This window comes from Empedobacter sp. UBA5036 (genome assembly GCF_002415215.1).
Lineage (GTDB): Bacteria > Bacteroidota > Bacteroidia > Flavobacteriales > Weeksellaceae > Empedobacter > Empedobacter falsenii_B.
In genome coordinates, this window is record NZ_DICC01000053.1 from 16828 (window position 1) to 70245 (window position 53418).

Consider the following 53418-nt stretch of genomic DNA (forward strand, 5'->3'; position numbering starts at 1 on the left):
ACTAATTTTTGAGCAATTGGACTTTCCTATTCGTGAAGAAGAGGTGCTGAATAGAAGCGTGATAAATGTAAGTTTCATAAAAGAAGACGGGATTCAGCTAAAAGATGTGGTGATAAATGCAGGGTACTATGCTGTAAAGGACAAAGAACGTACAGGGTCTATAGCACGTGTTACCGCAAAGGAAATAGAGAATCAACCAGTAGATAATTTTTTAGCAACGTTACAAGGACGGATGGCAGGAGTAGAAATAACTCAAGAAAGTGGTGGTTCTGGAGGTGGATTTCAGATAAAAATACGGGGACAGAATAGTTTAAGACCCGATGCCAATCAACCTTTATTCATTATAGATGGTATCCCCTACTCTTCGGATCCTATTGGAGGCACATCTACCTCTGGAAACAGACCTTCTTTTACAAGTCCGTTATCTACGATTAACCCTGCTGATATAGAAAGTATAGAAGTACTGAAAGATGCCGATGCTACTGCTATTTATGGTTCGCGTGGAGCAAATGGTGTGGTACTCGTTACAACCAAACAAGGGAAAGTAGGTGCTACACAGGTAAGTATTCGGACATCGATGGGGTTAGGAAAAATTACACGTTCATTGAAATTGATGAATACCGAACAGTATCTTGATATGCGTAGACAGGCTTATGCCTATGATGGTATTTCTACTTATCCTACAAATGCTTATGATATAAACGGAACATGGGATACAACCCGATCTACCGATTGGCAAAAAGAATTAATTGGAGGTACTGCAGAATATAACACGATACAAGCTTCTATAAGTGGTGGTAATACTGCTTTTAATTATACCGTGAATGGTACACATCACGAAGAAACTACTGTTTATCCAGGAGCATTTAAATATTTGAAAAATGCTGTTCATTTGGCTTTAAACTACAAGGATAAAAAGTTTAATTTCTTATTTACGGGTAATTATAGCAATCAAAATAACAATCAACCTTCTACTGATTTAACAACCGTTGCAAGAGAATTAGCACCCAATGCTCCTGCTTTATATGATGAGAATGGACAATTGAATTGGGCAAATAATACATGGACCAATCCCTTAGCAAGTTTAGAATCTAAATTTCTATCAAAAATAGATAATCTAACCGCTAATATGATGTTGAGCTATGCTATTTTACCTGAATTAACTTTTAAAACCAATTTAGGGTTTACCCAATTGCATAGCCGTGAGTTGAGAACTTTTCCGTCTACGATGTATAATCCTTCTTCTGGACAAGGTAGTGAATCATCAAGTGTAGAATCTAATCAAACGAATCGTTCTTCATGGATTATAGAACCTCAACTAAGTTGGGATAAGAAATGGAATCAACATCGTTTTTCTTTTCTTATAGGTGCAACTTTTCAGGATCAAACAACTGATAGACTGTATTTAACTGCCGCTGATTTCCCTTCCAATGAAATGTTATTGTCTTTGTCTACTGCTGCTTTACAATTAATAGGCTTAGATGAAAAAACAAATTACCGTTATCAAGCTTTTTATGGACGATTGAATTACATCTTACAAGATAAATATATACTTAACGTAACAGCTAGACGAGATGGCTCGAGTCGTTTTAGTCCTCAGAATAGATATTCTAATTTTGGTGCAATTGGTGCGGCTTGGCTATTCACAAAAGAGGATTTTATAAAAAACAATAGATGGTTGAGTTTTGGGAAATTACGTGGTAGCTATGGAATTACAGGAAGTGATAATATTGGAGATTATCAATATTTAGATAATTATCAAACAACATCCAATCCATATAATGGGACAGTTGGTTTAAGTCCTATTCGTTTGTATAATCCCAATTATCATTGGGAGACAAATCGTAAATTAGAAGTTGCGCTAGAATTAGGTTTTCTACATGATCGTCTTAATTTTTCTATGGCTTATTATCAAAACAGATCAGGAAATCAATTGGTCGGTATTGCTCTACCTACGACAACTGGTTTTTCTTCTTTTTCTGGAAATTTACCTGCAACAGTAGAAAATAAAGGATGGGAATTTACACTAGGTTCCAAAAATATAACGACTAATAATTGGAAGTGGACAACAGAGGTTAATTTATCTTTTAATCAGAACAAGTTACTTTCATATCCAGACCTTGAAAGCTCTGCTTACGCCAATACTTATGTTATCGGTCGATCTATTAACAGCATCAAACTTTATCAATATACAGGTATAAATCCTACAAATAATCAATATGAATTTTATGATTATGATGGAGATGGTAAAATAACTTCTCTGAAAGATCGAGTTGTTCTCACTGATCTTAATCCTTCTTATTATGGTGGTGTCGCCAATCAGATTCGGTACAAACAGTTGAGTTTAGATGTATTATTTCAGTTCGTAAAACAAGAACGACAATTGTATTTGCCTACAGCAATAGCTGGTACAATGAGCAATCAGTTAGTAGACTATGGTATACCTATGCAACCATATAGTACTAAAAATTCGCAAATAGCAGCTAATTATAATTTAATGCGAAGTAGTACGCTTTCTATTGTGGATGCTTCTTACATCCGATTGAAAAACATTTCGATTACCTATGATATTCCTTTAAAAGATCATTTCTTGAAACCTCAAATTTTTCTACAAGGACAAAATCTATTTACTCTAACGCCTTATAAAGGTGGTGATCCCGAATTTAAGTACAACCGATTTCTCCCTCCTCTTCGTACCATAGTAATGGGAATGAAATTAAACTTTTAGTCTGATAAGAATAATAAAATTTAGCACAATGAAAAATATATATACGTTAAGTTTAACTGTCGTTATAAGCGTCTTATTCTTTAGATGCAATGACTTTTTGGATGTTGACACTCCTACTTCTCAATACAATAGTGAACTGGTTTTTGCGGATAAAAAGACGACAAATGCTGCGCTTATTAACCTATATGCAGATATGAGAGAAAAAGGTTTTGTAAGTGGACAAATGAGTGCTTTTCCTGTTTCTATTGGTCTATATACCGATGAATTGGATTCGTATCAAATCAATCAAGTAGAATCTCAAAATTTATATAATAATACTTTACAGGCAAATAGCGCTACGGTCTTACAATATTGGTCGCAAACCTATTATCAGATCTATATGGCAAATGCTATTATAGAAGGTTGCCAAAATAGTAAAGGCTTATCTACACCAGATAAAAATGGTTTTATAGGTGAAGCACTTTTTGTGAGAGCATTACTCCATTTTTATTTAGTGAATACCTATGGTGATATTCCTTATATAAAAACAACGAATTATGAGTTGAACAAAAGTGTTTCTCGTTTAGAGAAAGCAAAAGTGTATGAACAAATTACACAAGATTTAGAAGTAGCTATACCGCTATTATCTTCGCAAATAACACTACAACGTAATCGTCCTAATCAAGTAACTGCACAAGCTTTACTAGCACGTGTAGAATTGTATAAAGGAAATTGGGTAAATGCTGAAAAATGGGCTTCAACAGTAATTAATACTCCTTCTATAGAATGGCAACAAGATGTTAATCAAGAGTTTTTGAAAGAGAATAAATCGATTATTTGGCAAATTTCTCCTAAGCAAGCTAGTAACTATGCGTATGAAGGTGGTACGTACTATGTTGCAACTGGTCCTCCTACTTCTATTGCTTTAACTGAAGTAAATACACAGTTTGAGCCAAATGATCTTCGTCAAAAAAACTGGGTAAGAGAAGTTACAAACGGTACAACTACTTGGAAACATGCTTATAAATACAAACAAAGAACAAACTCTTCCTCAACAACAGAAAACTCGGTTATTTTTCGATTAGCAGAACAATTTTTAATTCGAGCTGAGGCACGTCTAAAACAACAAAATAAAGTAGGTGCCTTACAAGATCTTAACAAAATTAGATCAAGAGCTGGTTTACCTCCTTATATCGCATTAACTGATGAGGAATTTATAAAAGCTATTTTACAAGAAAGACAGCATGAGTTCTTCTGTGAATTTGGGCATCGTTTTTTTGATTTAAAACGATTGAATCTAATCGATCAACTATTAACTCCAACAAAATCAAATTGGAAAAGCTATTGCCAACAATGGCCAATTCCTGAACAAGAAATATTAAAGAATTCGAATTTAACACAAAACACTGGATACTAATGAAAACAACTATATTGAAGCATCTTATTGTAATGATACACCTCTTGTTTTTATTTAACATGAAGCCTGTATTTGCACAGCTTACTCAACGAACAGTAAAAGAATCTGAATACGATAAATGGGGAAAAGTTATTGGTTCTCAAATTTCTGAAAAAGGGACTTGGTCTACTATTAGTATATCTTACGCTACTACAGATACTGTATTTTTGATTAACAACTTGTCGAAACAACAAATAAGTATTGCTGGAATAAGAGAAGGTTCTTTTATGAAAGAAAATTCTTTTCTATGGTTAAAAAATAATAATCTTTCTGTGCTTAATTTAAAAACGCTAGAAAATATTGAGATTCCTGCTGTAAAGAAATATGTTGTTTCAATGGACAAGAATATTCTTATTTCCATAGAAAAACACAACAATGCACAACGAATTGTTTTGCGAGATATAAAAGGTAATAGCATAAAAACCATTGAAAATACGCGTAATTATAGTTTTGATAATGAAACAAATCGAATGGTTTATGAAAAAATAGTTGATACTAGTGTCTTTTTAGAATACATAGATCTTTCTCGCCCTTTATCATTTAATGCGGTGGCACATAAAGAAGCTGGTTCTTACACTAATTTTAAGTGGAACGACAATGGTGTCGTTATATTATCGCAAAACGAAAACGCCTTGTCTAGCATTTGTTATTTTGATCTAAAAAGTAAAAACTTAGACTGTATGAATACTGATTTGATAGAAGACGAAATCGATCAAACATCAAATACATTGTATCTTTCTGCTAATGCTGAATTCATTTATTTCAACGCCAAAAAGAAGTTGGTAAACAGAACAACAAATGATTCCGTAGAAATATGGTATGGTTCGGATCAGCTGATCTATCCAATTAGAAAAATGAGAGATGAACGAGGTTATACCCCTTATACTTGGGTTTGGAATAGAGTAGAAAATACTGTAAAGCAGATTACAGACGATGAACTACCTAATATACATTATTTATCGAATAGTAATAAGCTCTTATTATACAACCCATATCAAAACACAACAGATAATAAATTAATAAACGATTATGATGTTTATTTCTATGATTCGAAAACAGCTGTTAAGAAAAGAATTATTCAAGAATTTGATCCAAATACTCATTTATTCGGAAATGTAGGACAAACAGATGACTTTGTTTACTACTATGACAATAATTGGTGGTGGTATAATACAAAACTTGAAACAGCTACAAATTTAACTTCTTCCATATATGCCGAATGGGATAACAAATTACTAGATGAAGGTTATCAACAAATTGCATGGGGAATTGCAGGAATCTCAAATGATAAACAATACCTCTATCTATATGACACCTATGATATATGGAAAATAAATGTAAAAACATTAGCTTCTACTAAGTTGACAAAAGGTAGAGAATCGCAGCAAGTTTTTCGTTTTGAGTTATTGACGAAATCAAAAAATACGTCGGATATCCGTCTTATTGACGAAACTAAGAACAACAGATTGGTTATAAATGATCTAAATACAAGAATTAAATCTTATGCCATATTAAAACCAAATCATACAATTGATTTACTATTGACAAGTCATGATTTTTTATATACAAAGTTGCAACAAGCCAAGTTAACAACAGATTTTATTTACTTAAAAGAAGCCTATAATTTACCACCAGAATTGTGGTATAAAAAAGATATTAAAAGTGAACCAATACAATTATTCACAACGAATAAACAACATTATCTTTATGATTGGGGAACATCAGAATTATTGCATTACACAACTATAGATGGAAAAAAATTAAAAGCTGCTATATTTTATCCACCAAATTACAAGAAAGGAAATGTATATCCTGTTATAGTTCGTGTCTACGAAAATTTGTCACAAACAGTAAAAGAATACCACAATCCATCGATGTATAACAACATAGGATTTAATGTATCGAATCTTACGCAACAAGGTTATATTGTTGTACTTCCTGATATGGTATATGATAAAGGTTTTACTGGTGCATCTGCTACAAATTCAGTTGTAGGGGTTCTGAACAAACTAATTGATGAAGGCGTAGCTGAAAAAGGAAAAATAGGATTGATTGGACAGTCATTTGGAGGATATGAAACCAATTTTATACTTACACAAACCGATTTATTTAGTGCTGCTGTTACGGGAGCAAGTTTATTTGACTTGGTAAAAGACTATTTTTGGAATGAACCTTACGAAAAAACAGAAAGCTGGCGCTATGAAAATTTTCAATTTAGAATAAAAAAGCCATTTTTTGAAGCGCCCGAACTTTATATAAAAAACTCTCCTTTGTATCATGCAAGTAGAATCACAACACCAATATTGAGTTGGACAGGTAAAAATGATGCTACTGTACCTCCAGAACAAACGATGACAATTTATACCGCTTTGAGAAAACTCAAAAAAAAGATTGTTATGTTACGCTATCCTGAAGCAAGACATTTTGTTACAAGTAAAGAAGATCAAACAGATTTGACAAGGAGAATAGAACAATGGTTTGCTTTTTATTTGAAAAACGAACCAAAAAGTAGTTGGATTAAATAACTTACAAAAAAGAAGAGGTTCCTTTCGGAACCTCTATTTTTAATTAGTTAGTTTATATAATTCTAAAACACACTGGCCAACACCATTTTTTTGCCAAACTTGCTGTGGAGTTGCTTCTTCTGTCATACAAAGTTGATCTGTAGATACAGGTGTACAATCAACTTTAATTTCTTCACAATCTGTAGACGAACTATGTCGAATAAATCCATCGATTAAAGCAGCATCTTTGATAGATTCGTTGCTTTTTGTTTGCTGTGTAGCAAACGCTCCTATTCCAGCCAATAAAAATGCTGCAATAGGCAATACTGTTTGAAGTTTTAAATTTTTCATTTTTTGTATTTTTTTTGGTTTTAACCTACTATATTATACAGGTGTTCGGTTATCCTCCTGCTATCGGCCGATAGTTTATTGTATGATTTTCGTATTAAGCGTATATACAACCAGTTGATTCTTTATAATTGCATATAAATTATTGTTGTTAATAATAAATTCATTTGTTTTTTGACGATCAACATCATAGAGATAAAAACTGCCTTTATACAATTGTTTTTGATAATTATATATATCTACTGCTGAAGCTTGTTTCCATACTTGATTATCTTCAAATTGTCCTTTTTTAGTAGAATTTATATACAATAACCCATTATCTACTGCTGCTAAGCGGTTTACTACACTATTGGGATTTAATAATTTTTGCTGATTTTGCTGATTCGTTATAACTTTAAGTGGTGCTAATCGGGTGGTATCTATTGTATGAGATCTGGTGATTACATCTAAATTTTTATTCGCAACTGTATAATTGTTTCGATAATAGTATACATATAGAAATTTATTTTGTTTTAAATCAAACAACGGAATGCCATCTGTATCAAAAATCCCTTGTGTTGCTTCCCCTAATATTGATGTAGTGGTAAATTGTTGAACAGAAGGTGCTAAATTATATCGTGCTAGTATATTTTGCTTTGTTTTAAAATCTTGCTTACGGACAAATAACTCGTCTGTTGAACTTATAACAGCTTTCGAAAAATAAAGGGTTGGATCTGTTGATAATACTTTAGCTTCCCATGTTTTGATATCCCCTTTAAAGATTACAGGAACAGTTCCATCTACTAAAAAGAAATGTGGAGATGAAATAAATATTTTAACTGTACGAAAAGGAAAGTCGTCTTGGTCTATTTTAATTATTAGCTCACGGGATTGATAATTATCTAAATCTATTTCCGTTACATAAAGAGGTGCAAATCGATCTCCTAAGTACAGCTTATTATTTGTAGCACCAATAAAATAGTGTGAATTACTTTTAAGCTTATAAGAATGTTTACCAATCACAATATCTTTCAAATATTTTCGAATAAATGGATTCTGTTTAGATATCTTTGCTTCTGATTGTAAGAATAAAATAACAACACAACCCGCACTCAAAATACCAATTACAATTAATTTCAAGAAAAGCTTTCGTTTTACACTTTCTCTTGTAATCATAATAGCAATGATGGAAAGACCAACAAAGACTACATTAAAAATTAAATGTTCTTTCCATCCCATCTTTTCTAAAATACCGCCACAGGAACATGGAATGAAATCGCTGTAATTTAATATCAGATAAATATAGACTGTAAATGCTATCATTAATCCGAACGAAGCATAAAGCCCAATTAATCGCCATCTTTTATAACAAAGCAATAATGCAATCACTATTTCCGCAATAATAACTGCATAAGAAATAAATCCTGCGTAAACACTCAATAAAGGTGATTGTGCCAATTGAATTTGAAAATTCTCAAAATCCATCAGCTTACTTACCGCCGCATAAATAAACAACACAATAAATAGGTAGCAGATGAGTGATTGGATAAAAGGAAAATATTTTCTCATCTTAATGTGTTTTAAGGTTTAAAGTGAACTACTCACCTCCTTCTTCAGTACGTTTGATGTAAGGATCTTTATCTTTTGGTGGATCAGCTTCTTCTTGAATAGAATCAGCAGTAACGATACTATCCAATTCTATATGTAAATCTGATTCGCGTTTTTGTTCTACAACAGATAAACCATCTGATCTTAATTGTGGAGCTTCCTCCTCCTCTATACATTGATAAAATAGGAAACTAATGATGCTAATGAATAAATAAGTTTTTGTTTTCATAGTCGTGTTTTTTAGGATTATTTATATTCTTAGCTTAAAATTAGAAGGCATAATGATTAAAACAATAAAGAAGCACGTCAAAAACATAAAGACTATGTTGATTTTATAAAAGTGTCACCTGTAATCGTTTATATTATTAATAATTAGCAAATTACCAAATGTTAATTTTTTAATTTACTATGAAAAAGATACGCTACTACGCTGTATAAATATGTAAAATTTATAAATTCATACATTTCATGATGTAATCGATTAGTGATTTGTGGTAATTTACAAACCTAATTCGATTAAAATAAGTAACTTACATGGAAATCTACTACTGTTTTCATCTAAAAAAACAATGCTTATGAAAACATCTATACCTCTTCTAATTGGATTTTTATGGCTTATTTTAAACATCGAAAATGTCTATGCAATTGATCAACTAAGCACACAAACAAATGATTTTCTAGTTCAGAGAATTGATTCATTTCAAACCGATAAGAACAATCCCGAAGTTTGGAAATACATTAATGCTTATATCCTAAAGGCTAAGATTAGTAATGATGGCGAAACTTTATTCTATGGCTATAAAGAAGCTATTTACTATTCACAGGATTATGCAACCAAATTAAAATATGCTGATAGTGCGATAGTTGTTGCTCAACAGACAAGGAATAATGATTTGATTGTTCAAAGTTTTCTTTCGAAAGGATTGGTTCATTATCAGTTCAAGAAATTTCAACCAGCCTTAAAAAATTATTTATTAGCTGAAAAGAAATTGAATAAGAAATCATCCAACTATTTAACGCATAAAGTCCTTTTTAATGTTGCTTTAATTAAATTTCAATTAAAAAAGTTTAGTGAAGCGGAACTATTGTTTCAGAAATGCATTATTTACTTTGAAAATAATAGTTCAGATGTCAATCACCAAGCTTATTATTTAAATAGCCTTTATTATTCCGTTCAAATTTTACAGGCTCAACATAAATACAAAGAAGCTAATCAACTTAATCATATAGGTTTGAAATTAAGTCAAGATTCGCAAAACGACTATTTTATTCATTATTTTACTTATTTAAAAGGAATTCAATTCTACTTAGAAAAAGAGTATCAACAGTCTATAACCACGCTAACAAATGAATTAGATTATTTAAAAAATAACCACGATTCTAATACACTGAGTTTGGCTTATTTTTATATTGGTAAATCTTACGAGGCAATAAATGAAGTACAAAAAGCAATTATATATTTTGAAAAAATAGATCAACTTTTTAATGAATATGATTTTTTAGATAGCGATGTTCGTGCTGCCTACGAAGCCTTAATCGATAATTCTGAAAATAATCGTAATTACCCAAATCAATTGTATTATATCAATCAGTTATTAAAACTAGATCATTTAACTCAGCAAAATATAGTAAAGCTTTCTCCTATTCTCCAAAAAGAATATGATGAAAAAGAATTATTAGAGTTGAAGAAAAATGTTGAATTCAAAATCACCATCTACCCTATTTTGATAGGTTTTGTGATCATTTTATGTTCAATCGGGGTATTGTATAGTTACAATCGTTTTTTCAAACAGCTTACGATAGATAAAAAGAAAGTAAAAGAACCTCCTGTTATTGAGATTCCGACTGAAGTTGTAAATCATATTTTGAATCAGTTGAATGATTTTGAAATGAATCACTTATTTGTACAGAAAACTTTAACCTTGGCTCAATTAGCAAAATCATTTAAAACCAATTCTGCATATTTATCAAAGATTATTAACTCAGAAAAAGGAACTAATTTTTCAAATTACATCAATCAACTTCGAATAAATTATGTTCTTCATCTCCTGACGGATTCAGATCAGTATCATCAACATTCAATTGGTGACTTAGCAGAATTAGTAGGTTTTTCATCTTCTCGTCAATTTTCGAATGTATTCTTTCAAGTAACCTCATTTCGCCCTTATGAATATATAAAACAATTGAAATTCAATTTGAACAAAGACAATTAAAAAGAAAAACGTAAACAACATTTTCATCTCTAAGTAGTAGCAGGATACTCCCAACATCAAGGCAAGATAAAGGCAACATAGTGGCAGTAGAATGTATGTAAACGATTTTTGAATTGAGATGTAAGAATTGTAGTATGTAAAAAGTAGTATGTATTTAAGATTAAGAATGAGGTTCTGATCATAATTTACGATAATAAGAAGATAATTATTTTATTACGTTCATTTTTTGTCTTGACACAAAAACGAACCAAAAAAGTCAAGACCGCGATTTTCGACGTTCAATTACCATCTCACGCACTAAAAAGATTAAATGATTCGCATACGCTCACTAATCTTTTTTACGCTTGTTTCAATGGATTGAAACTCGTCTGCAAATCGTATGTCGACTCTAAAATCCGTTGTTAAATAGTGAATTTGAGTATTGAAAAAGGATGAAAAACCGGCATTAAAACTCTCACGTTAAGAAAATGGTTGAGTGCAACGTTAAAAAGGTTTTAGCCCGTAGGGTTTGTAAAATCTTTAGTGGAATGAGAACATTTTTAGTAGAGAGGTTTACAGCCAAGAGTTTTTTGATTACTTTTTTGCTCATAAAAAAGTGATAGAAAGAATTTTACATTCTTTTTTTCCTTGATGAAAAAACATTTGAAATTAAAAGGAGAAGCTCCTGTGGAGCTTAGGTAAAATTGTTACAAGTTGATTAATAATTATATGTTCATTTTTGTCTTGACACAAAAACGAACCAAAAAAGTCAAGTCTGTGCTTACAAGTCGGTCAATAACGGCTACTCGCTAAATGCTTTAGAACATTCGCATATGAAATGCGAACATAAATCATTTTTAACGCTCTTTACGCCGAATTGACACTCGACTTTTCAGCAATGACGATTTATAAATTCATTGTAAAAAAAGGATTTTGAATATTGAAAAAGGATTTAAAAATCCGACGATTTAGAATCGAAATGTTTTAATCATAGTAAATAAATCGATATTTTTCAGTTTACTGAACTATACAATTTCTAAAATAAAAAAAACTATGTTTCTATTGTGGTTAGAAAATTAGAGGATTCGGTTCTGTACTTCATCACTTCGAGTGATTTTCGAAATGTAATGTAGAAAATTATATCAAGAAGTTAAACGTTTTAAAACAATTTTCATCTTATTCTTCAACATAATAAATGTGACAGCAAGAAAGAAAAAAACGTAAAAAGTTAAGCGTAAAACATAATAAATTAATTCCCTATAAATTTCAAATAAAAAATCTTGATTTTTCACCTATTCAAAACCCATTAAGTGTTAGTTGTACGATTTTTGATTCATTATTGAATAATAACATTCTAAAAATGAATACCATGAAAAATAACACGACACAAAACATCGCACGATATACCTTAGGAGCTTTTTTGATTGGAGCAGGAATTGCTCACTTAACTATAGCTAGAAAAGAATTCAAGGCACAAGTACCAAATTGGGTTCCTTTACCCAAAGATGACACAGTTGTGTATTCGGGAATTGCAGAAATAGCCTTGGGTAGTACGATTGTTTTAGCTCCAGATAGTAAAAAAGAAATAGTTGGAAAAATAGCAGCTTGTTTTTTTGGGGCTGTTTTTCCTGGAAACTGGGCTCAATATAAAAACAAAAGAGATGGTTTTGGATTGGATACAGATCAAAAAAGATTAGCACGATTATTCATGCAACCTTTACTAATTATATGGGCTTTGAAATCGACTAAAAATACTAAATAACTTGTTTGAAGTAACCAACTTACGACAATTGAATTATATTAAACAAATTTGAATGAAAGAGGATGACTTTTAATAAAGATCTAAATAAAAGATTAAAAAAATTACGCAAATAAATAACTGTATGATAATAATTTATAGTATTTTTATCTCAAATAATACTATAAAATTAATATTTGAACAGCGATGAATAAACTATTTATTGTAGCGATTGCAGCTACTTTGATTGTTTCTTGTAACAACAAAACAGAAGAAAAGAAAACGGATAATGTTATAGTAGATACTAATCAAAAACAAGAAAATACGGTTGCTAATAATGGATTTGACATCAGCAAAATTCCATTTTCAACAGCTGATATTGGAGATTTTCCTTTCATAAATCTTCCGCAAGGTTTAAAAGAAATGAACAAACCTTTGGTAAAACAATTTGACATATGTTTTTTTCCTATTAACGGTGTTATGACACCTTTTGAAGGAAAGTTGTATAAAACTTTTGTTTCACCTAAACAAGGAGAAGAATTTTCGCAACATTTCTTTGAAAAAAGTATGGCTGATTATTTACAATCTATCGGGGCTGTTAAAGTGTTTGATGGTGAAATAACCAAAGAAGAATATGAGCGTTACAATAAACAAGATCCGAATAAAGGAGGCGAAGGTGATATGGGATACGCTGGACAAAATATGAAGTTTTGGGTATTACGTACAAAAGATAAAGGAAATGTATATATACAATACCTTTCTAACAATGCTGGTGCTTCGCTTAATGTACTACAAGAAACAGACTTTAAGCAAACTATCACCAAAGTAACAGCAGACGAAATTGCTGAGGATTTGACTAAGAATGGAAAATCTATTTTATATATTAATTTTGATGTTGATCAAGCAAAAATCACGCAAGAAGGTGATGAGATTGTGACTGAAATTGCAAATGCCTTAAAGAAAGATAACACATTAAAAATATCAATTGAAGGGCATACTGATAATTCTGGCGACGCTAAGCATAACAAAAAACTATCTAATGATCGTGCAAATGCTGTAATGCAAAAACTAATTGCTTTAGGTATTGATAAAACACGTTTATCTGCTATAGGATACGGAGCTGAAAAACCATTGGTAGCAAATGATACAGAAGAAAATAAAGCTAAAAATAGACGTGTAGAGTTGGTTAAAGTAAAGTAAAATCTATATATGTTTTAATTTTATTAAACATGAAAAATATTGATACTAATCCGTAGTACATTATTAAAAAAAGTTGCTCCAAACATTATAGAAACTAAAGAACTAGATTCTATACCAAAGAATGTTTAATTCTGATGATTCTTTAAAATCATTTAATCAAAAATGATACAAATTCATATCTACTAAAAAAAAAACCTTGAATAATTCAAGGTTTTTTTATGTTTATACAATCAGTAAAACTGTTTCTTTTAATTTTTCGGCTTGTTTTGAATAAATAAAAATCTCAAAATCGGTTTGTATTTTTTCTTCAAAACTTTGTTTCATTTGTTGATAGGAAACTGCTTTTGGACTTTCTTTCAAGTATTGAATAAAATCAACCAACCATTCGCTAATCTCTTTGTCTACAACAATTTCAAGATAATCTTGTTTGGTATGAAATTGTAAAACTGCATTCTCAAAAGTTTTTCCTTTTTTTGTTTTCGTTACAAATTCTATTTGTGGTCTACCTCCTAACCAAACTACTTTTTGCGTTGGTTTATACATTACAAAAGTTTCATTATTCAAAACTGTTTCGATATAATTTGGTTGAATTGACGTTCTCGGAACTTTAAAATCAAACCACTCATTCAGCGACAACTCAAAACCAACACCGTGCATATAGTTAAACAATGATTTCTTTAATCCATACGAGAACTGATCATGAATTAAACCTGATTTCTCTTCGTGAATCATATCATTATTTGCAAAAGTTCCTAATTCGGTGCTATGATTAATCACTTGATATTTCTCTGGATTCAACCCAACTGGACTATGTGCTGTCATCGCAAATTGATGCCAAAATCCTGATTGAAGAATTCCTAATTCAAACATTTGACGCACCATTTCCAAACTATCAATGGTTTCTTGCTTCGTCTGTGTCGGAAAACCATACATCAAATACGCATGTACCATAATTCCAGCTTCAGTAAAATTACGATTCACAATTGCAACTTGTTCCACGGTCACACCTTTATCAATTAGTTTTAACAATCGATCCGAAGCTACTTCCAAACCACCAGAAACCGCAATACAGCCCGAAGCTTTTAGTAATCGACACAAATCGTAAGTAAAACTTTTCTCGAATCTGATATTTGTCCACCACGTTACGGTCAATTTTCTTCGAAGAATTTCTAACGCAACTTCTCGCATTAATGCTGGTGGAGCAGCTTCATCAACAAAATGGAAACCTGTATTTTGAGTAGTTTCAATCAACTCTTCCATTCTGTCCACAATTTGTTTTGCCGCAATTGGTTCATAAATCTTAATATAATCTAACGAAATATCACAAAACGTACATTTTCCCCAATAACATCCATGTGCCATCGTCAGCTTGTTCCAACGTCCATCACTCCACAAACGATGCATTGGATTAACCACTTCGATGACAGAAATATATTGATCTAATTTGATGTCCGTATAATCTGGCGTTCCAACTTCGCTAAATTTATAATCACGAATAGTTTGATTGTTAATATAAGAAACTTGTTGATTTTGAAGTGCAAAAGTTCTTTTTAAATCAGAAATTTCAACTTCTTGATTGATATATTTTAACAATTGTTCAGTTGGCGCTTCACCGTCATCTAATGTAATAAAATCGAAAAACTCAAATACTCGTGGATCGCTTAAAGAACGTAATTCCGTATTTGGAAAACCTCCGCCCATGTCCACCACAATTTCAGGATAATTTGCTTTAATATATTGCGCACAACGGAAAGCCGAATATAAATTTCCTGGAAAAGGAACCGAAAAACCAATCATTTTTGGATTCGTTTTCTGAATTAATTTCTCTAATTCCGAAAGTGTAATTTTATCAATATAAGTTGGGGCTTTCTGTAATTCTTGATACAATTCATCAAAAGAATTTGCCGATCTTCCTAAACGTTCAGCATAACGAGAAAAACCAAAATTTTCATCAACAGCTTCAATGATTAAATCCGATAAATCTTCTAAATATAGCGTTGCCAAATGCTTCGCTTTATCTTGAAAAGACATCGAACCAAAAGCCCATTCCAAATCTTCAACTTCTGCAAAACGAGAAGCTTCTGGTAAATATCCATCTTGAATAATTGAATCAGCTAAGGTCGAATTTTTTCCTTGTAAAAATCGGATAACAGGATCAATAGTTGCGATATATTCGTCGCTTAACATCACCATTCTTTTACTATTATCACCTAATTCAATCTCTTGATTTTGAATAAATTCAAATAAATCAATTAAACCTTTTCTTGAAAATAATTGTAAGATAACATCTAAACCTAAATCAGCTTGAAAAGTTGAATATGAAAGTGTGTTTAGAAATCCTTTTAAATAAACTGTTCCAGGATATGGTGTATTTAATTGCGTAAAAGGTGGTGTGATTAATAAAAGATCCGTTTTCAATCGTTGAAATTTGTTGCAAAAATACGGATTGAAAAAAAATAATTTTAGATTTTTATCAATTATTTTTCAGTTTTATCAGTGCTTCTAAACGGCATCGTTTCAATTTTAAAACTTTCCTCAATCACAGCTTTTTCGAGATTAAGAATTCCTTTCAACGATTCATAATCTACTTTATCTGCATCGTCAGTTGGTTTGTGATAATCGTCGTGACCGCCTGTATGGAAAAATAAAACTGGAATATCTTTCTCATAAAACGAAGTTTGATCCGAACCGCCTCTACCTTCATAACCTGTATAAAATTTAACAAAATCAGTCGGATTAATTTCATTAAAAATTGTTTCGAAAGTTGGAGAAGTTCCATAACCTATAATTGAAACGCCAGATTCTTTGTTCAAACGACCAATCATATCCATGTTTAACATCCAATGCACTTTCGATAAATCATACGTTGGATGTTTCACAAAATAACGTGACCCTACCAAACCTAATTCCTCTGCACCAAAAGCAATGAATAGAAAATTAACAGGTTCTGTCACTTTATTTTTACTGTAAAATCTTGCCAATTCTAACAAACCAGCAACGCCAGAAGCGTTATCATCAGCACCATTGTGAATCATTCCATAACTATCTTTCGCCAAAGAACTTCCTTGCTTTCCTTCTCCCAAATGGTCGTAATGTGCACCAATCACAATCGTTTTCTCCGCTTTATTATCTAAAAAAGCAATCACATTTTTTGCAGAACGAATACTGTCAACAACTTTTACTTTTTTTACCTTCGCCTCAAATCCTTGAAAATATCCATCTTCTCCTAAAGGTTGAAGTTTATATTTTTTGAATTCTTTTGCAATATATTTTGCAGCTTTCAAATTTTCTTCACTTCCAGTTCCTCTTCCTTTCATTTTGTCATCAGCCAAAAAATAAACGTGTTTTTTAAGATTTTTGACTTCAATTTCTTGCGCAAAAGACTTGGCTCCTACAACCAAAGATAAGATGATAACTATTTTTTTCATATTCAATTTCGACTAACTATGTGTCTAACAAAAATAGAAAAATAATCAAGAATATAGATGAATAGGATAATTTTAGAAATTTAATTTTGCTTATTATCACTGAAAATCAGGGTGAATAATTCAATAATTGTTAAATTTCAAAAACTTTTTTAAAAATTGATGCAACATTCAAAAACTTGCTGCGTCTATACAATAGAAACAACAATGAAACCTTGAAAATTTTGGAGAAAGAAAATTTTTCAATAAATGATAAACAACTATTAGATTGGTGCGAATCTGGTGTAGAGGCTGGCTATACTCAGCTCTATCATCGCTATTCGAAATCAGTTTACAATTCTGTTTATCGTTTGGTCACAGAAGTTTCTGATGCGGAAGATTTGACACAAGAAATTTTTATTTCACTTTTCTCTGATATTCAAAAGTTGAAAAACATCGAAAATTTGGGTGCTTGGTTCAGTAGAGTTGCGATTAATAAATCAATTTCACATTTACGAAAAAACAAAGTTTATTTTTCTGATGTTGCTGGAGCAAATATTATTGATGACAGCGAAGAAAGCATGGAAGAAAAACAAATGTTGGATGGTAAAATTGAAGAATTGCAACAAGCAATTGAAGAATTACCAACGGATACAAGAACAATTGTGAATCTATTTCTGTTCGAAGACATGCCGCAAGAAGACATTGCTCAACTTTTGGGATTGAGCCACAACACGGTGAGAAGTAAATATCATCGTGCAAAAAAGAAAATTTACGAAACCTTACAACAAACCGTTTGCAATGAATGATTCTTTAAAAAAACATATCGAAAAAAACAGAGAAGCCTTTGAAAACAAAGAACCTTCTGCAGAATTATGGAAAAGAATTCAGGCTGAGATTCCTAAACAGGAAGAAAAAACTTTGGTAATTGAACAGCCTAAGAAATGGAGAATTCAAAATTGGAGTATTGCTGCTTCTGCGCTTGTTTTATTGAGTGTTGGTGGATATTTTTTATTAAAAAATGATCAAGTAAATTCACCAAAAACAATTGAAATTGTAAAAGAAAAGCAGGTTAAAAAAGTAGAAGAAATTCAACCAGAAATTGTTCATCCAACTGAAATTAAAACTGAACAAAATAAAAAAGAAATTCAGTTTGTAACAATTCAGAAAGAGAAAAAAGTTGAAAAAATTGTTCAACCAAAAGAAGAACTAATTGGTATAGATGAAGCACTTAAAAATGAAATTTTAAGTTCATTAAATGATCAAGAATCAACAAGTAATCGTATTGATGCAATTGCAAAAATAACTGATTTACCAAGTATTGATCACAATTTGAAAGAGAGTTTATACCACTTAGCTTTAAATGACAACAATACAATTGTGCGACTAAATGCACTCGAAGCGCTTGCTTCAAAATTACCTAAATCGGACGTTTCAAAAGAGTTAACAGACATTTTTATGAAACAAGATGATCCGATGGTACAAATGGAATTAATAGGAATGATTGCGCATATCAATAACGATCAAATCGATTTGAAATTAACAAATAAATTACAAGAAATGGTGTTGGATCCTACAACAAAACCGTTTGTGAAAGACGAAGCGTACGCGGTTCTTTTTAGAAAATAATAATTAACAAAAAAATCAAAAAATGATAAGAAAAATATTTTTGGTAGCTGCATCTTTTATGATGATGTCTACGTACACTTTTGCACAAAATGAATCGAAAAGTGCGAATGAAGATAATTCGAAAACGTACAAATTAGCTGTAAGTAAAGGAAAAATGAACCTTGATCTTGGACGAGTAACAGTAGAAGGTTACAACGGAAACGAAATTGTTTTTTCTACAAAAACAAGATCGCGAGATAATGACGAAAGAGCAAAAGGATTGCGCTCGATCAACTCATTAGGACTTGAGGACAACACTGATTTAGGAATAAATGTTGTAGAAAAAAATGGTATAATCGAGGTAAAACAACTACAACAAATGACACCTCCAAATATCAAAATTTTAGTTCCAAAAGGTGTAACAATTTCATTTAATCATCAATCTCAATTTGGAAGTACCATTACATTCAAAAATATCGAAAACGAAGTTGAAGCAACTGCAAGTTACAACAATGTAGTGTTAGAAAATGTAACAGGACCTGCAACAATCAACACGATTTATGGTTCTATCGATGCTAAATTTAGTCAAAATGTAAAAGGTCCTTTGTCGCTTGTATCTATCTATGGTCACGTGGATGCTTCAATTCCGAAATCATCTAAAGCAAATGTAAAATTAACAACTTCGTTTGGTGATATTTTGATTGCACCTGAATTATCGTTAAAATTAGAAACAGTTGATAAATCATCTGAAATGATAAAAATTAACAATCAAGCAACAGGAACATTAAATGGCGGAGGAACAAGTTTCCTTTTCAGATCAGATTATAGTAAAATATATTTGAGAGCGTTATGAGAACAGTAATTTTATCTTTAGCAGTGGGCTTATTGGCAAATTTATCAATCGCTCAAACAAAAATTCAGAAGAATTTTTCAGTTGAAAAAGGTCAAGAATTAACATTAAAATTTGATTATCCACAAATCGTTAAAATCACAACATGGAAACAAAACGAAGTGAGTATCTCTGGAAATGTTAATATCAATAATGGTAAAAATGACTCGAATTTCAACTTAACTGAAAGCAAAAACAGTCAAGGAAAAACCATCGAAGGTAAAGTTGTAAAACTAGAAGATATTCCACATCAGGTGACAGCGACTTTTGGTAGTGAGAAAAAACAATTTCAAACCAAAGAGGACTATCAAAAATATATTGATGCAAATGACATTAAATCCTCTTCGGTTTCTACAGGTGTACAAATGGATATTACATTGGAAATCAAAGTTCCTGAACATATGAAAACGACTATCGAATCAACGTATGGAACAATTGAAGTTATCAATTTTGATGCACCGATTATTGCACAATCAACATATGGAAGTGTAGATGCAACAATGAATGCAAAACAAATTGGAGAAATAAAAGTGGAAACTTTTTTTGGGAAGATGTACACGAATCTAGATTTTGCAATCAAAACTATAAAATCAGATAATTTTCATTCTGTAATTGCAGCAAACGTAGGTAAACAGCCATTGCAAGAATTTTCTTCGAAATATGGAAATGTCTATTTAAGAAAGTAAATAGTAGATAAATTATAACATTTTTTGAAAACACAATTGAGGATTCTCAGTTGTGTTTTTCTTTTAGAAAAGATTATTTTTGATAAAAATTAAGCCTTGAATCATTTATTTAAAGTTGCCCTAAATTGGATTAAGAAAGAGCCTCAAACAGATTCTTCAACCAGAATTTATACAAAAAGTCATTACATTTCGATTGAAGGAAAACCTGATTTAGAAGTTTCTGCTGCGAAAACTTTCAAAGGTGATCCAAACTTATACAATCCAGAAGATTTGCTTTTGAGTAGTTTGACCTCTTGTCACATGATGTCGTATTTATATTGTTGTACACAACATAAAATCGAAGTAATTTCTTACCAAGATCATTCGGAGGCCACATTGCAAGTGAATCCTGATGGAAGTGGAAAAATTATAAAAGTAGATTTATTTCCTGAAATCATTATTTCTAATTCATCACAAATCGAGTTGGCGCTTTCACTTCATAAAAAAGCAAACGAATTGTGTTTTATTGCGAATTCGTGCAATTTCCCTGTTTATCATCACCCAAAATGTAACGCAAAATAAAACCGAACTAAACTCGGTTTTAATAATTTATTTTATTTCTGTTATAATTTCTCTTTTAAGAATTGAGCTGTGTAGGACTCTTTTACTTTGACAATCTCTTCTGGCGTACCTTCGGCAACCAAATAACCGCCTTTCTTCCCTCCTTCTGGACCAAGATCAATCACCCAATCGGCAACTTTGATAATATCCATATTATGTTCGATTACAAAAACCGAATGTCCCAAATCAATCAAAGCACGTAATGCTTTAATCAACTTCTGAATATCATGGAAATGCAGACCTGTAGAAGGCTCATCAAAAATAAACAAGGTTTTATTTGTCGTTTCTCCTTTCGTCAAGAAAAAAGCCAGCTTCACACGTTGTGCCTCTCCACCAGAAAGCGTATTCGACGATTGCCCAAGTTTTACATAACCCAAACCAACATCTTGTAATGGTTTCAGCTTTTCGACAATTTTATTTTGTTGATGCGTTGCAAAAAAGTCAATTGCTTCATCAATTGTTAGATTTAAAATATCTGAAATCGATTTTCCTTCGAATTTAACTTCTAAGATTTCTTTCTTGAAACGTTCGCCATGGCAATCTTCACAAACCAGCTCTACATCAGCCATAAACTGCATTTCGATGGTAATCGTTCCTTCTCCTTTACATGTATCACAACGTCCTCCATCTACGTTAAACGAAAAATGTTTTGGTTGAAATCCCATCACTTTACTCGCTTTTTGATTAGCAAATAAATTTCGTATATCATCGTAGGCTTTTACGTAAGTCACAGGATTAGAACGCGAAGATTTTCCAATTGGATTTTGATCGATTAACTCAACACCTTCTAATTGTTTCAAATCACCAACTAACTCATCAAAATCACCGATTTTATTTCCAAAAATCTCGAAATGACGCTGAACGGCTGGTGCTAAAATATCTTTCATCAACGTCGATTTTCCTGAACCCGAAACTCCTGTAATCACAGTTAATTCGTTCAAAGGAAATTTAACATCAATATTTTTTAGATTATTTTCTCTTGCTCCAATAATTTTTAGATAATTAGGAGATTTTAGACGTTTTTTAGGAACTTCAATTTCTAATTTTCCGTTCAAATATTTAGATGTTAATGTATCACCTTTTAATAATTCATCATAGGTTCCTTCAAAAACTACTTCACCTCCATTTGTTCCTGCTTCAGGACCAATATCGATGATATAATCGGCAGCTTTCATAATATCTTCATCATGTTCTACCACAATCACTGTATTGCCTAAATCGCGTAAACGATGTAAAATCGTAATAAATTTCGCTGTATCACGCGAATGTAAACCAATCGAAGGCTCGTCTAACACATACATCGAACCAACCAAACTACTTCCCAAAGAAGTTGCTAAATTGATACGTTGTGATTCTCCACCAGACAACGTATTCGAAGCACGATTTAGCGTTAAATATTCTAAACCAACATCTAACAAAAACGTTAAACGCGACTTAATTTCGTATATAATTCGACCCGCTATTTGCTGGTCATATTCATTAAATGTAATACTTGTGAAGAAATCATTCAACTCATTCAAAGGTAAATCAACCAAATCATTAATTGATTTATCTGCAATTTTCACGTAATTTGTTTCTTTACGCAAACGCTTTCCTTTACAAGTCGGACAAGTTGTTTTACCACGATAACGCGACAACATTACACGATATTGAATTTTGTATGTATTCTCCTCAACCATTTTGAAGAAACCATCCAATCCTTCCCAATCATTATCTCCGTGCCACAAATAATCTTTTTGCTCTTCGGATAACTCAAAATAAGGTTTATGAATTGGAAAATCTACTTTTTGAGAAAGTTTGATAAAATGATTTTTCCACTCACCCATTTTCTCACCTTTCCAAGCTACAACTGCATCTTCGTAGATTGACAACGATTTATTTGGAACGACAAGATTTTCCTCAACTCCGATTACTTTCCCATAACCTTCGCAAGTTGGACAAGCCCCATAAGGATTATTGAAACTAAAGAAATGAATCGTTGGTTCATTGAAAATCAGACCATCTGATTCGAATTTATTAGAAAAATATTTTACCGAATTATCTTCTGCATTTACAATCGCTATTTCTCCTTTTCCTTCGAAAAAAGCTGTCTCGATAGAATCTGCCAAACGATGATAAAAAGATTCTTCATCTTCTGTTGGCAAAGCGATACGATCAATGACAAGATGAACATCATTTTCGGGTTGAGGTTCGAAATTAAATGAAATTAAATCTTCAATTTTCACTTGATTTCCATCGACACTCAAACGTGTAAACCCCTGTTGTTGAAGAATATTCAAATGCTCTGCAAACGAACGTTCCTCTGGCACAACCAATTTTATTTGAAGAATAAATTTAGTTTCAGCCCCAAAAGTTTGTAAATAATCAATCGCATCCGTTACCGAATCTTTTTGAACTAATTCTCCTGTAATCGGCGAATATGTTTTTCCAATTCGTGCGTACAACAACTTTAGATAATCATAAACTTCTGTTGTTGTCCCAACTGTAGAACGTGGATTTGTTGAATTTACTTTTTGCTGAATCGCTATTGCTGGTGCTATTCCTTTGATATAATCAACTTGCGGTTTATCTAATTTTCCTAAAAACTGACGTGCATAAGACGACAAACTTTCGACATAACGACGCTGACCTTCCGCATACAGCGTATCAAAAGCCAAAGTAGATTTGCCAGAACCAGACATCCCAGTAATCACGACCAATTTATTTTTTGGAATCGCTAAATCAATGTTTTTTAAGTTGTGCAATTTTGCACCTTTAATCAGAATAAATTCTTTCGGATCAAGTTGATTGATATCTTTTTTCATCGTGGCGCAAAGTTAAGTTATTTTAGAAAGTTAAACTTAATTACCACAGAAATTAGTCATATAAAATATAACGAATAAAAAAGAATAGATTTAGTTAAAATATAAAAGCGCATCAACATGTTGACGCGCTTTTTTCAATAAAAAAATAAAAATTTATTCCTGAAATAATAAATAATTTTCTTCGTTTAACTCTTGGTATCCAACATCGTACACATAAAAAATCGTGCCGTTTTTTGATTCATCTACATTTGTAATGTACTTAAAATCAAAGTTTCTCAAACTCAATTCGGTTTTATTTACCGAACGAATTCCTTCATCTAATAAAGTTTTCAATATACGATTATTCTTTCTTAATCTGTTATTAATATTACGAACAATTTCAACTTTATCTCGATTAAGATTATTATTATAAGAATTACGACAAAAATCATTGCAGAACTTTTTGTCTTTTCGACCAAATAGTGTTTGGTTGCACTGTAGGCATGTATTCATAAGTTAGTTTTAAGGTATGTAAGTACAAATATAAAAAAAAGTTATTGAATTTACAAATAGTTAACGTTATACAGTTACTGTGTTTAAGTAAAGTCATAAATATTTAATAAATGTTTATAATCTTATTTATTATTTTTGTTTAAATTTTATTGATTTTGAAAATTTTAAACAAATTACCCGACCCTTTTATTCTATTTTTATTTCTAGCCATTGTTGTTGCCTATTTTTTCCCTGATATTAGTTTGTGGTCTTACAAAGATTTTAATCTGAACACAGTAATTGATATTGGCGTTATTCTAGTATTCTTTTTTTATGGGTTAAAACTTAATTGGAAAGAAGTTTTCAAGGATTTAGCAAATTGGAAAATGCATGTCTTGATTCAATCCATCACATTTATATTTTTTCCATTATTAGTCTTGTGTTTCTATCCTTTCATAAAAAATTACCCAATTTATTTTACTCTGTATGTCGCAATATTTTATTTAGCCGCGTTACCAAGTACAGTTTCTTCGTCAGTTGTAATGGTTTCTATTGCGAAAGGAAATATACCAAGTGCTATCTTTAACGCAAGTATTTCTGGACTAATAGGTATTGTTGTTACACCGCTTTGGATGAGTTTGTTTTTATCAAAAAGTAATGGTGAATTTGATTTATTAGGAACTTTTTTGGATTTAGTTCTTAAAATTATTTTACCTGTTTTTATCGGAGCTCTTCTTCAACCTTATTTAGGGTTCTTTTACAATAAATATAAAAAGCAATTCGGTAATTTAGATAAACTAACCATTGTACTTATTGTTTACAACAGTTTTAGTCATACTTTTTTGGATGGATTATTTACAAAATTAGGCGTTCTTCCGTTGTTGGCAGTTTTCATAATTGTAGTTGCGTTATTCTTTTTCTTTTTCAAACTTTCAAAATGGATTGGTAAGAAAATGAATTTTAATCGAGAAGATGATATCACAATTCAATTTTGTTCGACTAAAAAATCATTGGTTCATGGCTCGGTAATTGCAGCGGTTATTTTCACGGGAGATATCGGTATTTATTTGATTCCGATTATGCTTTACCACACTTTTCAGTTAATTTATATCAGTTATATCGCCAATCAATATGCTAAAGAAGTTGAATAAAACTTATCGAAGTATCCTTATCTTTCTATTTCAAATTATTTTATTTTCGGTACTATTTTCAATAGAAAGCGTTGATGATTTTATCGTGAATCATCTTACATTTCCAATTTCAGGATTTATTACAAGAATAACAAATTCAGTTCATTTTCCTGTTGGAGAATTATTTTATTTAATCATTGGAATAATCGGTTTTGTACTGATTTTTAAATTGATTCGAAGTTTTTTTAAATCAAAAGAAAAAGTTTCGCATTCAATTTATTACATTATGATTTTTGTAAATTGTATTTACTTTATTTACACGTTTGCCTGGGGCGTGATGTACAAAAAAGAAACATTAACGATTGACAAAGAAAAAATCGTTATTCAACCTAAAATTCTGAAAAAAATCTATTGCTACGAACTTGATAAAGCAATATCAGCAAGAAATTTAATCGAACACAATGATTCGACAACAACGATAAAATTCAAATCAGATTTAGAAGAGTATAACCAAGAGTTTTTTGCTTTACAATCTCAAGTAAAAAATATAAAATGGTTGAAAAATTATCGATTATTAAATGATACACATTACAAATTATCTTGGATTTCGGAAATGCAAAATTATATGGGAATTTTGGGGTACTATAATCCTTTTACGGTAGAAGCAAATCTGAATCGATACAATACAAATTTGAAACAACCTGCTACGCTTTTTCACGAATATGGGCATCAAATGGGATTTGCATCAGAAAGTGAAGCTAATTTTTTGGCTTATTATTTAGGCACAAAATCTAAAAATCCTGAAATTAATTATTCTGTTTATTACAAAAGTATTTACACACTGTTAGGCGCTATTTACAAATCTGATCCGTATTTTGTGAAAATGGAATTGGATAATATGCATTCTAAAATAAAGCAAGACAGAAAAGCCGAATTAAAACATTATTTGAAATATGAAGGCGCTACGAGCGATACTTTTTCTGAATTAAATAATCAGTTTTTGAAGGCAAATAATCAAGAAGGAACGATAAGTTATAGCAAATATGTCGAATTGATTTACTTGTTGTATCAAACAAAAAAAGCAACGAATTAATCGTTGCTTTTCTATTATTGTTAAAGTTTTAATTATTTAAAATTAATTTTTCCGCCAGCTAATTTTTTCTGATTACGCTGCGTTGGATTACCATAAATATCAATCACTCCACCTGCTCTAGTTTTTGCTTCTACAGATTTCTCTGCTCTCGCTTCTATTACACCACCAGCATTTGTTGTTAAACTTGCTGTATCAGAATTTAATGTTTTCGAATAATATTTTCCTCCAGAATTTGCAATTACAGTCTGAAATTCTGTATCACCAGTTAAAATTACTTCTGCACCAGAATTTATTTTGACTTCTAATTTTGATGTTTCGATTGGTAATTTGATAGATGAACCTTCGTTAGACGTCAAATACAATGCTTGCGATTTTACGACATCATCAGAATAAATGCGAGAACCTTGACTTGCCTGAATTTCGTATAACGATTTGTAATAAACCTTAACCGTTGCTTCTCCTCCTTGCATCAATTTGGTTCCTGTCATTTTCAATTTCAGTTCACCTTTATTATTCTCAACTTGAACATCACTTGCATTAACTCCATCTATTTTTACTAAGTTTTCATTTGAAGAAATTAATTCAACCGGAATTTTATCATAAACTTTTAAGATATTAAAATCTCCAACATTTATCTCTTCTTGCGCAAATGCAAAAGTTGAACAAAATATAGCGGCTGCTGACAATACGATATTTTTCATAAAAAAGTTTTCTAATTTGATTTGAAATTACACAAAATTTAAACCAAAAAAGAAAACTTAAGTTATTTTTAAGATATATTGTAAGAATTATTTCGCTCCTTCAGCTGTTAATTCTGCAATACGTACAATAATTTCTGTTGCTTTTTCCATAGATTCTACTGGTACATATTCGTAAGGTCCGTGGAAATTGTGACCTCCAGCAAAGATATTAGGACAAGGTAATCCCATAAAAGATAAACGAGCACCGTCTGTACCACCACGAATTGGTTTGATATTTGGTGTAACTCCACAGTCTTTCAAAGCTTGTTCTGCGATTTCAACTGATTGAAATTTCTCTTTTACTTTTTCAATCATATTAAAATATTGATCAGAAACTTCTGCTGTAATTACTTCATGATCAAAGCGCTCTTGAATATCAGCAGCAATTTGTAAGAATAAAGCTTTACGCGCTTCATATTGCTCCATATCGTGATCACGGATAATGTACACCATTTTTGCTTCAGATACATTTCCTGTGATTTTAGCTAAATGGAAGAATCCTTCACGACCATCAGTTAATTCAGGAACTTCGTCGTTTGGTAATTGTGCAGCAAACTCCATCGCAATATTAGATGCATTAATCATCTTATCTTTTGCATAACCTGGGTGAACAGATTTACCTTTGATTGTAACAATTCCAGATGCAGCATTAAAGTTTTCGTACTCTAATTCTCCAATTTCAGAACCATCCATTGTGTAACCCCATTCAGCACCAAATTTCTCTACATTAAAGAAATCTGCACCGCGACCAACCTCTTCGTCAGGTGTAAATCCAATAGCAATACGTCCATGTTTAATTTCTGGATGAGCAATCAAATATTCTGCAGCTGTTACAATTTCAGCAACACCAGCTTTATCATCAGCACCTAATAATGTTGTACCATCAGTTGTAATGATTGTTTGACCTTTATATTGAGATAATTCAGGGAACTCGTTTGGTGATAAAATCATTGATTCGTTCAATTTGATATCTCCACCATCGTAATTTTCCCAAATTTGAGGTTGTACATTTTCTCCAGAAAAATCTGGCGATGTATCCATATGAGAAACAAAACCAATAGTAGGCACTTCGTGATCAACTGTAGAAGGAACATATCCAAAAACATACCCGTTTTCATCTATTGAAACATCTTCTAAACCGATTTGTTTTAACTCTTCAACCAAATAATTTGCTAAATCCCATTGACGGTCTGTACTTGGAAATTTATCTAAAAAAGCTTCACTTTCAGTGTAAGTTTTAACATATTTCAAAAAGCGTGTTACCAACTTTTCTCTCCATTCTGTTTGCATTGCGTTTTAATTTTTGTCAAAATTACTAAATTATCTACCTTTAAGGCGCAAATAAACCAAAAAAATGAGTGAGCTAACTTTTAAAATTATTGAATGTCCTCGTGATGCAATGCAAGGACGCAAAGATTTTATTCCAACTGATAAGAAAATCGATTACTTAAATCGTTTATTGACTGTTGGTTTTGAAGCGATAGATTGTGGAAGTTTTGTTTCGCCAAAAGCGATTCCACAGATGGCGGACACAAAAGAAGTTTTAGATAATATTGATAAAACCAATTCAAAATCGAAATTATCTGTTGTTGTTGCCAATAAAAGTGGCGCAATGAAAGCTGCAGAACACGAAAAAGTGGATATTATTGGATTTCCTTTTTCTATTTCAGAGAATTTTCAACAATTCAACACGAATAAAAGTCGTGAAGAAGCGTTTGAAATGGTGAAAGAAATCAACCAAATCTCAAATGATAATGGTAAACATATGTTAATTTATCTTTCGATGGCGTTTGGAAACCCTTATGGAGAAACTTGGAATGAAGAAATCGTAAAAGAATGGTCTAAAAAAATGGCGGATATCGGAATTTCTTCAATCAATCTATCAGATACAATTGGTGTTGCAGACGAAAAAACAATTGTTGATTTGTTCCAAAATTTGATTCCTCATTATCCAGAAATTGAATTTGGCGCACATTTTCATACCGTTTATACCGAATGGCATTCCAAAGTACAAGCCGCTTATGATAATGGTTGTCGTCGTTTTGATGGCGCTATAAAAGGTTTGGGCGGATGTCCAATGTCAAAAAGTGATATGGTCGGAAATATGCCAACCGAGAAATTAATTAGTTTCGCAAATGAGCACAAAGAAAAACATGGTTTGAATCTTTTTGATTTCGAATCTGCTTGGAATGTTTCTTTGCGTACATTTGGCTTAGTTTAATCTTAACAATAAACTAAAAAATCAATTCTTTTGTTAAAGGAAATTAAAATATGTTGGACTTTAACAAAAAAAGTTAAATTTGCTCATCGGTAAGTTTTTTTATCGAGCTTAGAATATTAAAATGAAATTAAAGTATATGAAATTTAAATCGAGTATGATGTTGCTAATTGCAGCATTATTTACGGTAAATACTTTTGCACAAACAGCAAAACCAACACCAAAACGTCTTGCTAAAGTAGATGGTATAGCTGCTGTTGTCGGAGATCAGATTGTTTTAGAGTCTGATGTAGATCGAGATTATTTAATGTCAAAACAACAAGGGATGCAAGTCGAAGACAAATGTGATTTCCTAAATGACATTATGTTAGACAAAATGTTGGTTGATCGTGCAAAACAAGATACTTTAATCAAAGTGACACAAGATGAGGTAACTCGTCAATTAAACAACCAAATCGAAGGTTGGATTGCTCAAGCTGGAGGAGAAAAACAAATTTTAGACTATTTCGGATTCCGTACAATGGCGGAAATGAAAAACGAAACTAAATATATCGTAGAAGATAATATTTATGCACGTAACAAAAGAGAAATGGTTGTAAAAGGTGCTGATGCTACGCCAGAAGAAGTTCGTTTGTTTTTCGAAAAACACCAAGGTGAGTTACCAGACGTAAAAGACGAAGTTTCGATTAGCCATATTGTAACTTATCCTGAAGTTTCGCAAGAAAATCAACAAAAGATTATTGATCAATTAAAAGAAATCAAAAAAGAAATTGAAGAAGGTGCTTCTTTTGCAACGAAAGCAATTTTATATTCAGAAGATCCAGGTTCTGCAAGTAACGGAGGTGAATACAAAAAAGTTTCTCGTGGTAAAATGGTAAAAGAGTTTGATGCGGTGGCGTTTAACTTACAAGAAGGTGAAATTTCTGATCCATTCAAAACTGATTTTGGATATCATATTATTAAGTTAGAAAAACGTCGTGGACAAGAATTAGATTTGCGCCATATCTTGATTACGTTGAAACCAACAGAAGACGAAATAAAAAAGGCTTATAATAAATTAGATTCAATTCGAGTTTTAATTAACGACGGAAAAATGACATTTAAAGATGCTGCATTAAGATTTTCTGATGATAAATACACAAAATTTAACTCAGGAAATATCATGAACCAAAATTCTGGTGACGATCGTTTCGAGAAAATGGCTTTGCCTCTACCAATGTTTACAGCAATTGCAACATTAAATGAAGGAGATATTTCTCAAGTTTTCGAAGATGATTTTGATAACAGAAAAGCTTTAAGAATCTTAAAAATCAATAAATTTTATCCAGAGCATAAAATCAATTATCAAGATGATTACTATAGAATTCAGAAATTTGCGGTTCAAGATAAAGAACGTACATTGTTGATGGATTGGGTAAAACGTCAAGTTGGTGATGCTTACATTAAAATTGGAAAAGAATACCAAAGTTGTAATTTCCCGATCGATTGGGAAAAGAAAAACCAAAAATAATAAAACAAAAAACCTCGAGAAATTCTCGAGGTTTTTTTATGTCTTAAAAATAAATAATCTTATTTCGCAATCGGAACTTGAGAAGGCCAAATTAACTTACTTGGATCAAATCCTACTTTCTTTGCCGAATCAAAAAATCTGTCTTTTACCTTATCCGAAATCTCTTTCTTACGCGATAGAATCCATAACTTTTTATAATCTTCACTTGCAACTAATACATTATTGTAATCTTTATCAAAATCGATTACATATAATTTTTTTGCTAAAATTGGTAAAAACGTTGTCGAGAACAACCCAACATTTTCGATATCTTGTGCTGCAATTCCTTCAATCTTTTCCCACCCTTTTTTCTTCGCATTGTAGCCGCGCACAATCACTTCCAATTGCCCATTTTCTTCGTTCAAATTAAAACGATGCGTCACATTTGTTTGTCCTTTTTGTGCTTTATTTTCCAAACGTGCAATCTCGTACCAACGCCCTAAAAATCCACCTAAATCAAAATTTTGAGCAGGTTTATATTTTACATTTTTCTTATTGTGATTAACGATATATGCTGTTGTCCCTAACGCCAATGCTGCAAGGGCTAATTTCTTAAAATTCATTTTACTAAAACTTAGGTTGCAAATGTATCAATAATATTAAAGTTGAAAAAATATGATTTCAAATTTTGAATTAATTAAACTTTCATTTAACTTTATTAAAATTAATTTTAATATTATTTAACCAAATGAAAAAACTTCCTGTTATATGTCCCAGCTGTGCCGAAGAATTAGCGGTCGAAAAATTAATTTGCAACCATTGCGAAACACAAGTTGTAGGAAACTATGAACTTCCTTTATTTCTGAAACTTACAAATGAAGAACAAGCATTTATTATGCAATTCTTTGTCAACTCAGGAAGTTTAAAAGACATGGCGAAAGAATTTGAAGTCAGCTATCCAACCATGCGAAATAAAGTAGATGATTTGATTAATAAAATAAAAACAATGTCCGATGAATAAAGAATTTTCAGTATCGATGTCGCTATTTTTTAAGGTTACAACTGCTATTTTAATTGTATTATTAATCTTAATTGGAGGAATATTGTTTAAAGAAACAGAAGTATATGTTGCGGTGATTTATGCAATCATTATTTATCCATTGTTTGCGTATTATTATTTAATCTCTTTAAATAAAATTAAAGTTGATTTGAATAATATTTATCTTATTTCAAAAATAAAAACGATAACTATTCCGATAAATGAAATAAAAATTATTACAAGAAAATCTCAAAATAATTTGATAATCGTTGGATGCAGAGGTTTTATGGGTTTGATAGGAAGATCTATGGACAATTATCGATGCAATATAAAAAATCGTACAAAACTTGTTGCTATTGAATTAGAAAATGTAAAATATTTGGTGAGCTGCGATCAGCCAGATGAATTTGTTAACACAATAAATACACTAAAAAATGATAAAGAAACTCCTTAATCCATTTGCATATTTCGATGAAAAAATACTGTTCATTATTGGACTATTTTCGCATTTCCTTTTCACTTATATCGCCAATATTACTGAATCTTTTTTCCCTGATTTTTTAAGCATTAAGAAAAATGGAATTTCTTATTCTTATCTCGATTTGTTGTATCAAAATACGAGAAATTTAGTAATTGCAATCCTCATATTTTACATTTTAGGAAAAATCATCAATAACAGAACACGAATTATAGACATTGTAAACGTTGTTTTAATCTCAAGAATCGCTTATTACATTGTATTCATAACGGATTTTATTCCAATTGTCAACAAAAGTATGGACAAGGTTTTGAAAGGAGTTACAACAAATAATCTCGAAGTTTTGCACGAAGCTCCAACAATGATTGTACTTGTAATTGTAGCTTTTATCGCGATATTTTTCTTGTGTATAATGCTCTATTTTTTATACATAGGTTTCAAAACTGTTACAAACATGAAAAATACAAAACAAGTTTTTGCTTTCATTGCTACCTTGTTATTTATCATTGTTTTAACCACAATATTATCATTATTAATACCACAAAAAATATGAAAAAAGTTTTATTTTTCTTTATACTTATTTGTTCTACAGTTTTTGGTCAATCAAAAAATGATTTCACAGAATCAGATATTCAACTTAACGAAAATCAAGTTAAATTATTTGGAACATTATGTTTACCTCAAAATGCAAAATCTAAAATACCAATTGTTTTATTAATTTCTGGTTCTGGACCAACAGATAGAAATGGAAACAATAATATGATGATTAATAACTCTTTGAAATATTTAGCTCATAGTTTAGCTGAAAAAGGAATTGCATCTATTCGCTATGACAAAAGAGGAATCGGAGAAAGTTCTATTGCTAATTTGGACGAGTCTAAACTTACATTTGATGATTACGTTGAGGACGCAAGGAATTGGATAACTTTCATAAAAAAAGATAAAAGATTTGGTTCTATTTCAATAGCTGGACACAGCGAAGGTTCATTAATTGGAATGCTTGCATCTTCAAAAAATGTCGACAAATTCATCTCGATTTCTGGTGCAGGAGAATCTATTGACCAAATACTTAAAAAACAATTAAATCTACTTCCTGAACAATTAAAAACCGAATCGTATGCTATTATAGATTCTTTGAAAAATGGAAATACTGTAAATAATATTAATCCTAATTTATCTTCATTATTTCGTAAAAGTGTACAACCTTATTTAATTTCTTGGATTAAATATAATCCTGTAAATGAAATCAATAAATTAACTATTCCTTTTTTAGTGATTCAAGGTGATATGGATATTCAAGTTGATACGGAGAACGCTAAAAACCTATCTCCTAAATCTGCTGTTATTATCAAAGGGATGAATCACGTTTTAAAAAATGTTACTTCAAAAGATGATTTATCTTCTTACAACAACCCAGAACTTCCAATAAATATAGAATTAGTAGAAGTCATTTCTAATTTTATCCTCAAAAACTAACTATAAAAGACAAAGCAAATTGCTTTGTCTTTTTATTTAAGAATTAACAAGCTGTTCCTCCTTCAAAATTTATCACTGTAGTTTTTTTTATCAGATTTTCGAGTGATTGTCATTGTTCCATTAGCTAAAACTGAATCAGATTCTACATTTTGTTTAATTATTATTTCTTGATCTACATCAATTTAAAACAATAATTGTATTTCTAAATTTACAATTCTTATTTGTGATTCGTAACAAAGGAGTTTAAAGATTATACAGATTTTTCATAGTATAAAGTTGGTTAGGTTATTTAACAAAGAGCAGAAGAAATTTTGCTCTTTGTTTGTTTTATATTTATAATCATTAAATAATTTATCATGTACTTATATTTTTATTAGTCAACAATTATTCGATTATTTACTTTTTTATTTCCAATTATTGATTGATTAATAAAATTGAAAACTTCGTCTAAATATTGCTTTCTTAATCCAGACCATTCATGTTTTCCTGAATTAGAGAAAATAGCAAAAGATGCCTGACTATATTTTCTATTCAAATCTTCTAAAGTAGCAGAACCATTTAAAGGAAAAAACCCTTGTTGATTATCCAAACAACTTCTGTGTGGCGCATTGTAAGCTGGTACAACATCATCGCTTAAACCATGTACATAAACTGTTGGCAAAACACTCGATTTTGTAACATAACGATTGTCTACAATCGCTCCTGCATAACTTACTAATCCATCAATTTTAACTTGATTGAATTGATTTCCGTACCATAAATCTCTCAAATAATAAGCATTTAGAATAGTCTCCGCTCCTGCACTACTTCCTCCTAAAATTAATTTATTAATCGAGAATTTAAGTTCTTTTGAATTATTTTGAATAAAATTTAGCGCAGTTAAAACATCAAAAGAGGCTTCTTTAAAAATCATCAACTTTTCTTGTTTTGGCAAATCACACCCAAAACCAGCCGAAGAATTTGCCAATAATCTATACGAGATAGAAACAGCTACGAAACCTCTTTCTTGAGCATCTTTCATTCGTTCAATTTCTTCTTTATCCGCTCTTGTTCCTCCTGAAAATCCGCCTCCGTGTACCCAAGCAAATACATTATAGGTTTGATTCTCTTTATAGTTTTTCGGATAATAAATATCAAATGCTAAATTATTTTTTTTATCATATACTATCGTTTTCTGCGCATATGTATAACTTATCATTAAAAATAAGGCAACTAAATATTTCATTTTCTTCTATTTTAAATAAAAATTGCTTGACTTTAACTTCTTACGTTGTCAATTTGTCAAGCAATTTACTATAAATAATTTTCCCTTTAATTATTCTATTTTTTTACGAAATAATGATTGTGCTAATCGAATGTTCTTGCGAATTCACCTCAACAGCTTCTCCTTCTATCCATAAATTATATTGATAAGGTTTATCTGTTTGATTCATCACAACCACCACAACTTTTCCGTCTTTGTTTACAAAAGAAGTCGTCATTAAATCTGAACGATTAGACGATGCTGCAATTCTTTGCGCACCTGGACGAATAAATTTTGAGAATTGACCAATGTAGTAAAACGAATTTGTATACGTAACTTGTCCATTTCTAGTATCACCATGAATTGGTGCAAAACAGAAATTTCCTACGTGATTTGGTCCTCCTTTTTCATCCAACAAAACATTCCAATCTGTCCAAGCAACTGTTCCGGAGTTAAAATCGTTGATCATATTGTAACCATATTTTTCACCCAATGCCCAATTTCCCATTTGATTGTAATCAAATTGTTCTTTACAACCTTCTGTAAAAATTAGATTAACATTCGGGAAAGCTTCGTGAGTTAACGCTACATTATTGAATAAATTCACGCTTCCGTTCCATGTTTCGTACCAGTGAAAACCAACTCCCCAAACATATTTAGCAGCTTCAGGATCATTCAAAATAGTTGAAGCACGCTGGTAAATTAAATCACGGTTATGATCCCACACAATAATTTTTTTGTCTTTTAATCCTTTTTGGTGAAAAGTCGGACCTAAATTATTTTTCAAGAAATCACGTTCTTCTTCAGCTGTATAAATACACGATTCCCATGTTTGCGTTGCCATTGGTTCGTTCTGAATAGAAACTCCCCAAATTGGTAAACCAATTTTCTCATAATTCTCGATAAATTTCACAAAATAGTTAGCCCAAGTTTGGTAATATTCAGGTTTCAAAGAACCTCCTTTTAACATACTGTTATTCGTTTTCATCCAAGCTGGCGGACTCCAAGGACTTGCATATAAACGATAAGCATCTTTCATTTCTGCTTTTGCCATTTTAATCATCGGAATTTTATAATTCAAATCATGTGCAATGTCAAAAGTTTTTAACTCATTATCATTATCTTTTACATACGTGTAACTATCGCTCGAAAAATCACTCGAATTTATTGTTGTTCTAATCAACGAATAACCAATTCCTTCTTTTTCGCTATAATAAGCTTTGATAATTTCTTGTTGCGCTTTCTTTGGCAATTTTGCTAAAACTTCTGCTGAAGCATCTGTGATAGCTCCTCCAATTCCTTCAAATTTTTGGAATTTACGTTTTGGATCAATAAAAATTGCAATATCTGTTTCTTTTGGTTGTGGAAACTTTTTTACAGCTAACTTATCTGTCCATTTTGCGATACGTTGATTCGTATTTTTAGCAGTTGTATATATTTCGATTTTCTTGTTCGAAAGTTTAAAATCTTGCGCATTTACGGCAAAATAATTTAACAATAAAGCTGCAATAAGAGGATATTTCAAATGTGATTTTGTCATAATTATTATTGAATTAAAAATTTGGCTAAAATTGGTAAATGATCTGATGGATATTTGAAATCGTAGAAATCATCAATCGTATTGAAACTTTTACACGTTACTTTTGAATTCTTTTTGTAAAAAATGTAATCTAAAATTTCTGTTCCTTTTACATTGAATTTAAAATCTTCCCATGTAAAATCTGGTCCATAAACCATTTGCGCATTTAGACGAGTATCTAAATATTTGTTTTGAATATATTTAACAGATTCATCGTTTTGATTCATATTAAAATCTCCCATAAAAAATGCTGGAACGTTTTTCTTTTCAGTTAACTTTTGAATTAAATTATCAATCATTTCTAACGATTTTTGACGCGCAATTTTTCCATCATTATCAAAATGTGTATTGATTATCCAAAATGTATTTTTCGTTTTTTTATCTTGAAATAATCCGTAAGTGATAATTCTATAATAAGAAGCATCCCAACCTTTCGACATTTTTTCTGGCGTTTCTGATAACCAAAAAGTATGTTGTTCTAAAACTTTATATTGATCTTTTTTGTAGAAAATAGCAGAATATTCAGCATTTTTATCATCATTTCGAGGAGATCCAATAAAATCTAAACTCGAATTATTTTGTTTGATAAAATCTAACTGAGGAACTTGCGCTTCTTGTACACCAACAAAATCAGCATCATAATACTTGATTAAATCAACCAATTTTTGTTTGCGAATATTCCAATGATTTGCGCCATCATCAACAGACGCTAATCTAATATTGTAAGACATAATTGATAAATTTTGTTGTGCAAAACCTATCATTGTCATGATTAAAACTAAACTTAAACTAATATATTTTTTCATGTGTGTGATGTTAAAAAATTCCAAGTAAGCACAACAATACTTACTTGGATGAGAAATAAATTAAATTTCTAACTAAAACTATAAATGAGGAATTTAATCAACTAAAGTAAAACTTGTTTTAAGCGTTGCGTCTGAATTTCCTCCAACAAAAATGTCGAAATCTCCAGCTTCAGCAACATAATTCATATTGATATCGTGGAATTTTAAATATTCTGGAGTTAATGTAAACGTAATTGTTTTTGTTTCTCCTTTCTTAATCATCACTTTATCAAAACCTTTCAATTCTCGAACTGGACGCGTCACACTTCCTACTAAATCGCGAACATATAATTGTACTACTTCTTCTCCATCGTAGTTTCCTGTATTTTTAACATTTACAGTGACTTTGATTTCATCTTTTCCATTCCTCATCGTTGATTTGTTCAACTTTAAGTTACTATAATCAAACGTTGTATAACTTAAACCATAACCAAATGGATATAAAGGCGAATTCGGAGAATCTGTATAACGAGATTTATATTTTTGCTCCGCATCACTCGCTCCTAAATAAGGTCTACCTGTATTTTTTTGATTGTAATGAATTGGAATTTGACCTACAGAACGAGGAAATGTCATCGGTGTTTTGGCCGAAGGATTGTATTTTCCATACAACACATCTGTAATCGCTAAACCTCCCATTGTTCCTGGATACCATGCGTATAAAATTGCATCCATATTATCATTTTCCCACGAAATTGTCATTGGACGACCAGCCATTAAAACTAAAACAATTGGCTTACCAAGTTTCTTTAATTCTTTTAATAATTCTTTCTGATTTCCTGGTAAATCTATATTTGTTTGAGAAGCAGCTTCACCTGTTTGATTCTCGTTTTCTCCCATAACCGCAACAATTACATCCGAGTTTTTCGCTAAATTAATTGCTTCTTGAAAACCATCAGTTTTAGACGAATTAAGTTCTGTTCCTTGTGCGTAAGTAATTTTTGCATTTTTACCTAAAACATCGTTCAAACCTTCCCAAACAGACCACGCTTTTCCGTATCGATCTCCACGTGCAGCCCAGTTTCCGATGATGTTTTTTTCATCTTTAACTAAAGGTCCAATTACCGCAACTTTTTGAGATTCTTTTAATGGTAAAATTTGTTTATCATTCTTTAATAAAACCATTGATTTACGCGCAACATCACGAGCTTCATTTAAAAACTCTTGTTTCATTACCGTTTCTTTCTCTCGTTTTGCATTTGAATAACGATATGGATCTTCGAAAAGACCTAAATCATATTTAGCTTCTAAAATTCTACGAACCGCAGTATCAATCACATCTTGTTTTACTTTTCCTTCTTTTACCAATTTTGATAAATGATTAAGAAAAGCACCACTCATCATATCCATTTCAATTCCTGCTTCAACCGATTTTAGAGTTGCTTCTTCCAAATCTTTTGCAATTCCATGAGGAACTAATTCCTGAATCGCCGTATAATCTGTTACAACAAACCCTTTATAATTCCACTCTTTACGCAAAATTTGATCGTACAAATATTTACTTGCTGTAGAAGGAACTCCTCCAATTTCGTTGAAAGACGTCATGAAAGATCCAGCACCTGCATCAACAGTCGCTTTGAAAGGCGGCAAAATATAATCTCTTAAGAAACGATCAGAAATTTCTACCGAACCATAATCGCGACCAGCCTGCGCTAAAGCATATCCTGCAAAGTGTTTTGTACACGCTAAAACGGTATTTAAATCATATAAACTTTTACCTTGAAAACCATTAACACGCGCTATTGCAATTTTACTTCCTAAGAAAGTATCTTCACCTGCACCTTCAGAAACACGTCCCCAACGAGGATCAAAACCGATATCAACCATCGGAGCAAAAGTCCAATGAACTCCGCCAGCAGCTGTTTCTTCAGCAGCAATTCGAGCCGATTTTTCAATTGCTTTTAAATCCCAAGAAGAAGCTTCACCAAGTGGAATTGGAAAAATAGTTTCATAACCATGAATTACATCGTATCCAAAAATTAATGGAATTCCAAGACGTGTTTCTTCAACAGCAATTTTTTGTAATTTTTTGGTAATATCTGTTGTCGTAGCGTTAAATACAGACCCCATCATACCTTGTTTCGTGTATTTTATATAATTTTTATCAATTGCAGAGCCTGTAACATCACCTCCATCATAGGTATATTGTACCATCTGACCCACTTTGTCATCAATCGTCATTTGACTCATCACATAATCAATAAACTCTGATTTCGATTTCGATTTATCAAACTTTATTTTTTGCGCATAAGTATTGAATGCTAATCCTAAGAAAGCAATTGAATAAATTAGTTTTTTCATTTTTTTGATTTTAATTCGAGGCTGTTGTTTTGAATTTCAATTTGTCTAAACCTCTTTGTACATCTTCATTTTGCATAAACAATTTCCACAATAATCCAGAGCGATAATTCTCTATCATTGGTGTAATTGTTCCTTGATCTATCGCCAAATATTTCGTAATCACTCGATCATTTTTTACATCAACCGCATCATACGGACCTGCTACTCCAATCAAGCTTTTGTTTTGTTTTTCGTAAATAAACTTCAAGAAATCCATAGATTCTTTCGGTGCATATGGGAAAGACGATAACGCAGCTGTAGGCGTAATTACATTATTGTCATTTAATGGAGAGTGTGCTGTATAACCTTCTGTTCCATCTCGATTGAAGGTATAACTTGCCGTTAATCCCCACATATTTTTTTTGTACTTCTTGAAACTTTCCGTTTTTTGTTGATTGTAGATGTAATGAATCTTTGCTTGATTTTTCACTACTTTTCCATAATCAATACCAATTCCATCTATTAAATTGTTCGGATTAAGTCCAATAAATGAATATTGTGCCCAAAATAAAGGTCCAACATTTTTATTAGCTCCGTTATGCTTTACAATCAATGGAACTCCGTATGCAGAATCATTTGATTTTATATCACCATTTCTCGTCCAACCATTGTAATAAACTTCTGAATTGATAGAATGTTTTGGAGAAGCCGCAGCAATAACATACGTAATCATGGTTTCATCAAATCCTTTTAAAGGAAAATTGATTTTCCATTCGTAATTTGGAGACCAATGCCAGTACAACACATTTTCTCCTCGTGTATAAAAATTGAAATCGATTTCTTTCCAAAGTTGATCAGCTAATTGCGAAATCTCTATTTCTTTCTCATTTTTAGAATCTTTGAAATACTCTTTCAAACAAATTAAACCCTGAGCAAGAAATGCAGTTTCTACCAAATCACCTCCGTTATCGTATGTACTAAAAGCTTTTACTTTTCCTGTTTCGCCATTTAACCAATGTGGCCAAGCTCCATGAAAACGATTTGCATTTTGTAAAAATTTCAATCCTGTTAAAATTCGTTCAGTTGCTTCTTTTCTTGGAATAAATTCGCGATCAATACCAACAATTAAACTCATTAATCCAAATCCTGTTCCTCCTGTTGTAATGATATTTGAATCATTTTCTGGATAAAAACCATCAGGATGAAAACGTTCACGAGCTAATTTTGAATGAGGTTCAGCGTAATCCCAAAAATATTGAATCGTCTGTTTTTGAACTTTATCTAACAGCTTATTTTCTTGTTTTGTTTGAGCAAAAGCACTTGCGCCACATAAAAAAGCGCAAGTAACTATTGTTTTATTTAATTTAATCATTACCAACCTGGGTTTTGAGTCATTGTTGGAGTTTGAATAATTTGTCCATTTGGAATTGGGAACAATTCATGTTTTCCAGTAACGAAAGTTTTACCATTTTTCGCCATCATCTCTTTTGCTTGACCAGTACGAACTAAATCAAACCAACGATCATGCTCAAATGCTAACTCCAAACGTCTTTCATTCCAAATTTTTAATCGTAATTGATCTTTAGACATACTTGCTATTGGAGCTAATTTTACACGTGTTCTAACACGATTAAGAGGTGTTAAAGCATCTTGCCCAATTTCATTTGCTGCTTCAGCTTGAATTAATAAAACTTCAGAAAAACGAATTACACGAATGTTTTTGTCTCCATCCGCAGAACCAAGATTCGCACTTGAATACGCTTTTTCGTTATACATCGGGTTTTCTACAGAAGTTGGAACTAAACGACCGTCATATAAAGTTTCACCTCTAAAAATGATTGTTGCATCACGACGAATAGCATCTCCTTCAGCATTAAAAGCATCTAATAAATTTTGAGAAGGAACATTGAATCCCCATCCCCAACCTCCAGTACCACGAGCTCCTTGAGTTTCTGAATATTGTTGAACGCCATGCGCAACAGCATCTCCACGAGCTTGGATTTCAAATAAAGACTCTTTACCATTCTCAGTTTCTTTTCTCCAAGTTGTTGCGTAATCACTTTCTAAATCATAAATACCAGAATTAACAACGGTTGTAGCCATATCGTACGCTTGTTGATTTTTTCCTTGGTATAAATATACCTTTGCCAATAAAGCTTGAGCAGCTCCTTTTGTTGCACGTCCTAAATCTTTTGCAGCATATTCATTTTTAGTAGGAAGTTTTGATATTGCATCTAATAAATCTGCTTCAATGTATGCATAAACTTCTGCTTTTGGTTTACGTACTGAATAAGACGCCGGAACATCTAACTCCTGTATCACAGTATCTCCAAACATACGAACCAAATAGAAATAAGAAACAGCTCTCAAAAATTTTGCTTCCCCAATTAATCTATTTTTTTCTGCATCTGTGATTGATGATTCTGTCGTATATTTTATAGAATATGACGCTCTACCAATTGTTTTATAAAAACGTTTCCACATAGCTTCGATAGAACCAGTTGTAGAACTATGTAATAATTCGTCTAAATCTCTTTTATCTCCACCATTATCTGTAGAGGAACTTCCTTTATCTGCATTATCAGAAATCATTTCAGTAACTCCTAACCAAGAGAATGCATAATCCCAATCTGTAAACATTCCGTAAATACCATTCACATATTTTTCTGGAGATTGAGAAGCTTGATCATCAATAGCTATATTTTCTTGAGAATCTACATTCAAAAAATCACTTGTACATGAACTTAATGTTCCGATTGAAAGAATAGAAGCTAATGTTACTATTTTAAATATATTTTTTTTCATTTTTTTAAAATTTTCTAGATTAGAATTCTACGTTTAATCCAACTAAAAATGTTCTAACATTTGGATATGCAGAGAAATCCATACCTGTCGTTCCATAAGGACTTCCATCATAACGTTTTCCTTTTACATTATCTAAAGTTAATTCCGGTGTAAATCCTGAATACTTCGTAATCATGAATACATTTTGTGCACTAACATATAATCTTAGGTTTCTGATAAAATCAATTTTATCTCTAAAATTATATCCTATTGTCATGTTACTTAATTTGAAATAATTACCTTTTTCTAAATAGTAAGAAGAAGCAACTTGATCACGCTCCGCTCCTGGATGAGAATTTGTACTACCAGCTCCTGTCCAACGATCGTTAAACATATCAACTGTTATATTTTCCCCTCCTAAACGTGTATTTTTGATACCATTGTAAATCTTGTTACCTCCAGCTCCGTAACCGCTAATCGTTAAATCGAAATTTTTATATTCTAAACTAACATTGATTCCGTAGTTATATTTTGGAATATATGATCCCATGAATTTTTTATCACGATCATCAATAACTCCATCTCCATTTTGGTCTTTGTAGCGTAAATGTCCTGGACGAGCACTTGATAAATGAGCATTGCTATTTATTTCATCTTGTGTTTGCCAAACACCTTCTACTTCATATAACCAGAAAGAACCAAGTGGTTGACCAGCTTCTAAACGTTTTGCAATTTGTCCATTTCCTAAAGAACCTCCTGTCATTCCAGAATATCCTTCTTTCACAGACTTCACTTCATTTTCATTGTAGTTAAAGTTACCACCTATCGAATATCTAAATCCTCCAGCTGTTTCATTACGATAATTCAAAGCAATTTCAAAACCTTGATTTACTACTTTTGCAACATGGTCATAAAAATCTTTTTCATAAGGAGACGATCCTATTTGTTTAATATTTAAGATGGCATTTTTCGTGGTCTTGTTGTAGTAATCTAAACTTCCTGATAATTTACCTTTCAATAACTCGAAATCTAGACCAGCACTCCATTCATCTACAATTTCCCATGAAATATCATAAGCTGGAGATCCGATATAAGCTCCATAAATTAAATCTTGACCTGGTCCAAAAACATAATTCGCATTATCACTACCTGTTGAAGTAGAAATTGTTGTATAATTGTATGGCACATCTGCATTACCTAAGCGTCCCCAACCTCCGCGAAGTTTTAAGAAAGAAATTACATTACTATCTTTTAAGAACTCTTCGTTAGAAATATTCCAAGCAGCAGAAACTGATGGGAAAGTTCCCCAATATTTTTCGTTTTGTTTAAATTGACTTGAGCCATCTCTACGAATAATTCCAGAAACGTAGTATTTATTTGCGTAATTATATTGTAAACGCGCAAAATAAGAAGCATAAGCAATTGGAGTGTAATTATTTTGATCCATTGCAGCCTTGTATTGTCCAGAAGCATGATGAGCTGACCAATATTGTTTTTTATCAGGAACATCATATACTGTGATATCTGAATATTGACCAATACCCATTTTTTCAGCAGAAACTCCCGCAACAACATTGAACGAATGATCTCCAAATTTGCGATCAAATGTTACAAAATTTTCCCATGACCATCTAAATGTTTCTACATTACTTAGATTTAGAGAGTTATTCATATAAGTTGAACTTGCTGGATTTTTCGCTTTTAAATCTTCAAATTCAGCAGCAGTTCTAATTGGATTACCTGCAATCCATCTTTCTTTAATTGGATTAAATTCTCTGTATTTGTACCAATATTTTGTTCCTCCAGCACGAGAAGTTACAGTTAAACCTTTTGCTAATTTTAGTTCAGCTTCAATATTTCCTTGAAGCGTAGTAGAATTAGCTTTTTGATTATCATAGAATAAAGTAGACATTGGATTACCATGAGAGTTCAAATTACTTGTCACCTCTCCTGGTTTTGCAACGTATGTTACTTCTCCTGTAGTTGTATTAAAAATAGGTAAACCCCATCTTCCGTTATCATATTTTACAGGAACTAATGGTGACTGACGGTAAGCTGTATCAAATGCTCCATATGGTTTAGGAACTTCTCTAGAAAATGTAGCGCTAACGTTTTGTTTAATCTTTAAAACTCCATCAAACAATTTGTAATCGTTGTTACTACGAACAGTTGTTCTTTTGAAGTTATTTCCTTCTAAAATTCCTTTCTCTTCGAAATTATTAATACTGAACATGTAATTAATATTTTCTCCAGCACCAGCCAACGAAACATTATTACTAACTAACTGTCCTGTGGTTAACATTTCATCAAACCAATTCGTGTTATATTGTTGATTTGTAGAAATCAAAGAACCTCCTGTTGCTTTTCTTTGCTCGTTAAAATAAGTTATGTACTGATTAGCATCAGCCATATCTACCATATTCATAGTATTTCTTACTCCAATATATGAATCATAGTTAACTCTTATCTTTCCTGTTTTACCACGTTTAGTTGTTACAACAACAACACCGTTTGCACCACGAACTCCATAAATAGCTGAAGATCCTGCATCTTTTAAAACATCAATTTTTTCAATGTCATTTGGATTAATATTATTAATATTTGGAACAATTAACCCATCCACAACATACAAAGGAGCTTTACCTCCCAAAGCTGTACCCATTCCACGAACCAAAACAGTTGGTGTACCTCCTGGAGTATCCGTATTAATAATATTAACACCAGCTAATTTACCCTGCAAAGACTGCATGGCAGTTGTACTTGCAATTTGCGTAATGTCTTTAGCATTAGCTGATGAAACAGCTGATGTAAGATCTGATTTCTTAACAGTACCATATCCAACCACAACGGCTTGATCTAGTATAATAGAATCACTTTCAAAAGGATCTCCTATCTGTATAGAATCGTTAGTAACTTGGGCATTTACACAGAAAGACCCGAGAATAAATAATGGAAGAAAATATTTTTTCATTCTATTTCAATAAATGGTTATTTCAAAAATAGAATGTTTTAACACTTGATTAACAAGTAATAATTTTAGTTAGAATAATTTTCTAAAAAAATAAAATATACTACATTAAATATCAATCAATTATGTAATATTGTATTTACAATATGATGTAGTTATGATGTAATTTATTTTCCGATATTTAAAAATTAATCATATATTTATTTAGGTTTATTTCAGAAGGAATTTGCATTTTTTTGCGTAATCTATATCGTTGTAGTTCTACCGATCGATAATTAAGGTGCATTAAAGGAGCAATCTCTTTGGTTGATAAATTCATTCGAAGGAAAACACACAATTTTAAGTCTTTTGCCGTTAAATTAGAATATTTCTCAGCTAATCTCTTAATAAAATCTTGGTGAATTTCCTGAATATTTAATTCGAAATTTTGCCATTCATTTCTGTTGTAACTATATTCCGAAAACGTTTTCTCAAATTTCTTTTTTAACTTTTTATTGATTTCATTCATTTCCAATTGAGAAAACAATTGATTAATTTCTAAGATCATAGCACGTTGATTAGCTAATTTCAAAGCTTGTCCAGCCAATTCTGTAGATTTCGTTTGTAAAGAAGTTTCTAAATGTTGTTTTTCTTTATTATGATTCAATTCTTTTAACTCTTGTTGATGTTTCATTTCCATCAAATTCAATTCATATTCAAATTGCTTTTGTTTAATTCTGAAACTTTGTTTCAACTTCATTCTGTTATATTTATAAATAGCCAAAATCGATCCAACAATTAATAAAATATAAAATAATATCATCAAATTTGATAAATACCAAATCTTCTTAACCCGAAAATCAAAATGATTCAACTCCACAAAATTTCCATCTTTTAGAGCATAAATAGACAATTGATATGATCCACTTTCTAATTGTTTATAATTAATTATAGGCTGATTAAGTGGTTGAATTTTAGAGTTATTTAATTGATAATACAATTGATAATTTGCAAAATCATCATTCAAAATTGAAACATAAAAATCTATATAATTATTTGAATACTCAATATTAGGTTCATTATTCAAAACCGTTTGATTGATTTTTGCTTTAATTTTTACCTTTGGTAATTCGCGACGTATAGATTTTAAATCATATTTCAATAATCCGTTTTCGAGGTTAATGTATAAAAACTGATCGTTGATTTTAGCCGTTAAATTGTCATCAACTAATTTTCCATCATACAATTTTTTTGGAATTAAATAATGAATCAATTTATTCTGTTCCACTTTAGAATAATACAGAATATTATCCGCTTCAACTAAATAGCGATTCTCCTTTAAATAACGAATTCGATTAATATTCTTTAATTTCGAATCTAAATTCTCGTCAGAAAATAAGTTTTTATTTATATCATAACGGACTAAATGTTGATCGTCAATCAATACAAAAACCTTATTATCTTCGAGAATAGTTTGCGGATTAACTAATTTTTTATGTTGGTAAAATATCTCCTTTCCTGTTCTATTTTTGAGATCAAATAAATATAAACCACCATTTTTTCCTGTTCCTAAAATTTTATTTTCAACAATAATAAAATCAATAATTGGAATAGTTAAACTGGAAACTTTAGTAGATTCTTCATGAGAACCTTGTATATATTCATTGATTCCTGTAAAAGATGATTGATATAATTTATTTCCATATTTGATCAATTTAAAACCTCCATTTGTAGAAGAAATCTTATTCAATAATCCTGAATAAATGTAAGTTCCCCAACTATCCGAAACATAAATTGTATTATCAATATTTGTTACATTCCAAATTAAACCTTTTTCGAGAACTGAATTTGTTTGGTTTAGAGTATTCGAATAATTATAAAATCCGTGATTTGTTCCCAACAAAATATTGTCTTTGTAAAAATCGAACGAAAAAACATTTCCTAAATGACCATTGTAATCATATAATAGTTGAGTTTTGTTTTTCAATTCTATTTTCGAAATACCTTTGTCTGTTCCAAGCCAAGCATTTCCTTTAGAATCTATTCTTATATTTTGGATTGTATTACTGATTAACCCAGAGTTTTGATTGTAATTTTTGTAAGAATTAGTTTTTAAATCATATACATAAATCCCATTATTTGATGTTCCAATGATTAATTTATCTTCTAATCGAATCATTTTTAACACTAAATAATTCTTTAGCATTTTATTGAATTCCACATTGAACTCTTGTAAACCAGCTGTTTTGTTGTACTTAAAAATTCCTTCTGTTAGTGTACCAATTAAATAGTCATTATCATATTTTTCTATTCCATGAATGACAATTGATTTACCTTTTTCAATTTCAAATAACGGCTCAAAATGTCCATTATTAAATTCGAAAATACCTTTAGAAATAGTGGCTACTAACATTTTACCCTTCACCAGATAAACGTAAGAGGAAAGCGCAGGTAATTTATATCGTTTAACCGTTTTACCATCAAATTGAAAAAGGTAATTGAACGATTGAAAATAAATAGAACGATTATGATAAAATATTTTCCAGATTTCTTCTTGTTCTAACCCTTCAAAACTTTTGAATTTATCTGAAATTGAAATATAAACTTTCTTTCCTTCAATCGTTTTCCAATATCCAAAATTGTTTAATGCACCTGAATACAATACATTATTCATTGTAAAAACAGAACGTATGATTGTTAAGCTATTTGGCGAATATTTTTCCCAAAAATTACCGTCATATTCTAAGATATTTCGATTGTTCGCAAAATATACTTTTCCTTGCTTTTTATTTTCTGTAATATCCCAAATAGGCGATTCGCCCAAATATTCGCTTTTAGAGTAATTCGAAATAATTGGCGCAAACGATTGAGATTTGCTATAAGTGGAAACAAGTAAAAATAGAATAAATAAGCTTCTCATTGTGCAATAAAAAAGACCGTAAAAACGGTCCTTAAAAATAGATTATATTTCTGAATTATCTTATTTAAATTCGACATCAAAAACTTCAGCAAAATGTTTCTTCGTAAACGCTTTTACTTCTTTCATATCTACCTGATGTCCAAGTTCTCTTTCTAATGAAGCTACAGCTTTATCCTGAATTCCGCATGGAACAATGTATTCAAAATAACGCAAATCTGTATTCACATTTAGCGCAAAACCATGCATCGTTACCCAACGTGAAGCCTTAACACCCATTGCACAAATTTTTCGAGCAAAAGGTCGACCAACATCCAACCAAACACCAGTTTCTCCTGGAGAACGCTCACCTTTTAATCCATATTCGGCAATAGTTTTGATAATCACTTCTTCTAAATTGCGCATATACAAATGAATATCTGGCTTGAAAGTATCCAAATCAATAATAGGATAACCAACTAATTGTTGCGGTCCATGATACGTTATATCTCCACCACGATTGGTTTTCACAAAAGTTGCATTTATTTCGTTTAATTTATCACTCGAAGCTAACATATTCTCTAAATGTCCACTTTTTCCAAGTGTATAAACATGCGGATGTTCTACAAAAAGTAAATGATTTTTGGTATTTTTAAAATCTGAACTTCCCTCCTTTTCTTGCGCTCTATTATATTGTTTTACGGCTATATTTTCTGCTAAAAGACTTTCTTGATAATCCCAAATTTCTTGGTAATCTCTGTTAATTCCTAAATCTTGGAATTCGACAATTTGTTTCATTTTACAATGTGTTTCGAATGTCAAATTTACGAATTTTTAAAAGAAATTAATCCTCTAATTTTACTGTGAAATTATTTAATTCAGGCTCATTTAGTAGTAATAATGGTTTTGAGCAATTCATTAACGATTGAATAAAAATCTTTATCTTTGGAATTCTTAGAAATCGGTAGAATAAAATAATCAAATAAAAATGAAGAAACTATTCGTTAAAGGATCTATTTTAATGGCTTTGTTTGCAAACTTTAGTGTTTTTGCTCAACAAGGTGGAGGAATGTGGATTCCGACAGAATTGAATGAAAAGGAAATGAAAGACATGGGATTGAAAATCTCATCAAAAGACATTTTCAGTACTGGAGATAAAAGCATCAACAATGCAGTTGCGCACTTTGGTGGCGGTTGTACGTCAGAAGTTATTTCTCCAAATGGTTTATTATTAACTAATCATCACTGTGGTTATGGAGAAATCCAAGCACATTCATCTTTAGAAAATGATTATTTAACAGATGGTTTTTGGGCTAAAGAGCTGAAAGACGAATTACCAAACGAAGGTTTAACAGCGACTTTTATTGTAGACATTAAAGATGTAACTACAGCCATTTTAGCTGGTGTTAATGATAATATGTCGGAGGAAGATCGTAACAAAATCATCAAGAAAAATATTGAAGATTTTAATGCAAAAACTAAGACAGAAGCTTATCGTTCAGTATTTATTAAGCCTTTTTACAAAGGAAATAAATATTACCAATTTACGACAGAAACATACAAAGATGTTCGTTTAGTTGGTGCGCCACCTTCTGCAATTGGGAAATACGGAAATGACACAGATAACTGGGTTTGGCCACGTCATACAGGAGATTTTTCGATGTTTAGAATTTATGCAGACAAAAATAACAAACCTGCAGATTATTCTCCAGAAAACGTTCCTTACAAGCCAAAACATTTCTTACCAATTAATATTTCAGGAATTAGCGAGGACGATTTCACGTTTGTATATGGTTTCCCAGGTACGACGGACGAATATTTACCAGCTTCTTCTATCCAGCAAATAAAAGATGTGATTGATCCTGCGCGTATCAATGTGCGTACAATTGCATTATCTCATATCGATAAAAAAATGCGTGAAGACGATGCAACTCGTATCGCTTATGCATCTAAACAAGCGCGTATTTCGAATGCACACAAAAAATGGATTGGTGAAGTTTTAGGATTAAACCGTTCAAAAGCTGTAGAAAAACGTCAACAATACGAGCAAGAATTCATGAATCGTATTGCGAAAAATCCAAAATTAAAAGGTGAATATTCGAATATTATTTCTGAATTAAATCAAGTTAATAAAGCAAATCAAGATTACAATTTAGCGTACACAATGTATTCTGAAACGTTTTTCTCAAATTCAGAAACATTCAGAATGGCGTTAACATTGAACAATATTTTGAATGCGGTTGGACAAAAAAATTATGCTGAAACTAAAGCAAAAGCGTTGAATACTGTTGCGTCTATGCACAAGGATTATAATCCTGAATTAGACAAAACTATTTCTTCTGATTTGGCAGATAATTATTTTAAAGTTGTTCCTCAAAATTTATTGCCAAATACAACTGCTACAAATATCAAAACAGCTTTAGGAAATTCGGTAATCAACGGAACGAAAAAAATTAACGGACAATCTGTTTTAGGAAATATCAAAGCGTTAGCTGAAAATGATGCTGAGTTTATCAAGGCTTTAAAAGACGATGCTTTAATTGCTCAAATTCGTTTGGTTTTAGATGCAAATCAAACTAAAGTTACACCTACATATTTAGCGAATCAAGATAAAATCAACAAGTTGATGCGTACGTATATGAAAGCGCAAATGGATGTTTTTACAGACAAAAAAATCTTCCCAGATGCAAATTCTACTTTACGTGTAACTTACGGAAAAGTTGATGGTTACCAACCTCGCGATGCGGTTTATTACGAGCCTGTCACACACATGGAAGGTGTCATGGAAAAATATATTCCGGGAGATTATGAGTATGATTTACCAAAACAAATGTTGAGTTTATATGACAAAAAAGATTATGGAAAATACGCCGATAAAAACGGAAAATTACCTGTAAACTTTATTGCAACAAACCATACAACTGGTGGTAATTCTGGTTCTCCTGCATTGAATGCAAAAGGAGAATTAATCGGATTGAATTTTGACCGTGTTTGGGAAGGAACAATGTCAGATTTAAATTATGATCCAGAGATTTGTCGTAATATTATGGTGGACTCTCGTTATATTTTGTGGGTAGTTGACAAGTATGCTAATGCGCAACGTTTGATTGATGAAATGACTATCGTTGACGAAAGCAAAAATGCAAAGAAAAAATAATATTTTTCACTATATTCTGAAAACCACGTTTTTATAACGTGGTTTTTTTATTGAAATAAACGTAAGATTCAAATAAAGTCTTAAGAAATAAAACTATATTTATACAACTTATCTAAAAAATTGTCAAAATAAAACACTCATAATTATGGAAGTCATTAGAAAATGGCCTTTTTATTTAAAACTAACTTGCACATTATTGTCAATCATTTGTTTAACATTTATTTCAATAATAGGTAAAGGAATTTTAGTTCCATTAATATTAGGCTTCTTAATTTCAATATTATTAGCACCCGTTTGTTCATTTTTCGAAAGATATTTACGCATTCCACGTGTTATTTCAAGTATCATTACCACCTTGCTTTTTGCAGCATTTATCTTAGGAATTTTCTATTTGATTGCTATACAAATGGCTGAAATAGCAAATGAATGGCCTACGTTTCAGAAACAAATCATAGAAGCATTTATGAATTTGCAAGATTGGATTCACCATACCTTTGGTGTTAATTCGCATGCGCAAATGGAATATTTGACAAAGAATGTCAAAACGACTATCGAAACGAGTACAATTGTAATCGAAAAAGTAATTTCTATTGTTTCATCGATGGCTGTTACAGTCTTGTTCACTTTTTTATACATTGTTTTCTTGTTGATTTATCGTCGTCATTTAGTAAAATTCTTATATTACGCATTCAATTCAAATACACACGACCAGGTTTATAACGTCATTACATCTATTCAAAAAATGGTCAAACAATATTTGATTGGCTTATTTTTACAAATGTTAGTCGTATCAATTTTATCTTTTATTGCATTTTCTATCCTTGGACTTAAATACAAATTTGTTTTAGCTATTTTAACTGGTGTTCTAAATGTTGTTCCCTATGTAGGAATTGTTATTTCATTAATTATAACGCTAATAATCACATTTGCCACAATGTCAGCTTCAAAATTGTTCTTTGTTTTAATTGCATTTATTGCAATTCATGCAATTGATGGAAATGTAGTGATGCCAAAAATTGTAGGTTCTAAAGTAAAAATTAATTCTTTGATTGTGATTATTGGATTAGTAATTGGAGAAATGACGTGGGGAATTATGGGCATGCTATTATCGATTCCAATACTTGCGTTGATGAAAATTGTTTTTGATAATGTGACTGAATTAAAACCTTGGGGTTATCTTTTGGGTGATGAAGATTCTACAGAAATTGATGATGATTTAAATACATTTTTAGCCAAAAAGAAAGCTAAAAAATCAAAGAAAAAAACAAAGATGTTGGACGAGAATTTGGAATAGTCTGATTTCTATTTTACATAATTATCGCTATTTATGAAATATAATTTATTGTTCATTTTTAGTTTATTGATTTTCAGTATTTCTTGCGAAAAGAAGTTAGAAAAAGAAGTAAATAAAAAATATATGTATAATACGATGTCAATTGATGATAGAAATTTATCTATAAGAATTTATGATTACTCTGATTCAATAGAATTTATAACATGGAAGAATATCAATGATTACACAACAAAATCATTCAAAATTTCTAAGAACGATAAAAAAGCATTGGAAGAGAATATTTATAAAATAGTTACAACTCCATATGAAAATGAAATATTTTGCACAGACTATGTGGGGAAAATAAATATTAGTATGTCCAATCATAATAGCACTTATTCTATTAATCTAAATTCTGTTTGTGATTGGAAAACATTTAATGAAGAAACTAAGAATATTTCTAAAATAATAGATCGTTATAAATAAAATTTTATTTTATCAAATAGGATGAGAAACTGAAATAAATTCAGTTTGACAGACACTATCCCACGAAGTGT

General features: G+C 31.1%; 41 protein-coding genes. 22 read left to right on the plus strand and 19 right to left on the minus strand.

Annotation, left to right across the window (positions count from 1 at the left end):
* The 3 genes from B4J88_RS09615 to B4J88_RS09625 all read left to right on the plus strand — a co-directional run.
* Positions 1–2728: SusC/RagA family TonB-linked outer membrane protein (locus B4J88_RS09615; protein ID WP_291067455.1), on the plus strand; the 2728-nt coding region annotated here is incomplete at its 5' end.
* Positions 2729–2756: 28 nt separating this feature from the next.
* A complete protein-coding gene (locus B4J88_RS09620; RefSeq protein WP_291067457.1) occupies positions 2757–4124 on the plus strand; it encodes a RagB/SusD family nutrient uptake outer membrane protein in 1368 nt (455 codons plus the stop codon).
* A 59-nt stretch (positions 4125–4183) separates the two neighbouring features.
* Complete coding sequence (locus B4J88_RS09625; protein WP_291067459.1) at positions 4184–6688, plus strand: alpha/beta hydrolase family protein; 2505 nt, start codon at positions 4184–4186, stop codon at positions 6686–6688.
* A gap of 39 nt (positions 6689–6727) precedes the next feature.
* Here the strand turns inward: B4J88_RS09625 and B4J88_RS09630 are convergent, their stop codons facing one another.
* The 3 genes from B4J88_RS09630 to B4J88_RS09640 all read right to left on the minus strand — a co-directional run bounded on the left by B4J88_RS09630 (position 6728) and on the right by B4J88_RS09640 (position 8831).
* Entirely contained in the window at positions 6728–7018 is a 291-nt protein-coding gene (locus tag B4J88_RS09630) for a DUF6520 family protein (RefSeq protein WP_038330661.1), read from the minus strand.
* A 75-nt stretch (positions 7019–7093) separates the two neighbouring features.
* Positions 7094–8563: a DoxX family protein gene (locus tag B4J88_RS09635; protein ID WP_291067461.1), complete on the minus strand. Its 1470-nt coding sequence runs from the start codon at positions 8561–8563 to the stop codon at positions 7094–7096.
* A 28-nt stretch (positions 8564–8591) separates the two neighbouring features.
* Positions 8592–8831 carry a hypothetical protein gene (locus B4J88_RS09640; RefSeq protein WP_171622778.1) on the minus strand — a complete coding sequence of 80 codons (240 nt, stop codon included), beginning with the start codon at positions 8829–8831 and terminating at the stop codon, positions 8592–8594.
* A 346-nt stretch (positions 8832–9177) separates the two neighbouring features.
* Here B4J88_RS09640 and B4J88_RS09645 point away from each other — a divergent pair, with 346 nt between their 5' ends.
* The 3 genes from B4J88_RS09645 (at position 9178) to B4J88_RS09655 (ending at position 13732) form a co-directional block, all read left to right on the plus strand.
* Complete coding sequence (locus B4J88_RS09645) at positions 9178–10815, plus strand: helix-turn-helix domain-containing protein (protein ID WP_291067464.1); 1638 nt, start codon at positions 9178–9180, stop codon at positions 10813–10815.
* A 1348-nt stretch (positions 10816–12163) separates the two neighbouring features.
* Positions 12164–12556, plus strand: coding sequence for a DoxX family protein (locus B4J88_RS09650; protein ID WP_038330750.1), 393 nt, complete (start codon positions 12164–12166; stop codon positions 12554–12556).
* Positions 12557–12739: 183 nt separating this feature from the next.
* A complete protein-coding gene (locus B4J88_RS09655; RefSeq protein ID WP_291067466.1) occupies positions 12740–13732 on the plus strand; it encodes an OmpA family protein in 993 nt (330 codons plus the stop codon).
* Between the two features lie 222 nt (positions 13733–13954).
* Here the strand turns inward: B4J88_RS09655 and B4J88_RS09660 are convergent, their stop codons facing one another.
* Both B4J88_RS09660 and B4J88_RS09665 read right to left on the minus strand, forming a co-directional pair.
* Positions 13955–16150, minus strand: coding sequence for a B12-binding domain-containing radical SAM protein (locus B4J88_RS09660; RefSeq protein WP_291067468.1), 2196 nt, complete (start codon positions 16148–16150; stop codon positions 13955–13957).
* A gap of 59 nt (positions 16151–16209) precedes the next feature.
* Positions 16210–17160: a M20/M25/M40 family metallo-hydrolase gene (locus B4J88_RS09665; protein WP_291067470.1), complete on the minus strand. Its 951-nt coding sequence runs from the start codon at positions 17158–17160 to the stop codon at positions 16210–16212.
* A gap of 221 nt (positions 17161–17381) precedes the next feature.
* Here B4J88_RS09665 and B4J88_RS09670 point away from each other — a divergent pair, with 221 nt between their 5' ends.
* The 5 genes from B4J88_RS09670 to B4J88_RS09690 all read left to right on the plus strand — a co-directional run bounded on the left by B4J88_RS09670 (position 17382) and on the right by B4J88_RS09690 (position 20880).
* Complete coding sequence (locus tag B4J88_RS09670; protein ID WP_221855759.1) at positions 17382–17945, plus strand: RNA polymerase sigma factor; 564 nt, start codon at positions 17382–17384, stop codon at positions 17943–17945.
* Positions 17938–18765, plus strand: a complete 828-nt coding sequence (locus B4J88_RS09675) for a hypothetical protein (RefSeq protein WP_219034596.1) — start codon at positions 17938–17940, stop codon at positions 18763–18765. The genes B4J88_RS09670 and B4J88_RS09675 overlap by 8 nt, the downstream gene beginning before the upstream one ends.
* Before the next feature lie 22 nt (positions 18766–18787).
* A complete protein-coding gene (locus tag B4J88_RS09680) occupies positions 18788–19597 on the plus strand; it encodes a hypothetical protein (protein ID WP_038330640.1) in 810 nt (269 codons plus the stop codon).
* Entirely contained in the window at positions 19594–20319 is a 726-nt protein-coding gene (locus tag B4J88_RS09685) for a hypothetical protein (protein WP_291067472.1), read from the plus strand. The genes B4J88_RS09680 and B4J88_RS09685 overlap by 4 nt, the downstream gene beginning before the upstream one ends.
* A 96-nt stretch (positions 20320–20415) precedes the next feature.
* Positions 20416–20880 carry an OsmC family protein gene (locus B4J88_RS09690; RefSeq protein ID WP_286495493.1) on the plus strand — a complete coding sequence of 155 codons (465 nt, stop codon included), beginning with the start codon at positions 20416–20418 and terminating at the stop codon, positions 20878–20880.
* A gap of 41 nt (positions 20881–20921) precedes the next feature.
* Here the strand turns inward: B4J88_RS09690 and uvrA are convergent, their stop codons facing one another.
* Together uvrA and B4J88_RS09700 are read right to left on the minus strand one after the other, a co-directional pair.
* Positions 20922–23723 (minus strand): excinuclease ABC subunit UvrA, encoded by a 2802-nt coding sequence (uvrA, locus tag B4J88_RS09695; protein WP_291067474.1) that lies wholly within the window; start codon positions 23721–23723, stop codon positions 20922–20924.
* Positions 23724–23876: 153 nt separating this feature from the next.
* Positions 23877–24215: a hypothetical protein gene (locus B4J88_RS09700; RefSeq protein ID WP_180906674.1), complete on the minus strand. Its 339-nt coding sequence runs from the start codon at positions 24213–24215 to the stop codon at positions 23877–23879.
* 155 nt (positions 24216–24370) lie between these two features.
* Here B4J88_RS09700 and B4J88_RS09705 point away from each other — a divergent pair, with 155 nt between their 5' ends.
* Positions 24371–25345, plus strand: a complete 975-nt coding sequence (locus tag B4J88_RS09705; RefSeq protein WP_291067478.1) for a bile acid:sodium symporter family protein — start codon at positions 24371–24373, stop codon at positions 25343–25345.
* Positions 25326–26417, plus strand: a complete 1092-nt coding sequence (locus B4J88_RS09710; protein WP_291067480.1) for a DUF3810 family protein — start codon at positions 25326–25328, stop codon at positions 26415–26417. Before B4J88_RS09705 ends, B4J88_RS09710 begins: the two co-directional genes overlap by 20 nt.
* 32 nt (positions 26418–26449) lie before the next feature.
* On the opposite strand, the gene B4J88_RS09715 is transcribed toward B4J88_RS09710, so the two are convergent.
* Positions 26450–27118, minus strand: coding sequence for a head GIN domain-containing protein (locus B4J88_RS09715; RefSeq protein WP_280061376.1), 669 nt, complete (start codon positions 27116–27118; stop codon positions 26450–26452).
* 87 nt (positions 27119–27205) lie between these two features.
* Positions 27206–28447 (minus strand): peptidase T, encoded by a 1242-nt coding sequence (gene pepT, locus B4J88_RS09720; RefSeq protein WP_115000674.1) that lies wholly within the window; start codon positions 28445–28447, stop codon positions 27206–27208.
* A 64-nt stretch (positions 28448–28511) separates the two neighbouring features.
* Here pepT and B4J88_RS09725 point away from each other — a divergent pair, with 64 nt between their 5' ends.
* A complete protein-coding gene (locus tag B4J88_RS09725; protein WP_125350348.1) occupies positions 28512–29378 on the plus strand; it encodes a hydroxymethylglutaryl-CoA lyase in 867 nt (288 codons plus the stop codon).
* A 136-nt stretch (positions 29379–29514) separates the two neighbouring features.
* On the plus strand, positions 29515–30885 hold the full coding sequence (locus B4J88_RS09730) for a peptidylprolyl isomerase (RefSeq protein ID WP_291053327.1): 1371 nt from the start codon (positions 29515–29517) through the stop codon (positions 30883–30885).
* A 59-nt stretch (positions 30886–30944) separates the two neighbouring features.
* On the opposite strand, the gene B4J88_RS09735 is transcribed toward B4J88_RS09730, so the two are convergent.
* Positions 30945–31487, minus strand: a complete 543-nt coding sequence (locus B4J88_RS09735; protein ID WP_219034590.1) for a lipocalin family protein — start codon at positions 31485–31487, stop codon at positions 30945–30947.
* Between the two features lie 125 nt (positions 31488–31612).
* On the opposite strand from B4J88_RS09735, the gene B4J88_RS09740 reads away from it, so the two are divergent.
* The 4 genes from B4J88_RS09740 to B4J88_RS09755 are packed head-to-tail and all read left to right on the plus strand — an operon-like array spanning position 31613 to position 33857.
* Positions 31613–31885, plus strand: coding sequence for a DUF2089 family protein (locus B4J88_RS09740; RefSeq protein WP_038331614.1), 273 nt, complete (start codon positions 31613–31615; stop codon positions 31883–31885).
* Positions 31878–32357, plus strand: a complete 480-nt coding sequence (locus tag B4J88_RS09745) for a PH domain-containing protein (protein WP_286495495.1) — start codon at positions 31878–31880, stop codon at positions 32355–32357. The genes B4J88_RS09740 and B4J88_RS09745 overlap by 8 nt, the downstream gene beginning before the upstream one ends.
* On the plus strand, positions 32338–32934 hold the full coding sequence (locus B4J88_RS09750) for a hypothetical protein (RefSeq protein ID WP_291053334.1): 597 nt from the start codon (positions 32338–32340) through the stop codon (positions 32932–32934). Before B4J88_RS09745 ends, B4J88_RS09750 begins: the two co-directional genes overlap by 20 nt.
* Positions 32931–33857, plus strand: coding sequence for an alpha/beta hydrolase (locus B4J88_RS09755; protein WP_291053337.1), 927 nt, complete (start codon positions 32931–32933; stop codon positions 33855–33857). The genes B4J88_RS09750 and B4J88_RS09755 overlap by 4 nt, the downstream gene beginning before the upstream one ends.
* Positions 33858–34230: 373 nt before the next feature.
* Here the strand turns inward: B4J88_RS09755 and B4J88_RS09760 are convergent, their stop codons facing one another.
* From B4J88_RS09760 to lipB, 9 genes are all read right to left on the minus strand, one after another.
* The gene (locus B4J88_RS09760; RefSeq protein ID WP_219034585.1) at positions 34231–35082 is read right to left on the minus strand and encodes a carboxylesterase family protein; all 852 of its coding nucleotides are present in this window, start codon (positions 35080–35082) and stop codon (positions 34231–34233) included.
* Positions 35083–35185: 103 nt separating this feature from the next.
* On the minus strand, positions 35186–36640 hold the full coding sequence (locus B4J88_RS09765) for a glycoside hydrolase family 30 protein (RefSeq protein ID WP_219034584.1): 1455 nt from the start codon (positions 36638–36640) through the stop codon (positions 35186–35188).
* Positions 36641–36645: 5 nt separating this feature from the next.
* Positions 36646–37485 (minus strand): endonuclease/exonuclease/phosphatase family protein, encoded by an 840-nt coding sequence (locus B4J88_RS09770; protein ID WP_221855166.1) that lies wholly within the window; start codon positions 37483–37485, stop codon positions 36646–36648.
* Positions 37486–37578: 93 nt separating this feature from the next.
* Entirely contained in the window at positions 37579–39825 is a 2247-nt protein-coding gene (locus B4J88_RS09775) for a glycoside hydrolase family 3 N-terminal domain-containing protein (RefSeq protein WP_286495498.1), read from the minus strand.
* Positions 39826–39835: 10 nt separating this feature from the next.
* On the minus strand, positions 39836–41176 hold the full coding sequence (locus tag B4J88_RS09780; RefSeq protein WP_221855170.1) for a glucoamylase family protein: 1341 nt from the start codon (positions 41174–41176) through the stop codon (positions 39836–39838).
* On the minus strand, positions 41176–42609 hold the full coding sequence (locus B4J88_RS09785; RefSeq protein ID WP_286495499.1) for a RagB/SusD family nutrient uptake outer membrane protein: 1434 nt from the start codon (positions 42607–42609) through the stop codon (positions 41176–41178). The genes B4J88_RS09780 and B4J88_RS09785 overlap by 1 nt, the downstream gene beginning before the upstream one ends.
* 19 nt (positions 42610–42628) lie before the next feature.
* On the minus strand, positions 42629–45559 hold the full coding sequence (locus B4J88_RS09790; RefSeq protein ID WP_291067484.1) for a SusC/RagA family TonB-linked outer membrane protein: 2931 nt from the start codon (positions 45557–45559) through the stop codon (positions 42629–42631).
* Between the two features lie 178 nt (positions 45560–45737).
* Positions 45738–48455 (minus strand): helix-turn-helix and ligand-binding sensor domain-containing protein, encoded by a 2718-nt coding sequence (locus B4J88_RS09795; RefSeq protein WP_291067486.1) that lies wholly within the window; start codon positions 48453–48455, stop codon positions 45738–45740.
* 60 nt (positions 48456–48515) lie between these two features.
* The gene (gene lipB, locus B4J88_RS09800; RefSeq protein WP_291067488.1) at positions 48516–49229 is read right to left on the minus strand and encodes a lipoyl(octanoyl) transferase LipB; all 714 of its coding nucleotides are present in this window, start codon (positions 49227–49229) and stop codon (positions 48516–48518) included.
* Between the two features lie 190 nt (positions 49230–49419).
* Here lipB and B4J88_RS09805 point away from each other — a divergent pair, with 190 nt between their 5' ends.
* The 3 genes from B4J88_RS09805 (at position 49420) to B4J88_RS09815 (ending at position 53347) form a co-directional block, all read left to right on the plus strand.
* Positions 49420–51588 carry a S46 family peptidase gene (locus B4J88_RS09805; protein ID WP_291067490.1) on the plus strand — a complete coding sequence of 723 codons (2169 nt, stop codon included), beginning with the start codon at positions 49420–49422 and terminating at the stop codon, positions 51586–51588.
* Positions 51589–51733: 145 nt separating this feature from the next.
* A complete protein-coding gene (locus B4J88_RS09810; protein WP_291046547.1) occupies positions 51734–52882 on the plus strand; it encodes an AI-2E family transporter in 1149 nt (382 codons plus the stop codon).
* Between the two features lie 33 nt (positions 52883–52915).
* Positions 52916–53347, plus strand: coding sequence for a hypothetical protein (locus tag B4J88_RS09815; RefSeq protein ID WP_219034573.1), 432 nt, complete (start codon positions 52916–52918; stop codon positions 53345–53347).
* Positions 53348–53418 lie beyond the last annotated feature (71 nt).

What these genes read in the sequence shown, in the direction of transcription:
- B4J88_RS09620 (WP_291067457.1), top strand. Translation starts at nt 2,757, where the DNA reads ATGAAAAATATATATACGTTAAGTTTAACTGTCGTTATAAGCGTCTTA.
- B4J88_RS09625 (WP_291067459.1), top strand. Translation starts at nt 4,184, where the DNA reads ATGAAGCCTGTATTTGCACAGCTTACTCAACGAACAGTAAAAGAATCT.
- B4J88_RS09630 (WP_038330661.1), bottom strand. Translation starts at nt 7,018, where the DNA reads ATGAAAAATTTAAAACTTCAAACAGTATTGCCTATTGCAGCATTTTTA.
- B4J88_RS09635 (WP_291067461.1), bottom strand. Translation starts at nt 8,563, where the DNA reads ATGAGAAAATATTTTCCTTTTATCCAATCACTCATCTGCTACCTATTT.
- B4J88_RS09640 (WP_171622778.1), bottom strand. Translation starts at nt 8,831, where the DNA reads ATGAAAACAAAAACTTATTTATTCATTAGCATCATTAGTTTCCTATTT.
- B4J88_RS09645 (WP_291067464.1), top strand. Translation starts at nt 9,178, where the DNA reads ATGAAAACATCTATACCTCTTCTAATTGGATTTTTATGGCTTATTTTA.
- B4J88_RS09650 (WP_038330750.1), top strand. Translation starts at nt 12,164, where the DNA reads ATGAAAAATAACACGACACAAAACATCGCACGATATACCTTAGGAGCT.
- B4J88_RS09655 (WP_291067466.1), top strand. Translation starts at nt 12,740, where the DNA reads ATGAATAAACTATTTATTGTAGCGATTGCAGCTACTTTGATTGTTTCT.
- B4J88_RS09665 (WP_291067470.1), bottom strand. Translation starts at nt 17,160, where the DNA reads ATGAAAAAAATAGTTATCATCTTATCTTTGGTTGTAGGAGCCAAGTCT.
- B4J88_RS09675 (WP_219034596.1), top strand. Translation starts at nt 17,938, where the DNA reads ATGAATGATTCTTTAAAAAAACATATCGAAAAAAACAGAGAAGCCTTT.
- B4J88_RS09680 (WP_038330640.1), top strand. Translation starts at nt 18,788, where the DNA reads ATGATAAGAAAAATATTTTTGGTAGCTGCATCTTTTATGATGATGTCT.
- B4J88_RS09685 (WP_291067472.1), top strand. Translation starts at nt 19,594, where the DNA reads ATGAGAACAGTAATTTTATCTTTAGCAGTGGGCTTATTGGCAAATTTA.
- uvrA (WP_291067474.1), bottom strand. Translation starts at nt 23,723, where the DNA reads ATGAAAAAAGATATCAATCAACTTGATCCGAAAGAATTTATTCTGATT.
- B4J88_RS09700 (WP_180906674.1), bottom strand. Translation starts at nt 24,215, where the DNA reads ATGAATACATGCCTACAGTGCAACCAAACACTATTTGGTCGAAAAGAC.
- B4J88_RS09710 (WP_291067480.1), top strand. Translation starts at nt 25,326, where the DNA reads ATGCTAAAGAAGTTGAATAAAACTTATCGAAGTATCCTTATCTTTCTA.
- B4J88_RS09715 (WP_280061376.1), bottom strand. Translation starts at nt 27,118, where the DNA reads ATGAAAAATATCGTATTGTCAGCAGCCGCTATATTTTGTTCAACTTTT.
- pepT (WP_115000674.1), bottom strand. Translation starts at nt 28,447, where the DNA reads ATGCAAACAGAATGGAGAGAAAAGTTGGTAACACGCTTTTTGAAATAT.
- B4J88_RS09725 (WP_125350348.1), top strand. Translation starts at nt 28,512, where the DNA reads ATGAGTGAGCTAACTTTTAAAATTATTGAATGTCCTCGTGATGCAATG.
- B4J88_RS09730 (WP_291053327.1), top strand. Translation starts at nt 29,515, where the DNA reads ATGAAATTTAAATCGAGTATGATGTTGCTAATTGCAGCATTATTTACG.
- B4J88_RS09735 (WP_219034590.1), bottom strand. Translation starts at nt 31,487, where the DNA reads ATGAATTTTAAGAAATTAGCCCTTGCAGCATTGGCGTTAGGGACAACA.
- B4J88_RS09740 (WP_038331614.1), top strand. Translation starts at nt 31,613, where the DNA reads ATGAAAAAACTTCCTGTTATATGTCCCAGCTGTGCCGAAGAATTAGCG.
- B4J88_RS09745 (WP_286495495.1), top strand. Translation starts at nt 31,878, where the DNA reads ATGAATAAAGAATTTTCAGTATCGATGTCGCTATTTTTTAAGGTTACA.
- B4J88_RS09750 (WP_291053334.1), top strand. Translation starts at nt 32,338, where the DNA reads ATGATAAAGAAACTCCTTAATCCATTTGCATATTTCGATGAAAAAATA.
- B4J88_RS09755 (WP_291053337.1), top strand. Translation starts at nt 32,931, where the DNA reads ATGAAAAAAGTTTTATTTTTCTTTATACTTATTTGTTCTACAGTTTTT.
- B4J88_RS09760 (WP_219034585.1), bottom strand. Translation starts at nt 35,082, where the DNA reads ATGAAATATTTAGTTGCCTTATTTTTAATGATAAGTTATACATATGCG.
- B4J88_RS09765 (WP_219034584.1), bottom strand. Translation starts at nt 36,640, where the DNA reads ATGACAAAATCACATTTGAAATATCCTCTTATTGCAGCTTTATTGTTA.
- B4J88_RS09770 (WP_221855166.1), bottom strand. Translation starts at nt 37,485, where the DNA reads ATGAAAAAATATATTAGTTTAAGTTTAGTTTTAATCATGACAATGATA.
- B4J88_RS09775 (WP_286495498.1), bottom strand. Translation starts at nt 39,825, where the DNA reads ATGAAAAAACTAATTTATTCAATTGCTTTCTTAGGATTAGCATTCAAT.
- B4J88_RS09780 (WP_221855170.1), bottom strand. Translation starts at nt 41,176, where the DNA reads ATGATTAAATTAAATAAAACAATAGTTACTTGCGCTTTTTTATGTGGC.
- B4J88_RS09785 (WP_286495499.1), bottom strand. Translation starts at nt 42,609, where the DNA reads ATGAAAAAAAATATATTTAAAATAGTAACATTAGCTTCTATTCTTTCA.
- B4J88_RS09790 (WP_291067484.1), bottom strand. Translation starts at nt 45,559, where the DNA reads ATGAAAAAATATTTTCTTCCATTATTTATTCTCGGGTCTTTCTGTGTA.
- B4J88_RS09795 (WP_291067486.1), bottom strand. Translation starts at nt 48,455, where the DNA reads ATGAGAAGCTTATTTATTCTATTTTTACTTGTTTCCACTTATAGCAAA.
- lipB (WP_291067488.1), bottom strand. Translation starts at nt 49,229, where the DNA reads ATGAAACAAATTGTCGAATTCCAAGATTTAGGAATTAACAGAGATTAC.
- B4J88_RS09805 (WP_291067490.1), top strand. Translation starts at nt 49,420, where the DNA reads ATGAAGAAACTATTCGTTAAAGGATCTATTTTAATGGCTTTGTTTGCA.
- B4J88_RS09810 (WP_291046547.1), top strand. Translation starts at nt 51,734, where the DNA reads ATGGAAGTCATTAGAAAATGGCCTTTTTATTTAAAACTAACTTGCACA.
- B4J88_RS09815 (WP_219034573.1), top strand. Translation starts at nt 52,916, where the DNA reads ATGAAATATAATTTATTGTTCATTTTTAGTTTATTGATTTTCAGTATT.